This is a genomic window from Gilliamella sp. B2785, assembly GCF_026537005.1.
GTDB classification, from domain to species: Bacteria; Pseudomonadota; Gammaproteobacteria; order Enterobacterales; family Orbaceae; genus Gilliamella; species Gilliamella apicola_E.
In genome coordinates this window covers 1-57,671 of record NZ_JAFNNC010000004.1, presented here as the reverse complement: position 1 = coordinate 57,671, position 57,671 = coordinate 1, and the positions used below count along the sequence as shown (strand labels likewise).

48 protein-coding genes and 1 rRNA gene (1 of these 49 running past the window's edge) are annotated in these 57,671 nt (G+C 34.1%); 32 read left to right on the top strand and 17 right to left on the bottom strand.

Annotation, left to right across the window (positions count from 1 at the left end; genetic code table 11):
• The 10 genes from J3U24_RS05680 to J3U24_RS05635 form a co-directional block, all read left to right on the top strand.
• Window positions 1-487, top strand: partial view of a putative virulence factor gene (locus J3U24_RS05680; RefSeq protein ID WP_267337357.1) — the final stretch only. Its footprint begins 2,186 nt before the window's first position; only the last 487 of its 2,673 coding nucleotides appear in the window; its start codon lies beyond the left edge, outside the window; the stop codon is at window positions 485-487.
• A gap of 126 nt (window positions 488-613) precedes the next feature.
• The gene (locus tag J3U24_RS05675) at window positions 614-1,663 is read left to right on the top strand and encodes a hypothetical protein (protein ID WP_267337358.1); all 1,050 of its coding nucleotides are present in this window, start codon (window positions 614-616) and stop codon (window positions 1,661-1,663) included.
• Between the two features lie 12 nt (window positions 1,664-1,675).
• Window positions 1,676-3,640 (top strand): vWA domain-containing protein, encoded by a 1,965-nt coding sequence (locus J3U24_RS05670; RefSeq protein WP_065734941.1) that lies wholly within the window; start codon window positions 1,676-1,678, stop codon window positions 3,638-3,640.
• Between the two features lie 3 nt (window positions 3,641-3,643).
• Window positions 3,644-4,357: an ABC transporter ATP-binding protein gene (locus J3U24_RS05665; RefSeq protein WP_267337359.1), complete on the top strand. Its 714-nt coding sequence runs from the start codon at window positions 3,644-3,646 to the stop codon at window positions 4,355-4,357.
• A gap of 10 nt (window positions 4,358-4,367) precedes the next feature.
• A complete protein-coding gene (locus J3U24_RS05660) occupies window positions 4,368-5,591 on the top strand; it encodes an ABC transporter permease (protein WP_267337360.1) in 1,224 nt (407 codons plus the stop codon).
• Window positions 5,548-7,155, top strand: a complete 1,608-nt coding sequence (locus J3U24_RS05655; RefSeq protein WP_267337361.1) for an SUMF1/EgtB/PvdO family nonheme iron enzyme — start codon at window positions 5,548-5,550, stop codon at window positions 7,153-7,155. The genes J3U24_RS05660 and J3U24_RS05655 overlap by 44 nt, the downstream gene beginning before the upstream one ends.
• Window positions 7,155-7,844, top strand: a complete 690-nt coding sequence (locus J3U24_RS05650; RefSeq protein WP_065562892.1) for a hypothetical protein — start codon at window positions 7,155-7,157, stop codon at window positions 7,842-7,844. The genes J3U24_RS05655 and J3U24_RS05650 overlap by 1 nt, the downstream gene beginning before the upstream one ends.
• Before the next feature lies 1 nt (window position 7,845).
• On the top strand, window positions 7,846-8,331 hold the full coding sequence (locus tag J3U24_RS05645; protein WP_065562891.1) for a hypothetical protein: 486 nt from the start codon (window positions 7,846-7,848) through the stop codon (window positions 8,329-8,331).
• A gap of 52 nt (window positions 8,332-8,383) precedes the next feature.
• Window positions 8,384-9,814: a VWA domain-containing protein gene (locus tag J3U24_RS05640; RefSeq protein ID WP_267337362.1), complete on the top strand. Its 1,431-nt coding sequence runs from the start codon at window positions 8,384-8,386 to the stop codon at window positions 9,812-9,814.
• Window positions 9,815-9,867: 53 nt separating this feature from the next.
• On the top strand, window positions 9,868-11,433 hold the full coding sequence (locus J3U24_RS05635; protein WP_267337363.1) for a VWA domain-containing protein: 1,566 nt from the start codon (window positions 9,868-9,870) through the stop codon (window positions 11,431-11,433).
• Between the two features lie 105 nt (window positions 11,434-11,538).
• Here J3U24_RS05635 and gyrB read toward each other — a convergent pair whose 3' ends face one another.
• From gyrB to J3U24_RS05600, 7 genes are all read right to left on the bottom strand, one after another.
• Window positions 11,539-13,950, bottom strand: a complete 2,412-nt coding sequence (gene gyrB / locus J3U24_RS05630; protein ID WP_220225268.1) for a DNA topoisomerase (ATP-hydrolyzing) subunit B — start codon at window positions 13,948-13,950, stop codon at window positions 11,539-11,541.
• Window positions 13,951-13,992: 42 nt separating this feature from the next.
• Entirely contained in the window at window positions 13,993-15,063 is a 1,071-nt protein-coding gene (gene recF / locus J3U24_RS05625; protein ID WP_065562887.1) for a DNA replication/repair protein RecF, read from the bottom strand.
• Window positions 15,064-15,109: 46 nt separating this feature from the next.
• Complete coding sequence (dnaN, locus tag J3U24_RS05620) at window positions 15,110-16,213, bottom strand: DNA polymerase III subunit beta (protein ID WP_065562886.1); 1,104 nt, start codon at window positions 16,211-16,213, stop codon at window positions 15,110-15,112.
• A 15-nt stretch (window positions 16,214-16,228) separates the two neighbouring features.
• A complete protein-coding gene (gene dnaA, locus J3U24_RS05615) occupies window positions 16,229-17,581 on the bottom strand; it encodes a chromosomal replication initiator protein DnaA (RefSeq protein ID WP_065562885.1) in 1,353 nt (450 codons plus the stop codon).
• A gap of 157 nt (window positions 17,582-17,738) precedes the next feature.
• Window positions 17,739-18,839: a porin OmpA gene (ompA, locus tag J3U24_RS05610; protein ID WP_065562884.1), complete on the bottom strand. Its 1,101-nt coding sequence runs from the start codon at window positions 18,837-18,839 to the stop codon at window positions 17,739-17,741.
• A 180-nt stretch (window positions 18,840-19,019) separates the two neighbouring features.
• Window positions 19,020-19,928 (bottom strand): recombination-associated protein RdgC, encoded by a 909-nt coding sequence (locus J3U24_RS05605; RefSeq protein WP_267337364.1) that lies wholly within the window; start codon window positions 19,926-19,928, stop codon window positions 19,020-19,022.
• 115 nt (window positions 19,929-20,043) lie between these two features.
• Window positions 20,044-20,793: a MipA/OmpV family protein gene (locus J3U24_RS05600; protein WP_081299519.1), complete on the bottom strand. Its 750-nt coding sequence runs from the start codon at window positions 20,791-20,793 to the stop codon at window positions 20,044-20,046.
• A gap of 170 nt (window positions 20,794-20,963) precedes the next feature.
• Here J3U24_RS05600 and J3U24_RS05595 point away from each other — a divergent pair, with 170 nt between their 5' ends.
• From J3U24_RS05595 to J3U24_RS05585, 3 genes are all read left to right on the top strand, one after another.
• Window positions 20,964-22,373, top strand: a complete 1,410-nt coding sequence (locus tag J3U24_RS05595; protein ID WP_110422514.1) for an aspartate aminotransferase family protein — start codon at window positions 20,964-20,966, stop codon at window positions 22,371-22,373.
• A gap of 65 nt (window positions 22,374-22,438) precedes the next feature.
• On the top strand, window positions 22,439-23,488 hold the full coding sequence (locus tag J3U24_RS05590) for a GNAT family N-acetyltransferase (protein WP_267337365.1): 1,050 nt from the start codon (window positions 22,439-22,441) through the stop codon (window positions 23,486-23,488).
• Window positions 23,485-24,357 carry an arginase family protein gene (locus J3U24_RS05585; RefSeq protein ID WP_267337366.1) on the top strand — a complete coding sequence of 291 codons (873 nt, stop codon included), beginning with the start codon at window positions 23,485-23,487 and terminating at the stop codon, window positions 24,355-24,357. Before J3U24_RS05590 ends, J3U24_RS05585 begins: the two co-directional genes overlap by 4 nt.
• Before the next feature lie 49 nt (window positions 24,358-24,406).
• On the opposite strand, the gene J3U24_RS05580 is transcribed toward J3U24_RS05585, so the two are convergent.
• Genes J3U24_RS05580 through J3U24_RS05565 form a run of 4 tightly spaced genes read right to left on the bottom strand, consistent with a single transcriptional unit; the run spans window position 24,407 to window position 26,738 of the window.
• Window positions 24,407-24,808 (bottom strand): DMT family transporter, encoded by a 402-nt coding sequence (locus J3U24_RS05580; protein WP_220225264.1) that lies wholly within the window; start codon window positions 24,806-24,808, stop codon window positions 24,407-24,409.
• A 1-nt stretch (window position 24,809) separates the two neighbouring features.
• Complete coding sequence (locus tag J3U24_RS05575; protein ID WP_065562879.1) at window positions 24,810-25,166, bottom strand: EamA family transporter; 357 nt, start codon at window positions 25,164-25,166, stop codon at window positions 24,810-24,812.
• Window positions 25,167-25,171: 5 nt separating this feature from the next.
• Window positions 25,172-25,999: an alpha/beta hydrolase gene (locus J3U24_RS05570; RefSeq protein ID WP_065562878.1), complete on the bottom strand. Its 828-nt coding sequence runs from the start codon at window positions 25,997-25,999 to the stop codon at window positions 25,172-25,174.
• 10 nt (window positions 26,000-26,009) lie between these two features.
• Complete coding sequence (locus tag J3U24_RS05565; protein ID WP_065562877.1) at window positions 26,010-26,738, bottom strand: MtnX-like HAD-IB family phosphatase; 729 nt, start codon at window positions 26,736-26,738, stop codon at window positions 26,010-26,012.
• A 158-nt stretch (window positions 26,739-26,896) separates the two neighbouring features.
• On the opposite strand from J3U24_RS05565, the gene J3U24_RS05560 reads away from it, so the two are divergent.
• From J3U24_RS05560 to purL, 4 genes are all read left to right on the top strand, one after another.
• Window positions 26,897-27,625, top strand: coding sequence for a winged helix-turn-helix domain-containing protein (locus J3U24_RS05560; protein WP_065734928.1), 729 nt, complete (start codon window positions 26,897-26,899; stop codon window positions 27,623-27,625).
• Window positions 27,622-28,965: an ATP-binding protein gene (locus J3U24_RS05555; RefSeq protein ID WP_065562875.1), complete on the top strand. Its 1,344-nt coding sequence runs from the start codon at window positions 27,622-27,624 to the stop codon at window positions 28,963-28,965. Before J3U24_RS05560 ends, J3U24_RS05555 begins: the two co-directional genes overlap by 4 nt.
• A gap of 206 nt (window positions 28,966-29,171) precedes the next feature.
• Window positions 29,172-30,848, top strand: coding sequence for a glutamine--tRNA ligase (gene glnS / locus J3U24_RS05550; protein WP_267337367.1), 1,677 nt, complete (start codon window positions 29,172-29,174; stop codon window positions 30,846-30,848).
• A gap of 378 nt (window positions 30,849-31,226) precedes the next feature.
• The gene (gene purL, locus J3U24_RS05545; protein ID WP_267337369.1) at window positions 31,227-35,129 is read left to right on the top strand and encodes a phosphoribosylformylglycinamidine synthase; all 3,903 of its coding nucleotides are present in this window, start codon (window positions 31,227-31,229) and stop codon (window positions 35,127-35,129) included.
• 60 nt (window positions 35,130-35,189) lie between these two features.
• Here purL and J3U24_RS05540 read toward each other — a convergent pair whose 3' ends face one another.
• Both J3U24_RS05540 and aroB read right to left on the bottom strand, forming a co-directional pair.
• A complete protein-coding gene (locus J3U24_RS05540) occupies window positions 35,190-36,260 on the bottom strand; it encodes a 3-deoxy-7-phosphoheptulonate synthase (RefSeq protein WP_065562872.1) in 1,071 nt (356 codons plus the stop codon).
• Window positions 36,261-36,508: 248 nt separating this feature from the next.
• A complete protein-coding gene (gene aroB / locus J3U24_RS05535; RefSeq protein WP_065734925.1) occupies window positions 36,509-37,588 on the bottom strand; it encodes a 3-dehydroquinate synthase in 1,080 nt (359 codons plus the stop codon).
• A gap of 113 nt (window positions 37,589-37,701) precedes the next feature.
• Between aroB and J3U24_RS05530 the strand changes: the two genes are divergently transcribed.
• Window positions 37,702-39,309: an NAD+ synthase gene (locus tag J3U24_RS05530; RefSeq protein WP_416380496.1), complete on the top strand. Its 1,608-nt coding sequence runs from the start codon at window positions 37,702-37,704 to the stop codon at window positions 39,307-39,309.
• Window positions 39,310-39,332: 23 nt separating this feature from the next.
• Window positions 39,333-39,671 (top strand): nitrogen regulatory protein P-II, encoded by a 339-nt coding sequence (gene glnB, locus J3U24_RS05525; RefSeq protein WP_034883030.1) that lies wholly within the window; start codon window positions 39,333-39,335, stop codon window positions 39,669-39,671.
• Here glnB and J3U24_RS05520 read toward each other — a convergent pair.
• On the bottom strand, window positions 39,664-40,272 hold the full coding sequence (locus tag J3U24_RS05520; RefSeq protein ID WP_141677504.1) for a hypothetical protein: 609 nt from the start codon (window positions 40,270-40,272) through the stop codon (window positions 39,664-39,666). The two genes, glnB and J3U24_RS05520, sit on opposite strands and share 8 nt — an antisense overlap.
• Before the next feature lie 365 nt (window positions 40,273-40,637).
• Between J3U24_RS05520 and J3U24_RS05515 the strand changes: the two genes are divergently transcribed.
• The gene (locus J3U24_RS05515; protein ID WP_065734922.1) at window positions 40,638-41,255 is read left to right on the top strand and encodes a TfoX/Sxy family protein; all 618 of its coding nucleotides are present in this window, start codon (window positions 40,638-40,640) and stop codon (window positions 41,253-41,255) included.
• Between the two features lie 96 nt (window positions 41,256-41,351).
• Here J3U24_RS05515 and rhlB read toward each other — a convergent pair whose 3' ends face one another.
• On the bottom strand, window positions 41,352-42,578 hold the full coding sequence (rhlB, locus tag J3U24_RS05510) for an ATP-dependent RNA helicase RhlB (protein WP_065734921.1): 1,227 nt from the start codon (window positions 42,576-42,578) through the stop codon (window positions 41,352-41,354).
• A 153-nt stretch (window positions 42,579-42,731) separates the two neighbouring features.
• Between rhlB and trxA the strand changes: the two genes are divergently transcribed.
• The 5 genes from trxA to nrdG all read left to right on the top strand — a co-directional run bounded on the left by trxA (window position 42,732) and on the right by nrdG (window position 49,221).
• Window positions 42,732-43,058: a thioredoxin TrxA gene (gene trxA / locus J3U24_RS05505; RefSeq protein WP_065734920.1), complete on the top strand. Its 327-nt coding sequence runs from the start codon at window positions 42,732-42,734 to the stop codon at window positions 43,056-43,058.
• A gap of 324 nt (window positions 43,059-43,382) precedes the next feature.
• Complete coding sequence (gene rho, locus J3U24_RS05500; protein ID WP_065734919.1) at window positions 43,383-44,645, top strand: transcription termination factor Rho; 1,263 nt, start codon at window positions 43,383-43,385, stop codon at window positions 44,643-44,645.
• A 165-nt stretch (window positions 44,646-44,810) separates the two neighbouring features.
• Window positions 44,811-46,226 carry an NADP-dependent phosphogluconate dehydrogenase gene (gndA, locus tag J3U24_RS05495; protein ID WP_267337373.1) on the top strand — a complete coding sequence of 472 codons (1,416 nt, stop codon included), beginning with the start codon at window positions 44,811-44,813 and terminating at the stop codon, window positions 46,224-46,226.
• A gap of 376 nt (window positions 46,227-46,602) precedes the next feature.
• On the top strand, window positions 46,603-48,738 hold the full coding sequence (nrdD, locus tag J3U24_RS05490) for an anaerobic ribonucleoside-triphosphate reductase (protein WP_065734917.1): 2,136 nt from the start codon (window positions 46,603-46,605) through the stop codon (window positions 48,736-48,738).
• 18 nt (window positions 48,739-48,756) lie between these two features.
• The gene (nrdG, locus tag J3U24_RS05485; protein WP_065562863.1) at window positions 48,757-49,221 is read left to right on the top strand and encodes an anaerobic ribonucleoside-triphosphate reductase-activating protein; all 465 of its coding nucleotides are present in this window, start codon (window positions 48,757-48,759) and stop codon (window positions 49,219-49,221) included.
• 2 nt (window positions 49,222-49,223) lie between these two features.
• Here the strand turns inward: nrdG and can are convergent, their stop codons facing one another.
• Window positions 49,224-49,883, bottom strand: coding sequence for a carbonate dehydratase (gene can / locus J3U24_RS05480; protein ID WP_065562862.1), 660 nt, complete (start codon window positions 49,881-49,883; stop codon window positions 49,224-49,226).
• Between the two features lie 44 nt (window positions 49,884-49,927).
• Window positions 49,928-50,986, bottom strand: coding sequence for an FAD-binding protein (locus J3U24_RS05475; protein ID WP_267337374.1), 1,059 nt, complete (start codon window positions 50,984-50,986; stop codon window positions 49,928-49,930).
• Window positions 50,987-51,349: 363 nt separating this feature from the next.
• Between J3U24_RS05475 and murA the strand changes: the two genes are divergently transcribed.
• The 7 genes from murA to J3U24_RS05440 all read left to right on the top strand — a co-directional run.
• Window positions 51,350-52,603, top strand: a complete 1,254-nt coding sequence (gene murA / locus J3U24_RS05470) for a UDP-N-acetylglucosamine 1-carboxyvinyltransferase (protein WP_065734915.1) — start codon at window positions 51,350-51,352, stop codon at window positions 52,601-52,603.
• 52 nt (window positions 52,604-52,655) lie between these two features.
• Window positions 52,656-53,231 (top strand): DJ-1 family glyoxalase III, encoded by a 576-nt coding sequence (locus J3U24_RS05465; RefSeq protein WP_065562786.1) that lies wholly within the window; start codon window positions 52,656-52,658, stop codon window positions 53,229-53,231.
• Window positions 53,232-53,242: 11 nt separating this feature from the next.
• Window positions 53,243-54,157 (top strand): cation diffusion facilitator family transporter, encoded by a 915-nt coding sequence (locus J3U24_RS05460; RefSeq protein ID WP_065734914.1) that lies wholly within the window; start codon window positions 53,243-53,245, stop codon window positions 54,155-54,157.
• 76 nt (window positions 54,158-54,233) lie between these two features.
• Complete coding sequence (gene pfkA, locus J3U24_RS05455; protein WP_065562788.1) at window positions 54,234-55,196, top strand: 6-phosphofructokinase; 963 nt, start codon at window positions 54,234-54,236, stop codon at window positions 55,194-55,196.
• A gap of 175 nt (window positions 55,197-55,371) precedes the next feature.
• Window positions 55,372-55,623, top strand: coding sequence for a GNAT family N-acetyltransferase (locus tag J3U24_RS05450; protein WP_065734913.1), 252 nt, complete (start codon window positions 55,372-55,374; stop codon window positions 55,621-55,623).
• Window positions 55,624-55,770: 147 nt separating this feature from the next.
• Window positions 55,771-56,841: an acyltransferase family protein gene (locus J3U24_RS05445; RefSeq protein WP_220225243.1), complete on the top strand. Its 1,071-nt coding sequence runs from the start codon at window positions 55,771-55,773 to the stop codon at window positions 56,839-56,841.
• A gap of 540 nt (window positions 56,842-57,381) precedes the next feature.
• Window positions 57,382-57,671: ribosomal RNA gene (locus tag J3U24_RS05440) — 16S ribosomal RNA — on the top strand; the annotation flags it as partial.

The following is a 57,671-nucleotide window of genomic DNA, read 5'->3' as shown; positions in this document are numbered from 1 at the left end:
ATTTTTTGGACTTGAGCAAAAATCACTCTCTTTTATTGTTGAAGAATTAATAACTGCCGCTAACCGTTTAAAACTTGAAGCAAGTTTAACGCAGAAAATTTTAGATATCGAAAATATGGGAAGTAAACGTGATGATCTTGAGTCTCGACAAATTAGCTCTATTCATCTCTTTTTGACCGACTTTATTGCTTGGCTTGGGTTTATTCAAGGGCAAGCAAATGAAATACCGACAAGCCGTGTTAATCAAGGTAAACCTATATTTTCTTCACCGTTGAGCCAATTTTCAAGTCAATTATCTCATCCACTTCCAGTGCTTGATGATAAGACTAAAAATTATTCTCAGTTTGCTATATTTGATTGGTTTATTGCATTTGCGGTGCTGGCACAAGAAAATGTCGGGCATCACGCTGGGCGTGAAATTAGTCAAGAACAAAATTCTCAACTTGGTGAGGTTTTAACTATCTTTAAACAATCGCAAATAAAATAATATGTTGTGATTATATTAGATGGTTATCATTTAATAATTATAAAAAAGGTAGCTTAAACTACCTTCTATTATGAAAGATTTATCAATCCATATTGATAACATTATAATTGTGAAATAGAGGATATCATGGCATTAAAAATTGAATTAGAAGGCTACAAGCCAGGTATTGCTAAATTTTTGGCACAAAAATGGAATGGTAGTGCCGATATTGATATGCTTATTCAACGTAATCAGGATGGTTATTATTTATCAGGTCTTAATCAGTGGGGACCAGAAAAAAATTGGCATACATTAACTAATATGTCGGTAGATAATGAGCAATTAACTGGCCAAGTTGATGAGTGGTTAGTTGACTCATTATTGTCTCAAGAAAACCGTGTTAGATTTCTTATTCAGATCCGTGATAAGCAAAATGAAAGTTATATCGATAGTGGTGTTGTTAATATTGGTGAAACAGTATTTCCATCATCTGCTCTAAATACTCAACAATCTGATGCTATAGAAGAAGATAAAATTGAGCCTGATGAGATTGTTTCGAATTTTACTGAATCAGATTCTAAAGCACCTTCAGAATCTGATATTCCTCAAACTGAATTGCCTGTTGCTGAAGAAGAAAATCAGGTAATTGCCGAGCCTGAAGTTGAAATAGAAGCAGCTCCTGAGCCTGAACCTGCGATTACACCAGAAGAAGTTTCTACTCCACAACCAGTTAAATCAAAAAGTAAAAAGGGAATAATTATCCTAATTTTTATCACATTATTAGTTTTAGCTGGTCTAAGTGTAGCGGCATGGTATTTCTTCTTTTCAAAAGATAAGAGTCCTTTGACTGCAACAATGAATAGTCAGTGTGACGTTACAAATGCAAACAGTAATGATTTATCTTTTATTCAACAGTGTTTACAGTCAAAACCTGATACGGACACAATAATTGAGATAATAAATCAAGCAAAACAAGCAAATAAATGTAATATCGCTCAGCGTTTATATGCTAATCAGTCTTTGCTGAATGCTAAAATTGCTTTACTTTATGCTAAAGAATATGATGAAAAATTTTATCAAGATAATCAGTGCTTTAAAATTGATAAAGGTACCGCAATTTATTGGTATGAAACATCATTGAATAATGATCCTAATAACGTTTTAGCTAAAGAACGCCTAGCTGAATTGCAAAAATAATAAGGTGCAGGTATGAAAAAAACATTAATTTCAATATTGATTATCGGATTTAGTCTTACTTGCTTACCTTTAGTTACGTCAGCTTTAGAACCATTAAAGCAAGCAGGTAAAACAACACTTTATCAGCGAGTTCTTAGTACTCCGACGTGTGAATTGAAGAAGAATATTAATGATGCTAAAGGCCAATCAGTACCTGCGTTTTCTCGTTATTATGTCTATGAACGTAAAAATGAGAATAATCAAGAATGGTTGAATGTTGGTCCAGATTCTTACGGCAATACAGTTGGTTGGATTAATAATTCATGTGCGGTTGAGTGGAATATGCAATTGACTTTAGTGTTCACAAATCCAGTTGATCGTGACCCGCTGTTATTTTTTAAAGATAAAGCCTCATTATCCTCAATTGTTGATGCGGATAATCCTGAAACGTTATTAAAACCCATTCGAGACGCACTAAAAGAGAATAAAGCCGTACCACAGATTCTGGCTCAAGAACCTAAGGAATTTGTTGATTTCAAGAATAATTTTTATTTATTACCGATTTTACAAGGTGAGGAGGTAATGAATGGGCAAGGTTTTTATGAACGAATTTTAGAGGTGGCTTCAGTTAGTAAACAACAAGCGGTGGTTAAAAGTAATAATAAACCATCTACCTCATCTTCGGATGATAATACTAACCAAGTTGCTCCATTTAAAGCTGCAATTGTGTTTGTTATTGATTCAACGATTTCGATGGATCCTTATATATCGAGAACAAAAGAGGCTGTTGAACGAGTTTATCAGCGTATTGAAAAAGAGCAGTTACAAGATCAGGTTAAATTTGGATTGGTATCTTTTCGTTCAAGCTTAAAAGCTTCGGATAAATTGGAGTTTGTCAGTAAGATATTTGTAGATCCAAATCAAGTAAAAAATAAGGAAGAATTCAAAAAACTTAGTGCTTCTCTTAAACAAGCCACGGTCTCAACAACTTATTTTGCTGAGGACTCTTACGCGGGTGTTGCACAAGCGTTAAATGATATTAATTGGAATAATTTTGGCGCTCGATATATGATTCTAATTACTGATGCAAGCGCTATTCCTGGCGATGATAAGCTTTCAAGTACAGGTATGGATGCTGCTCAATTACGACTTGAAGCACAGCATAAAGGTGTTGCAATTTATGCTTTACATTTAAAAACGCCAAGTGGTGAAAAAGATCATCAAGTGGCCGAAAAGCAATATTCTGATTTGACCTATAACGATTTTATTCATAAGTCACTTTATTATCCTGTTAATGCTGGTGATGTAAATGAGTTTGGTAAAAAAGTAGATTCATTGGCTCAAGCATTATCAGAGCAAGTTAAATTAGCCTATAAAGGTGAGTCTTCAGTTGGTAATGCCCTTAATGCCAAAGATGATAATGACTCTAATATGTTAAAAGATGCTTTACTATTAGGTAAAGCAATGCAGCTTGCTTATTTAGGTGATACTAACGGAACTAAGGCTCCGTCAGTTTTTAAAGCCTGGATAGCTGATAAAGACTTTGTTAAACCGACAATCCCAACAGCAGAACCTAGAATTTTACTAACTAAATCACAATTAAGTGATTTAAGCGATATTGTAACTAAAATCGCTAATGCTGCTAATGATGGGTTAATTTCTGCCGATGATATGTTCTCACAATTACGTTCTGTTGCTGCTGCGATGGGGCAAGATCCAAGTAAATTAAAATCAGATTCAGTCACAAAAATTGCTGATTTAGGACTATTAGGTGAATATTTAGATAATATTCCGTATAAAAGTGATGTAACTAGTCTTGATCAAGAGACATGGAAAAGTATGAGTGGGATTGAACAAGAAAAATTCATACGTAATCTAAATAGTAAAGTACGTTATTACCAAAAATGTAATGCTGATGTTGATCGTTGGATATCACTATCTGAAGGTAGTGACCCTAGAGAAAACGTTTACCCGATTCCATTAGAAATGTTGCCATAAAATATGTTAACTATAAATAATTTGGTGATTTCTAGACCGATCGGTAAATCTTTTTTTAAGGTTTGTTTACCTGAGCTTTCGGTGAAAGCAGGGCAAGTGGTTGTCATTAAAGGTGATAGTGGTTGCGGTAAAAGTACTTTACTTGAGATGATAGGCTTGATTCTTAAGCCAGATGAAGTCGATTGTTATAATCTTATGGTTGATAATGAAACTTATGACATTGCTAATGTGATTCATCAGAATAATATTAATCAATTAGCCAATATTCGAGCGCAATATTTGGGTTTTATGTTACAAACAGGTGGATTATTACCATTTTTAAATATTAAAAATAATATTTTGTTATCAGCTAAAGTATTGCGAAAACCTGTTGATTCTAATCGATTTGACTATTTGGTTAATAAACTCAATATTGCTCATTTATTGAATAAATATCCAAAACAACTATCTATAGGTGAAAGGCAACGGGCATCTTTTATTCGATCTATTATTCATAAACCCGCGTTATTATTAGCTGATGAGCCAACCTCTGCTCTTGATCCTTATAATGCTAATTTGTTATTTGATTTAATAATAGAACAAGCTCAACAAGATAATATTGCTGCAATGATTGTTACACATGATTGGCAACGAATTGAAAATAAAGGGTTGTTCACTTTATCGGCAAAATTAACATCTATGCAATCGTCAGAATTTTTACCGTCCGTTATAAAGTAAGGTGTAAAATATGGATAAAGTAACATCAAAGTGGCGGTTTATTTCTCGATTATCATTGGCCGATTTATGGTATGACAAGAAAGTATCATTTTGTATTATTGCTTCAATAATATCAGTTATTACACCCTTGTTACTTTTGTTTAGTTTAAAATATGGTGTTGTTGCACAGCTACGCCATCAATTACTTAATGATCCACAAAATTTAGAAGTAAAAATTGTTGGTAATTTACAATTTGATCAGTCAATGTTTGATTGGATTAAAAACCAACCTGAAACTGCATTTGTTATTCCTCTTACACGTTCATTGAATACCCAAGCAGATATGTTTAAAGATTCTGGACATTTTGTTAATAATGTTGAAGTTCTTCCAACAGCAAAAGGTGATCCGATAACCCAAAATATGCCATTGATTAGTCAAGAAAAACAAGTTTTATTGAGCGCTCTAGCTGCTGAAAAAATGCAAGCAAAAATAGGAAGCCGAGTAAAAATGGTAATCACAAGGCAACTGGATGGCAAAATTGAAAAAGGTATGACGGAATTAGAGGTTATTGGCATTGTGCCTGAAACTTATTATGGACGTGCAGCCGGTTTTGTAAGTTTAGACCTTTTAATTGAAATGGAACATTTTTACGACGGTTTTCAAAGTGAAATTTTTTCAACCGGAACCGGTTTGGCTAATTCTACTTATCCTGATTCATTTGCCAGAGCGCGAATTTATGCCAATTCTCTTGATAATGTTGCGCCTTTATCATTGAAATTACGTGAAAAAAATATAGAAACTCGAACACAAGCAAATGCAATTGAAAATATGCAAGCAATTGATAAGGTACTTAGTTTTATTTTCAGCGTGATTGCTATTACCGCAATTTTTGGTTGTATATTATCCTTTAGTGGTTCATTTTTATCTAATATTGAGCGAAAGCGTAAAGATATTGCTTTTATGAGACTTATCGGATTTAAGTCTAAGGAAGTGATGTTTTATTTGCTTACTCAAGCGATGGCATTAAGTTGTTTAGCTTTTATTGTTTCATGTGTACTTTTTTTATTAGGGAATTGTACATTTAATCTGGTCTTAGGTAAAAATTTAGTTTCACAACCAATTGTAAGTCAATTACAATTTTATCATTTTATTATCGCATTTGTATTAACGTTATTTATATCATTTGTTGTTGTTGCGATAGGAGGACGAGGTGCTATTAGTATTCAACCAGCAGAAAGCCTACGCGAAGCGTAATTTTAGACCAGTTTTCTTGGCAATTGGATTAGGTTTAATTTCGAGTATAAGTTATGCTGAACCATGGGATAGTAAATTTTATAATCCCAAACCTTCAAATGATGACGTTATTTTACCTATGCCATGTGAAGGCAGTTTGGTGATGAAAAAAGTTTTTACACCAACACGTAAACTACTAGATGATGTCAAAATTGTTTTAGGTAGTAATAATAAAGAATTAGGTTTTGCTGAGTATGCGACTCCTAATTATATATCTGGTAGTTTTTCCGATGCTGGTAAGGAAAGGTATTTTCTTATTGGTAAATATGAAATTACTGCACTTCAATATCAAGCTGTTATGAATGATACTTGTCCAACCACTAAACCTAATCTTATTTTCCCAATTACTGAAGTTAGTTGGTTTGATGCCGTTGCTTTTACTGATAAATATAATCGATGGTTACTTAATCAATCTACAGTTAAATCAATTGATGTACCTAAAGGTTATGTTCGATTACCCAGTAATACTGAATGGGAATATGCAGCACGAGGTGGGTCTAAAGTTACGGAATCGGAATTTAGAGAATCAAGATTTCCTATGACTAATAACTTAGAAAATTATGCTTGGTTCTCAGGTGCTAAATCAGCAAATGGTAAATTGCAGCTTATTGGGCGATTAGAACCTAACCCTCTTGATATCTATGATATTTTGGGTAATGCAAGTGAAATGATGTTTGATTCATTCCGTATGAATAAGCTTGATCGTTACCATGGACAACAAGGCGGTATGATTGTTCGAGGAGGCAGTTATTTGACACCTGAATCCTCAATGACAACAGCTATTAGAACGGAAAAACCTTATTATGATGCTCAAAGTGCATATAAAAGCAAAGATGTTGGTTTTCGTTTAGTTTATACAAGTGAAGTTATTCAGTCGAATGATCTGGTAAAACAGCTCGATCAAGAATGGAACGAATTAGGTAATGGTGCTGGCATTTCGAAGAATGAGAATGTTGTCAATGAACTTGAAAAAATCACTAAACAAGTTGATGATGAAAAAACTAAAAAGGAATTAAATCAACTAAATGCCCTATTACGCAGCGCTAATCAAGCGCGAGATGAACAAAGAGATCGCTCGATTCAATCAGCACTACAATTAGGTGCTTTCCTCTGTGCTAATGTATCAGATTTGAATGATAAATTTGAATATAATAATAATCTGTATGAAACAATGACTGAAGAAATCTGTGATCCAAACGAAATAGATTCTTTAGATGATGAAAATATGTGCTCGAAAGTGAAATTAAATAATTTAAAAAATGTCTTAGATGAATCTAAAAAGGCGCGTGATTTTATACTAAAATATTATTCTGATACGATTGTAAATACTGCTACAAATTATGAAATAGACACGATTAATAATCAATCTAAACCCACACAATTTATTTTAGAAAATAGTGGTAAGGCTAATATGAGTGATTATTTAAAACTCTATTTCAAACATATTAATCAATATATTGAATCAGGGAAGATCGAGCGTTCCACTTGGCTTCAAACATGTAATGAAATAAAAGGGAAAAAATAATGAATAAACTAATAGTAACGATAACCTTATGTATCTCAATGGTTTTAACTGGTTGTCAGAATTCGGGTGGGGCAAGAACTAAAGGTGTAGATCCTACCTTAACTAAAAGTAATAGTGCTAAGTTCTTTAGTAAATCAGCATGGCAGTCTTGCGCTGTAGGTGCAGGTGTAGCTGGTGTTGGATGTTTTTTATTAGGTGGTAAAGCAGGTACTTGTATTGCGTCAGCTGCAGTGGGTTGTGGTGTAATGATGGGTGCAAATTACTATCTTGATACTAAACGTGCAGAATACGCTGATGCCGAAATGCGACTTGATGTTTATATTCAAGATGTTCAGCAAAATACTTATGAAGTTCAAGCTGTAACAGAAACAGCTAAAACTGTATTAGATAAAAATTTAGCAACACTTAAAACATTAAATAATCAAATTAAGTCACAAACAGTGAATAAAACCGAAGCTAAACGTGATTTAACTCAAATTGATGCTAACATTGCTTATTTAACAGATAAATTATCTCGTATGAAAAAAGTTGAAAGAGATTGGATATCAATTTCTGCTCAAGAACGACGATCAGGCGTAAACGTTTCAAAACTTGATAAACAAATTAACCAATTACATAAACAAATTGCTGTGCTTGAAAAGCAAGTCAACCTTGTTACTCAGCAACGCTCAGCAGTGAAGGTAAGCTAATATGAAAAAGATTTCACTTATTTTATTACTAAGCTCGCTCGTTTTTTTGAGTGGTTGTTCAACAACGCCAGAACAGTGCGATCCAACCAATACAAACATTGGTATTTTGGACAAAATTAGCTGTAATTATTCTGGTAATTATCAAGCTCGTATTGATAAGAAAGAACAAATATTAGAAAACGAGAAAAGAGCTAATGCGCAGTTTAGAGAAATTTACGCAACTATTGAGAGACAGAAAAACTCTACATCACTGAGTGTTAAACAAAAACAAGCTCAATTACAAAAATTAAAAACTGAGTTAACTCAGTTAACCAATGAGGTCAAAGCAAAAGCTAAAAATCGTAATGATCTTCAAGCTCAAGTTAAAGACATTGAACAGCAGATGAATAAAGTTAATAATTCAAATGCATCTGACATTGAAAAACAAGTTGAGTTAGATAAGTTAAATAAAAAGCTTCAAAGATTACAAAAAGCGTTAAATATTTGATTTGATATTGATTAACTAAAAAATTTGTTGAACATAGGGAAATAAAGAAACAATGCAGCGAATAACAAGAATTATATTTGATAATGGTGATCCTAATAAAGCGTCTTTGTTAGAACAATATAATTCTTTGTTAGCATTGTTAAAAAGAAATTTAACAGAGCGGACGTTTTCAATTTTAGGTATTCCTAAGTTAATTGATAATAATCAATATGTTGGTTGGTGTAGTAATCTTGAAGGTCAACCTGTCTTACTTAGTAATATTGAAAACGAGGAACATAAAAAGCAGATTGAAAAAACGCTATATACTCGGATTAATGACATTGAATTAGCGATTAAAACGATGTCATTAACAATCGAAGAACAAACTTTAATATCAACCTGGTTGCCGAGAATTAAAAGTTTGGGTAATACAATTTATGTTATCAACGATGATCCGGTTATAGTTAATACTTTTGAAGAGCCTATTTTACCTAAATCTCCTATAACACCACCGGTAGTTCCACCAAAATCATTTTGGCGGTGGTGGTATTTCTTGTTGCTTGCCTTATTTTTAATTGGATTGCTTGGTTTCCTTTGGTACTTCTTCTGTCCATATGGAAAAGAAAAAATACCTGAGCAAATAATTGCTCAAAATGTAGAAGAACATAAAACAGAACCAACTCCAATAGTTGAACCACCAAAAGAGCCTGAAATAAAATCGGTACCAGAAGATGTTAAAGTTAAACCAGAACCGGTTCCTGAACCTATTCCTGAACCTGCACCTGCACCAGTAGAAAAAGCAAAAGATTGTGTACCTAAAGAAGAAGTGCTCAATAATAAAGACGCACCTAAAATGGTTTTGATTTTCGATAATTCAGCTTCCATGACAATTACCTTAATGGAGTCACAAGCAAGTATTAATAAGTTTTTAAAAGCTAATTTTTATTCAATGACTCGGAAAGAAGCTGAAGCTTATGAAAAGCGGATGACCCGTTTACCTAATCGTTTATCAAAAAGCAAAGAAGTTGCAGTAACAAGTATTGATAAAATACAACAAAATATCGATATTTCACTTGTGACATTAACAAGCTGTCCGGCAGCACAAACAACACCATTTTATTCTTATCAAAATAGAGAAAAACTAAAAAATAAAATTAAACGATTGCGTCCTTTAGACTATAACAGTGCAACACCATTATACAGTGGTGTTAAACAGGCGAGTAAACTCCTTGATGGCGTTAATCGTGATGATTATATTTTAATTATCAGCGATGGTGAGGATAATTGTACTCGTGCTAATATTTGTACCCTTGCTACTAAAATTGCAGCAGAAAAACCACGTTTAAAAATAAATATTGTTGATATAGCTGGGCAACATAAAATAGATTGTGTTGCAAAAAGAACGGGGGGAAATGTTTATATAGCTAAAAGTCCAACAGAGCTTATTAATCAAATGAATAATGCAGTTTCAAATATGAATATTAGTAAGCCTATTTGCGAATAAAATACCGAGTAATTTTTAAAATTACCGGCTAATGATGAGGATTAAGTTAAGAAATGCAAAGAATAACTCGCATAGCTTTTGAACAAAGTAATTTAAACAAGATGCAGTTACTGGAACAGTATGGTTCTTTACTTTCAATACTTAAACCACATCTAACCGCTAGAACATATTCAATTTTTGCTACACCAAAATTAATTGAAGGCAATCAATATATAGGTTGGTATACAAATCTTGAAGGGCAACCTACCTTACTTAATGACATAATTGACGAATCTCATAAATCTGAAATTAAACAAACTCTAGCTACTAGAATCAATGATATTGAAACAGCAGCAAAATTAATTTCTTTAACTAATGAACAAAAAACTCTAGTTTCTTCATGGTTACTGAGAATTAAAAACCTAAAGAATAATATTTATGTAATCAATAATGAGCCGGTTATTGTCGATACGTTTGAACCTATCGAACTACCAATTGCTCCAGTAATAGTACCAAAACCTTTCTGGAAATGGTGGTATACTTTGATTTTAGCCTTACTTTTATTAGCAGCTTTAGGATTATTATGGTACTTTTTTAATCCTTTTAAAGAATCTAAAAACGTCGAGCCTATAACTGTCAAGGAAGAAAAAAAAGTAGAGCCAACTGTTGAACAACCAAAAGAACCAGTTATTAAGCCTCAACCAGAGCCTGAAGTAAAGCAAGAACCTAACGTTCCTGAACCCCAACCTGTTGTTAAACCAAAACCGGTTCCAGATCCGATTACTAATCCTGAGTCTAAGCCTGAAGTAAAACAAGAGCCTAAAGCTCCTGAACCTCAACCTGTTGTTAAACCAAAACCGGTTCCAGATCCGATTACTAACCCTGAGCCTAAACCTGAACCAAAACCAAAAGTAAAAAATCCACCAAATTGTATTACTAAAGAAGAATTAGCCAAAAATAGTAATCCATCTAAAATGGCATTAATATTCGATAATTCATTATCGATGACTGTAACTTTAGCTGAATCACCAATGGAAGTCGGGCAATATTTCAATTATTTAAGCTATGGTTATCCGAGAGGTATGTCTCAGCAAGATAAAATAGATTATGACAAACGAATGACGCGTTTACCCACTCGTTTATCAACCAGTAAAAAAGTTGCATTAACAAGTATTGATAAAATACAGCAAAATATTAATATTTCATTGGTGGCACTTAATGGTTGCCCAGTAGCCGATACTACGCCTTTTTATAATTATTCAAGTAGAGGTGCTTTGAAAAGTAAAATTAATAGATTAACACCAAGTGCTGCTGGTGGTGGAGGAACACCACTTTATAGCGGATTAGAAAAAGCCAGCCAAATGCTTGACGGTGTAAAACGTGATGATTATATTCTTATAATTAGTGATGGTGAGGATAATTGTACGCGTGCAAATATTTGTACTCTTGCTAATCATATAGCTACCCAAAAACCTCGTTTGAAGATAAATATAGTAGATATTGCAGGTGAACATAAAATAGACTGTATCGCAAATGCGACAGGTGGCAAAGTGTATATTGCACAAAGTCCTAAAGATATGATTAGGCAGATGAATAAAGCTGTTTCAGACTTAAAAATCAATAGGTCTGTTTGTCAGTAATTAAAGTTAATAGATGGTAATTTATCACATAAAATTACTTTTTAATTTTTAATAAATTTGCAAAAAAAACCAGACACAATGTCTGGTTTTTTATTAGATAATTAATTAGAAATCCAAATTAGCTGCTTTCAAGGCATTTTCTTCAATGAATAATCTACGAGGTTCAACCTCATCACCCATTAATGTAGTAAACAATTGATCTGCTTCAATGGCATCTTTAATGGTTACTTGTAACATTCTTCGGCTTGTTGGATCCATGGTTGTTTCCCATAATTGTTCTGGGTTCATTTCACCTAAACCTTTATAACGTTGGATAGTTAATCCACGACGAGATTCACGAATTAACCAATCAACTGCATCTTCAAATGAGCTAACTGGTTGTTTTCTCTCACCACGTTGTATAAATGCGCTTTCCTCAAGTAAATCTTTCAATTGTGATCCTAAATGGCAGATATTTCGATATTCATTACTATGAATAAACACTTGATCTAATGCATAATTAGTATCCACACCATGAGTTCTTACTTTAATAACAGGTATATACAATTCTGCTTTTTCGTTGTAATCCGCACTATAAAGGTAGGTACTACCGTGTTGTTCTTTATTAGATAGTTTTTCAACAATAGATTTTGCCCAATTTTCAGCTTTGTGTTGATCTTTCAAGATATTTTCATCTAATACTTCTTGATAAACTAATTCTGATAATAAGGCTTTAGGGTAGCGACGTTCCATTTTAGTAATTAATTTTTCGACTTTCTGATATTCGGCAATTAATTTTTCTAAAGCTTCGCCAGCTAAAGCTGGAGCATGGTCATTAACATGTAATGATGCATCTTCTAATGCCAAAGCGATTTGGAATTGAGTCATTGCATCGTCATCTTTAATATATTGCTCTTGTTTCCCTTTTTTGACCTTATATAGTGGTGGTTGAGCAATATAGACATAACCTCGTTCAATGATCTCAGGCATTTGACGGTAGAAGAATGTTAGCAATAATGTTCTAATATGCGATCCATCAACATCTGCATCGGTCATAATAATAATGCTATGGTAACGCATTTTATCTGGATTATATTCATCACGGCCAATGCCACAACCTAAAGCAGTAATTAACGTTGCTACTTCTTGTGAAGAAAGCATTTTGTCAAAACGAGCTTTTTCAACATTTAGAATTTTACCTTTTAACGGTAAAATTGCTTGGTTTCTACGATTTCGTCCTTGTTTTGCAGAGCCACCTGCAGAGTCCCCTTCCACTAGGTATAGTTCAGATAAAGCTGGATCTTTTTCTTGGCAATCAGCAAGTTTTCCAGGCAAACCTCCTAAATCTAAAGCGCCTTTACGACGTGTCATTTCGCGAGCTTTTCTTGCTGCCTCACGAGCTCTCGCTGCATCGATAATTTTACCTACTACAATTTTTGCATCTGAAGGATTTTCAAGTAAATATTCAGCTAGTTTTTCGCCCATTACAGACTCAACTGCTGATTTAACTTCAGATGACACCAATTTATCTTTAGTTTGTGATGAGAATTTAGGATCAGGCACTTTTACTGATACAACAGCAATTAACCCTTCTCGAGCATCATCACCTGTAGCACTAATTTTTGCTTTTTTGCTATAGCCTTCGGTTTCCATGTAGTTATTTAATGTACGTGTCATAGCGCCACGGAAACCAGCCAAGTGAGTACCACCATCACGTTGAGGAATGTTATTTGTAAAACAATAGATATTTTCTTGGTAACCGTCATTCCATTGTAGTGCAACTTCGACACCAATATTATCTTTCTCAGTACTAAAATAAAAAATCTTTGGATGAATTGGGTTTTTATTTTTATTTAGATATTCTACGAAAGCTTGAATACCACCTTCATAATGGTAATGTTCACTTTTACCTGTACGTTCATCGGTGAGTTTGATTGAAACACCTGAATTTAAGAATGATAGTTCGCGTAATCTTTTTGCCAGATGGTCATACACAAATTCAATGTTAGAAAAAGTTTCTGGACTTGGCCAAAAACGAACATATGTACCTGATTCAGTTGTTTCACCAATGATTTTTAGCGGTTCTTCAGGAACGCCTAAATGATAAATTTGTTTATGTATTTTACCTTCACGATAAATCACTAATTCTAACTTATCGGATAAAGCATTGACGACTGAAACACCAACACCATGTAAACCACCAGACACTTTGTATGAGTTATCATCAAATTTACCACCGGCATGCAAAACAGTCATAATAACTTCTGCTGCGGAAATACCTTCTTCTTCATGGATACCAGTAGGTATACCTCGACCATCATCTCGTACAGAAACGGAATTATCAGGATGGATTGTAACTTCAATATGGTGACAATAACCAGCTAATGCTTCATCAATGGCATTATCTACCACTTCAAAAACCATATGGTGAAGCCCTGTTCCATCATCAGTATCACCAATATACATACCTGGGCGTTTTCGGACAGCATCAAGTCCTTTAAGTACTTTAATGCTGGAAGAATCATAAGAGTTAGACATGGATTTCTCGACTTATTTGATTATTTATATCATTTTGTATATTTAAGAAATTATACCAGAATTTATGTGAAAAATCTTATCATTTTCATCGATCATATGGCTAATTTGCTCTTGATTAACCGCTGTAATGAAAACTTGAGATTGTGCTGATTTTAATCGTTTTGCTAATAAATTACGTTTATTTTTATCAAGCTCTGAAGCAAAGTCATCAATTAAGTAAATACAGGATTGGCCTGTTGTTTCTGAGAAATATTCACCTTGAGACAAACGTAATGCACACATGAGTAATTTTAATTGTCCCCGAGATAATAAATCTTCAACAGGAATATTATCTATTCGTAATTTTAAATCTGCTTTATGAGGACCTAGCGAAGTATAATTAATGAACTTATCTCTTTCAAATTGTCTATATAATATATCTGAATAACTGATTCCATGCTCCCAGCCCTGATAATATTGGCAATTAAGTTGATATTCTGGTAGAAAATCATGACAGGTTTGCATAATTTGAGGAAATATATTTTGACTATAACTAGCCCTAATCTGGCTGATTTTTTCTGCAATCGGTGCTAACTCTTTATCCCAAGGTAATAATTGATTATAGTTTGATGACTGTTTTAATAAAGCATTACGCTGTTTAAAGAGGCGTTTTAAGTTATTCCAAAGTGATACAAATTCAGGATAGTGATGAAAACACCCCCAATCTATAAAAGCACGGCGATATTTTGGTCCTCCGGTAAGTAGATCAAATCCTTCAGGCGTAATAAGTTGAATTGGTAATAATTTAGCTAAATCCGTCAACCGAAATCCTTCGTCACCATCAATTTTTATCGTATTATCGTTATGGCGTGTTTTTGATAAACCTATTGTTCGAGTTTTTTGTGCAGATTCAATTTGACTAAATAATACTAACTCTGGTTTTTCATGTTGTATTATTCGATTGGATTGAATATGTCTAAAAGCTCGACCATGTCCGAGCATATAAATCGCCTCTAGTAGGCTGGTTTTTCCGCTACCATTATCACCAACTATATAATTAAAATGTTTGGATAATGATAATTCAGCATAATCAATATTTCGAAAGTGATAAATTTTGATTTGAGAAAGTGTCATGTCGGTAAAGTTTCCGGCCGAGGCCGGAAGTTTAAATGATCGTTAATTATAAGCGCATTGGCATAACAACATAAGTTGCAGATTGGTTGTTGATATCTTCAATTTGCACACTTGATGTTGCATCGGTTAATAATAATTGGACGCTATCGCATTTTAATGTGTTTAATATGTCCAATAAATACGTTACATTAAAACCAATTTCAAGCTCTTGAGATTCGTATTTTACATCAATAACTTCTTCTGCTTCTTCTTGTTCAGGATTGTTTGCAGTAATTTTAATCTGATTGCTATGTACATATAATCTTATGCCGCGAAATTTTTCATTTGAAAGAATCGCAACACGAGATAAAGCATTTCTTAGTTCTTCACATGATACTTCAAGTGGTTTATCAGGATTACGAGGCATTACACGTTTATAATCAGGAAATTTTCCATCAATTAGTTTTGAAGTAAAAGTAAAATCGCCAAGACTAATACGTAAATTATTGTTACCAATTTGCATATTAACTAGCTCATCATTATCACCAACTAGTTTTGCCAGTTCAATTACGCCTTTTCTTGGTAAAATGACTGAACAGCATTCAGAGATCTCATGACCAACAGGTTGAGCACACACAGCTAATCGATGACCATCAGTTGCAACGGTTTTTAATAGACCATCTTCAATTTCAAATAGCATACCATTTAAATAATATCTTACATCTTGGTTAGCCATTGAGAATTGAACTGCGTCTATAAGTCGTTTGATAGTCTTTTGAGGTATAGAAAGTTCAACATCACTTTGCCAATTTTCTAGATTAGGAAAATCTGATGCAGGTAGTGTAGATAAAGAAAATTTACTTCGACCTGACTGAATAATCAATCGATTATCGTCAACGCTTATCGATATTTGAGCATCACTAGGAAGATTTCGACAGATATCAAGAAACTTTCTAGCTGGAACAGTTGTAGCACCCGCTTCACTAGGCTCTGTTAGGGGAATATGAGAAATCATTTCAATTTCTAAATCTGTTCCCGTCATGGATAGCGTGTTTTCACTCACCTGCAATAATAAATTACCTAAAATGGGGAGGGTAGGTCGGCTACCTAATGGTGCACTAACAAGTTGCAATGGTTTGATAAGTTTTTCACGATCTATAATAAATTTCATAGTGTTAATTCTTTTTTAAGTTGATAATGTTCGAATTAAATTGGAATAATCCTCTTTAATGTCATTGCTTTCTTCTTTTAACTCTGCGATCTTCCGACATGCATGTAATACTGTTGTATGATCTCTTCCACCAAAACCATCACCTATTTCTGGAAGGCTTTTGTTGGTTAGCTCTTTCGCTAACGCCATTGCTACTTGTCTTGGTCTTGCGACAGAACGAGAACGGCGTTTAGATAATAAGTCAGAAACTTTAATTTTATAATATTCAGCAACCGTTTTTTGAATATTTTCAATAGTAATCAATTTTTCTTGTAAGGCAAGTAAATCTTTTAAAGCATCTTTGACAAAATCAATGGTGATAGATTTGCCTGTAAAATTAGCATTGGCAATAACTCGATTAAGTGCACCTTCTAATTCTCTTACGTTTGATCGTAGTCGTTTAGCAATGAAAAAAGCGACCTCTTCAGGTAATTTTATTTTGTTTTCGTCTGCTTTTTTCATCAAAATAGCCACTCGAGTTTCAAGTTCTGGTGGTTCTATAGCGATGGTTAATCCCCAACCAAACCTTGACTTTAAACGATCTTCTACACCATCAATTTCTTTAGGGTAACGATCCGAGGTTAGGATAATTTGTTGGTTGCCTTCTAACAATGAATTAAATGTATGGAAAAACTCTTCTTGTGAACGCTCTTTATTTGCAAAAAATTGAATATCATCAATAAGGAGAGCGTCAACAGATCGATAATAGTTTTTAAACTCTTCAATAGCATTATTTTGTAAAGCTTTGACCATGTCTTGAACAAAGCGTTCTGAATGCATATAAACAACTTTAGCGTTAGCTTTACCTGCCATAATTTCATTACCAACAGCATGTAACAAGTGAGTTTTTCCTAAACCTGTTGAGCCATATAAAAAAAGAGGGTTGTAAGCTTTTCCTGGATTTTCAGCTACTTGTTTAGCTGCTGCAACAGCAAGTTGATTAGATTTACCTTCAACAAAGCTGTTGAAAGTATGCTTATGATTAATACCCGAATAATAAGTGTGATTATTATTATTCTCTTTTGTTGTTTTCCAAGAAGGTACAACATCAGATTTATTAATTTTAGATTTTTTTTCTACAGATAAAGTTGAACCAACTTCCAAATATAATTTTAGTGAATCATTACCCAGTAAATTATTCAATAATTGCGAGATAGTCGTTAAATATTTATTTTTAACCCAATCTAATACAAATCTGTTTGGAGCATAAATATAAAGTTTATTCTCAACCATTTCCACTTGTAACGGTCGAATCCATAAATTGAATTCTGTTGTAGGAAGCGCTTCTTGTAATTGAGAAAGACAATCTTGCCAAATCGAGGTAGACATGGCTACTCCTTTAATTGGGATACTAACAATACTGGAATAATTATAATCTTTTTTGTGGATAATTTGTAGGGTTCAAGCAAGATATAATTTAATTATTAACATATAAATGAAAAAACCCAGCCGAAGCTGGGTTCAAAGGTGTAATTAATAACAAAAACTATTTTGTTTGATCAATTACTTGGACCTCTTGCACGTTACGTGCTTTAACTTCAATTTCAACACGACGATCTGGTGCTAAACATGCTTTTAAGTCAGCGCCACGAAGTGCATTACATTTATTACCAGTAACTGGTTGTGCTTTACCCATACCGCGTGAAGTGATGATTTCAGCTGGAACACCTTTTTGAACTAAATAGTTCAATACAGTGTGTGCACGACGTTCTGATAGTTTTTGGTTATAGCTATCTGAACCGATACGGTCAGTGTGACCAATTACTACGATAGCACTTTGAGTTGGGTTAATTTTAACAAGAGTTGTTAATAAATTATCAAGTGCTTGACGACCTTCTGCTTTTAGATCAGATTTTGCATAAGCAAATAGCACATCTTCATTTAAAACATAACGATTTACTTCAGTTTTGATTTCAACTGGAGCTGCAACAGATGGAGAACCTAAACGGTAAGTAATACCTAAGCTTACAGTTCCTGCATCTGGAGATGCGTGAGTTTTAGTATGAATATGTTGAACATATTGGTATTCTAAACGAGTAGAGAAATCTTCGTTAAGACGATAATCAAGACCTAAAGCATAAACTGGTGATAAATCAGTTTTTGTTTTACCACGGCCGTAAGCTTCTTTGATATCACCACTATTTTTCCATTTAGCAATAGTTACCATTCCACCTGCACGACCATAAATATCTAAATCGTCAGAAATGAATGATAGTGGGTAACTTAATTTACCAGTTAAAGAAACGCCTTGTGCTGAAACTTTACTATTACCAGCGTTAGAATGATCACCAAGATAAGTTCTTTTATATTTTGCAGAACCTAACCAATCATAACCTAATTCAAAAGCTAAGTAAGGATTAGCTTGGAAACCAAGGAAAGCACCGCCAGCAACATTACTTCTATTAGAAGTTTTAATACCAGCTTCATCTTTATCATAACCACGAACTTTATTTGCGTCTAAATTATAAAGTTCTGACCAACCTAATTTAGCACCTACATAAAAAGTATTGTCTTCATATGCAGCGTTAGCGGCAGTAGCGGTTAAACTTGCAACAGCCATTGCTAGAGCTAGAGTTGTTTTTTTCATTTTTTTGCCTCAACTTATTTGTTGTAATAGACGTTGTTTAATTTGCTTTTATTGTTTAATTTTACTTAATTTTTACGGTGTTTTATACTTAATGACCAATTATGTTACACATAATCTATTACGTATTATAGCACAATTATTATTCGGATCTAGAATAATTGATAATATATTGTAAAAAAATTAAACAATCTTATTTATAATAATATATAAATCGTTAATTGAGTTTGATAATGTGTTAGCCATAATATAGAAATCAGCTTCTAAACGTTTATCAAATTCATCAGATCCAATATCTTCATTTTCATCTAAAATAACAGAATCAAATTTAATTCTTTTCAATGTTAAGTCAGGATTAATAATAAAATTGATTCCACGTTCATCAATGATTTTAAGTTTGGTGACCCATTTACCAGAATCTAAATGAACTAACATTTCATCACTTGTAATATCTTGATTTTTACAACTGATAATCCCATTACCCTCAAGTGGATCTTTTAATTCTGCTTCATCACCCAATATAAAAGGAGGAAAACTAAGTTTTTCTCTAACCCAAGTTGTCATAATCTTTTCAAGCGGTTTTTCGATGGAAAGAGGCGTTAATGCTAATGCTCCAAGTTCTTTCCGTAAAATCGCTAGAATATCTTCAGCAAGTTTAAAACTACTGCAATCGATAATAATCCTTTTATTTTCAATGTCGATCCATAACCAATAATAGTTATATTTGCTAAATGCTCTAGGCATTAAATCGATCATCACTTCATCTTTTAATGTCGCTTTTTCATTTTTACTAAGTTTACGGCTTAATGCCTTCTCTTGCTTGTCAATCTTCTCATTTAAGGCTTGTTTGATGACAGGTGCAGGTAAAATTTTAGTTTCTTTCTTTATTCTTAATAATAAATGCCCTTGCATATCAATAATAAAATCATCCAAATTGTTATCATCGTAAGGGGATACCCAACCCATTTTGGTGGTATCTAAATTACCACAAGGAGAAAATAAAGCAGATTTGAGTGCATTTTCAATAGTCTGTTTATCCAGTAAATTATCATTATTAAGTTGATAGATAATTGCGTTTTTAAACCAAAGCATAGTGTAATTTTTCCAAAAATTAATTCATGAAAATTATTTAATTAAAATAATTAAAATAATTAAAATAAGATTTTCACAGAAAATAAAGTATTATTAATAAGATTTAATAAAAGTATTAAAATTTATAAGATAAGCCCATATAAATGGATGTTATCGTACTATCATCAACCATAGGGCTGTCAGCTGCATCACCAGTTAGTTTATCAATATGAATTCCGCCAAAAGTAGCGATATTATCTGTTAAAGAATATTGCGCACCGATTTCAAAGTAAGGTGTAAAAGAACTATCTGCATTGAAATAGCGTAATCCTGAACGTGAAGATTCTTTATGAGATACACCATAATAATAGTCATTATGTTTACCATCAGCCCAGTTTATACCAATAGTAGGTGCAATAATTAAATTACCTTGTATATAAGGAACAGTATAGTCGGCATTAACTAAGATTCCATTACTATTATTGAGCATATCAGCGCCAATACTACTTGAAAAAATACCCCAATTAGTGGTGATATCATAATCAATTTCAGCTAACACAGTGGAATGACGACTATTAAGTTGTCTTAACTTATGATTGTCAGAATCATGAGGTTTAAATTCATTAGCAAGATAACGAACGCCAAATGATAAACTTTGATTATCGTTGTTAAAAGCGTAAATACCAGCTGATAGATCATCAATAAAAAAATAGCCATTATCATAATCAATATGAGGAACCGGATAGTAACTTGAACTATAATTTTTATATGGTGAGTTAGACCAACCCAAACCGACGCCTAATGAAGTAGGATCTGCTGACGCAATATGAGTATACCCTAAAGGAAACATTGATAATAGTGAGATTATGCAGCTTAATTTTTTCATTTTGATAACCACTCATACTGATATGATTTAAGACAATTATTGTAGTTATTTTGTCACTCAAGGCTTGTTGTCACAAAATCTATACATTAAATGTACATTGTTACAATCCATTTTCTCTGATAATAATGCCACATTTTGTCATATTTGAATATGGATTAGTGAGATAAATTATGAGTAAACCAACTTTAGAAATGATTAATAGTCGTCCCGACGATGCAACGTTATTAGCGGATGAAGCAAAATACTGTTCATTTGGTGATACCGTGCATTATGTTGAACCACCAAAGATTTTTGATGGTTGTGAAGGTAGTTACATGTATGATAAAGAAGGTAAAGCCTTCCTTGATTTACAAATGTGGTACTCTGCTTGTAACTTTGGTTATGCTAATGAGCGTTTAAATAACGTACTTAAAAAGCAAATCGATACTTTACCGCAATGTGCTAGCCAGTATTTACATCCAACTAAAATCGAATTAGCAAAAACAATTGCTCAAGGTATGGAACAGCGATTCGGTTACCAAGGACGAGTTCATTTTAATGTTGGTGGTTCACAATGTATTGAAGATTCATTAAAAGTCGTTCGTAATGCTACTGGTGGTAAATCCCTGATGTTTGCATTTCAAGGTGGTTACCATGGTCGTACTTTGGGTGCATCTTCAATTACTTCGAGCTACCGTTACCGTCGTCGTTATGGTCATTTTGGTGATCGTGCAATGTTTGTACCATTCCCATATCCGTTCCGTCGTCCAAAAGGAATGACAGCAGAAGAATATGGTGAACACTTAGTTGCTGAGTTTGCACGTTTATTTGAAACTGAGTATCACGGTGTATGGGATCCAAAAGTCGGACAAGCAGAATATGCTGCATTTTATGCCGAACCATTACAAGCAACGGGTGGTTATATTGTTCCTCCTCGTAATTACTTTAAAGGTCTGAAAAAAGTTTTAGATCAATATGGTATTTTATTAGTTGTTGATGAAATTCAAATGGGCTTTTATCGTACTGGTAAATTATGGTCAATTGAACATTTTGATGTTAAACCTGATGTGGTGGTATTTGCGAAAGCATTAACTAATGGTTTAAATCCATTAGGTGGTTTATGGGCTCGTGAAGAGTTAATCAATCCAGAAGTATTCCCAGTTGGCTCAACCCACTCTACGTTTGCTTCAAATCCTTTAGGTACCGCAGTTGGCCTAGAAGTATTAAAAATGACTTCTGAAACAGATTACGAAAAAATGGTAATGGATAGCGGTGCATATTTCCTTGAAGGATTAAAAACACTTGAGAAGAAACATAAAGAAATAGGCGAAGTTGATGGCCTAGGTCTTGCACTTCGTGCTGAAATTTGTACCGAAGATGGATTTACAGCTAACAAAGCATTAGTTGATAAAATGGTAGATATTGGTATGTCAGGTGATCTTGATTGGAAAGGTAACAAAATGGGCTTAGTGCTTGATATTGGTGGTTATTACAAAAATGTTATCACTTTTGCTCCTTCATTACATATTACTCGTCAAGAGATTGATCAAGGTATTGAACTACTCGATCAATTAATTACTCGAGCTAAAAAAGAACTTTAAGTCTTAAATCAAAATAATCCCGCTAATATCAATTAGCGGGAATTTCAGATCATTTATAGAAAGTTATGCGATATATCAATCAATTAGAACCTAATGAATTAATCAACAATTTTCTTTCTCATCCTCCGCGAGAGTTTACTAGCTGGATGAGTGAAGACGGTATACCTGCTTTTTCCGCTAAGTTTGATTTGCTCATAACTGCTGATGATGATTTTAAACATAAAGTTCATAAATTGCCTTTTTATAAAAAATGGCGGCATTGGTTACAACCAAAAACATGCTTTGTGGGTACAACCGTTTCAGAATATAGTTTATTGACTAATAAAATCGATGCGCATCAATTAGCTGACAATGTTAAGGCAGCTTATACAAAAAAATATCCATTTGTTATTGTCAAAGATTTGCCATCCGATTCACCTCTGCTTAGTAAGCAGGATAATCAATATTCTAAACAGATTATTGGTTCCTTAAAAGAACGGGGGTTTATTGAAGTTGAAGGACAAGCTTTAGCTTGGGTTCCAATTGATTTTGAGTCGATCGATGATTTTTTTGCAAAACTATCATACAGTCGTCGTAAAAATTTAAGAAGAAAGCTAAAGTCCCGTGAAAAATTGGAGATTAACATCTTACAAACTGGTGATGATTGTTTTTTTAATGAGGCGACTCTTGATCTATATTATCAACTTTATCTGAATGTATATGAGCAGAGTGAAGTACATTTTGATTTATTAACTAAGCCATTTTTCACCCAATTACTGCAAAGCAAATCCTCAAATGGACGTATTTTTACTTATCATCATAATGGACAATTAATTGGTTATAACATCTGTTTTGTAGTGAACAATGTTTTAATCGATAAATATATAGGAATGGTTTATCCTCAAGCAAGAGAATTAAACCTCTATTTTGTTAGCTGGTTTGTTAATCTTGAATATGCATTACAACAAAAACTTAGTAATTATGTTGCAGGTTGGACTGATCCAGAAGTTAAAGCTTCTTTAGGTGCTAGTTTTACCTTAACTAAACACTTAGTTTATATACGAAATCCTTTATTAAGGGCAGTTTTGCGTAGATTAATTAGCCATTTCGAAACTGATAAGGAGAAAGTAGCATGACATCGCTAGTTATCCTTAACTTTGATCACAGTGTAGGTGAAATTGATAATGCTAAAACGATTGATTTTACTCAGTGGCAAGATGTCATTCGCTTTGGTTGTAGTACAAAAAAATTCCAAAATTTTAAAAAGGTATTACAACAATCATTACCAGAAAGCTATGGTACGGTATTAATGGGTAGCGGTGATTACCACCATATTTCGTTATTACTTATTGAGCAGCTAGCTAAGCAATATACAGAAGAAAATCCCATTGAAGTAGTTATTTTCGACAACCATCCAGATAACATGCGTTATCTGTTTGGCATTCACTGTGGATCATGGGTTAGCTATGTGGCTAGTTTACCTTTTGTTAGCCATGTACATGTATTAGGAATTACATCACATGATATTGGCTTATGGCATTTTTGGGAAAATAGATGGTCACCATTGTTTCATAAAAAACTGACTTATTGGAGCATGGATGTTAATGTCTCTTGGGCTAAGAAAATTGGTTTAAGTCATGCTTTTCGCTATTTTGATTCGCCAGATGATCTTATTACTCAGTTTCTATCCGAACAATACCGTAATACTAAACCGATATATTTATCGATAGATAAAGATGCCTTAAGTGAAGAAGTTATTCATACCAATTGGGATCAAGGAAAATTACAAACCTATCATTTATTAGATACTATTACATCTATTAAGCCTCGGATTATCGGTAGTGATATCACGGGCGAATTATCGATATGGCAGCCTAAAAATTGGTTTAAGAGATTACTAAGTTCACTGGACAAACAGCCCGAAATATCATTAGAAAAGTTAAATGATTGGCAACAAGAACAACATCAACTTAATTTAACATTATTAAAAGCTTTAAAAACCTAGCATTCAAGAACTGATATAGTTTGCCAGGTTTTTAATCCTTATCTTGAAGTTATTTAGAACGATGATGAGTATCTTTCTTCGCAAGTTTACTTTCTGCTAGTGCTAAAAACAAAATCCCTGAAACAATCAATATAGTTCCAATTAACTTAAATAAAGTGATAGGTTCATTAAATAGCCAAACTGAAGCAATCATTACGGTAACAACTTCAAAATGTGAAGCTGCAAAAGCAGGTCCTACAGGCGCTTTTTTTAATAAAGTCATCCAAGTAAAGAAAGTAAAAATGTAGCCAGCTATTGATACATAGATCCAATGACCGGAAAATACCCTAACTATCCATTCAACGCTCATCGAAAGTGGCTGGGCATGTTCGGCAGCCAATTTAAAACTACATTGTGCAATCGTATCAAACATTAATAATACGGTAAAACCAATTAAATAGAACTTAGCCATATTAAGATAACCCCACAAAGATCACACCAGCAGTAATTAAAGACATGCCAATAACACGATATACCGTCAGTAATTCTTTAAATAGAATCCGACCTACTAACATGATAGTAATGATATTAAATGAGGCGAGCAATACACCTTGGGAAAGTGGAACTAAAGTTAAAAAAGCTAACCACAGTAAAAATTCGGCAATGTAAGATGATATTCCTATCCAAATCCAATGATTTTTGGCGAGATCTAACCAATAGTACCATCCATCTCTATTGGTAGGTGATATTGCAGCATATTTAAAAGCAACTTGTCCTAAGGTATCAAAACAAATATTACTAACCCAAAGAAAAATAACTAAGGATGACATTATGCTTAAGTTCCTTCTGCCAGATTATTAAAAAATGAAGCGCACTCTTTAATTACTTCACGGCGTTGGCTATCAATAGTAATTAAATGATAACTATCATTTAATACAACTAATCGTTTTGGACCAGAAACATGCTTCTCAACTAATTTTGCATTAGTTTCAATATTGGCAATATCGTCATTACCTGAATGCATAATTAAACAAGGTGACGTAACTTTTGGTAATTCTTGGCGAACATGTTTTGCCAATAATTGCATTTCTGCTAATGCAGGAAATGGATTTCCAGCAAGCCCAGCGGATGCAGCATCGCCACTTAACATGCTTTCTGATACCACCGCTCGGATACGCTCATCTTTAAGACCATAAGGCGGTTTTTCAATAAAAGAGACTTTTTGAAAAATGCCAAGTTTTTTAAAATAGACCAATAAAAAGAAAAACTTTTTAGCCCAAAATGGCATACTCCAACCATCATAATAAAATGTAGGTGCTAGAACACCAACACCTTTAACTTGATTTGGACGATCTGCAGCAAGTTTCAACGCCAAAAGGGCGCCCATTGATAAACCTGCGACAAAAAGGTTGTCTACATGTTTAGCTAAATAATCAGCGCCATCTTGAACGCTTTTATACCAATCTTGCCAAGTTGTTTTACATAGATCTGCTTCAGTACCACAGTGACCTGCCAATTGTATTGCATAAACAGTAAATCCTGCTTTATGTAAACCATTGGCTAAAATACGCATTTCATTTGGTGTGCCAGTTAAACCATGAATTAATAGCACGCCATTTTTATTTCCTGGTAAAAAATAAGATAAATCTTCAATTGTACTCATTATTGTTCCTTTATTTCACCATCATGACTGGAATTAGTGATTGCTCTGCTTGTTTTAAAGCCTCTGTTACATCAGCAAAATTAACAATAGCAGTGTGCTTAATGTTATTTTTTTCACAGTAATTGATCAGCTTATCTTTAGCAAAAACCAGATCGACATGATGTGAAACGCAAAAATCAGAAGTACCATCACCAACATACAATATTTGAGGAAAATGTTGCTGTTGTTTTACATGATTGCATTTGCAATTACCACTTTGTTTTATACAATCCTTATTAGCGTAAGGAAACTCAAGGCGCCAACTTCTGTGATTATCATGCAATAGTTTATTAGCATAAATAGGTAAATGTTCAATACCATGACGCTTTAATACAAATTGGATAGCATAATCTAAACCATCACTAACTACATGAACTGGTATATGTTTTTTTTCGGTATACTTAATGAATGATTTAAAGCTAGAATCAATTTCAATTTTTGCCAATGCTTGATTAAGCTCTTCTAAGCTTGCGTCCATTAAGGCAATCTGTTTACTCATACACTCTTGAGAACCAATTTTACCACTAACCCACAACTCTTCGAGCTCATCACAGCCATCTTGGCCGAACTGACTAAGTAAAGTATCAGTTACATCTTTAACACTAATTGTGCCATCAAAATCACACAAAATAATAGGGTTGTGATAGCGAGTGTAAGATGGTTGAAAAAGATGATTAGTAATTGATGAAAAAGTATTCATATTCCAAGTAAAAATTGCTAGTTATAGATATTGGCGACAATTTTCTCACAAAGTGGTAGCTAACTTTGTTGGCTCTTTGTATATATTTTGTAACGAGGCTCTATTTGCCTGTATAATGAAGCATCTCGAAGTCCACTTTACGGTAAAGAGAATCAGAAATGAGTGAACGCATATTAATTATCGAAGATGATGAAAGATTAGCCAATTTAATACAAGTCTACCTAATCCGTCAAGGATATAGGGTAGATTGGCATAATAGTGGTGAAGGAGCAGAAGAAAAAATACAACAAATCAACCCTGATTTGGTTATTTTAGATGTAATGTTACCTGAAAAAACTGGATTTGATATCTGTCGAGATATACGTTCATGGTTCAGTAACTATATTCTTATAATGACGGCTAGCGAAGATAATATTGATGAAATCGTGGGATTAGAGTTAGGCGCTGATGATTATTTAGCTAAACCGGTTGAACCACGATTATTACTAGCTCGGATTCGAGCATTGCTACGCCGAAAACAAAATGAAACAGAAAAAGAAGGCCTAAAAGAGCAAATTGCTTTATTTAACAATAATACTTTAGCCTTTGAAAATTTAGTGATTGATGGTGAAAATCGTAAAGTGTTATTAGACGGGCATGAAATAGATTTAACGACTGCCGAATTTGACTTACTCTGGTTGTTAGCTAATAACGCAGGTAAGATTCTATCTCGAGACGATATATTTTCCCAAGTTAGAGGGATTGATTTTGACGGTAGCGATCGTTCAATTGATGCCCGAATTTCTCGGTTAAGACGTAAACTTCTTGATGATCCTGATAATCCTTCAAGAATTAAAACGGTTCGAGGAAAGGGGTATTTATTCATGCGCGAAGGGGAAAACCATTGAGACAGTTATTAGCTAAACCGCTATTTTTTAACCGCCGCATCGTCTTTTATCTAGTTATTTTACTTTCATTGCAATGTATTATCGCCTATGGCGCATTATTAGTGTTTGATTCACTACCTTCATCATTAACTGATATGCCAGATGATCATATCGTTTTTCGTGAATCACAACGAGGAACAGTCAACTTAATTCGCAAACATATTGATGAAAACAAACAGCGTCCACTGCAAGCAGTAGTTGACGAGTTACAACCATATTTTGGTTATCCAATCAAAGTATTACCTGCAAATACAGAATTATCTCATTCTGTAAAAAAAGAACTTGAAAAACTTGATTTTGCTTATGATGGTGATGACGAAGTTGTCTATATCAATCTCAATGATGGTCATTTATTACAATTGGGGCCGATTCTAATGCGAGATATATTAGAATCAAATACCATGTCGTTGAGCGTTTTCCTTATTATTTGGGCATTATTTAGTGCCATAATCTTTTTTATATTAATCTATTTCGCGTTTAGTGCTGTATGGAAAGATCTGGTCAACATACGTCAAACCGCAGAACAACTTGGACAGGGCAATTTGAAGGCTCGAACGGAAAATGTGAAAGGTTGGCTATTCAAACCATTAGCCAATGTTTTAAATAATATGGGGACTCACATTGAGCATCTTGTCAGCACTAACCAAACAATTTCACATGCGATGGCACATGAACTACGAACCCCTCTTGCACGAATGCGATTTGAGTTAAGTATGCTTGAAGAATCTACAGACGAAGTAGAAAGATCTGATTTACAAAAAGGAATGAGTGATGATATAGATGAACTTGAAACCCTCATTAATGCTAGTTTGAATTATTTTAAAATGCAGCAAAGTAATATTGAATTAAACTTTACTACTGTATCGTTAAAACAATGGGGTGAAAAAGTTTGTCAGTCATTAGCACTATTTAAACCTAAGGGCTTTGAGCTCATTTGCCATAGCCAAGATGCTAAAGCTAAAATTGATATCAATTTGGCAGAAACTATTGTCAAAAATCTGCTACTTAATGCGTTTAAATATGCAGCCCATAAAGCAGTATTAAATATAACCAAACAAGATAACCGAGTTATTTTGGAAATTGATGATGATGGTGCAGGCATTCCTTTCGATTCTCGAGAAAAAATTTTTATGCCTTTTGCTCGCCTTGACACCAGTCGTACACGATCAACTGGTGGATATGGGTTAGGCTTAGCTTATGTAAAATTAATGGCAGAATTTCATGACGGTAAAGCATTCGTGGTTACTAGCCCACTAGGTGGTGCACGATTTGTTGTTTCGATAAAATCAGGTGAGGAATAACTGAAGTTAAAATTAAAATAATTGTTAAAATTATTTAGGAGTGTTATCCGTTTGAGGGTAATTATTTTTTTCAGGTAACTGAAATCTCTTGTTTTAACGTTTCGAAAAGACAAAAAATTTGCTATATTCGTCGGTCGAAGTGATAAAAGTGATAAATCTCATTTCTAAATTGGTTATGAGTAAACATATATAATCAGAGGTTTTTTATGAGCGGTGATTTACCGACAGAGAACGAAACTCGTCCAAATAACTTTATTCGTCAAATTATTGATGCGGATCTTGCTGCGGGAAAATATAAAACAACGCATACTCGTTTTCCGCCAGAACCTAATGGCTATTTACATATTGGTCATGCAAAATCTATCTGTTTAAACTTCGGTATTGCCCAAGATTATCACGGTAAATGTAATTTACGGTTTGATGATACCAATCCAGCCAAAGAAGATATTGAATATGTTGAATCAATTAAAGAAGATGTCCGCTGGTTAGGATTCGAATGGGATGGTGAGATTTGCTATTCATCTGACTATTTTGACCGTTTATATGAATATGCCATAGAGCTTATCAATAAAGGATTAGCTTATGTAGATGAACTATCTCCTGAAGAAATTCGAGAGTATCGAGGCACTTTAACACAACCAGGTAAAAATAGCCCTTATCGTGATCGAAGCATAGAGGAAAATTTAGCATTATTTATCCAAATGAAAGAGGGTAAATTTGCTGAAGGTAAAGCTTGCTTAAGAGCGAAAATCGACATGGCTTCACCTTTTATTGTTATGCGTGATCCAGTTTTATACCGTATTAAATTTGCCGAGCATCACCAAACTGGTAATAAATGGTGTATCTATCCGATGTATGATTTTACTCACTGTATTTCGGATGCTATTGAAAATATAACCCATTCACTTTGTACGCTTGAGTTCCAAGATAACCGTCGTTTATATGACTGGGTTTTAGATAATATTACTATTGAAGCTCGTCCTCATCAGTATGAGTTTTCTAGATTAAATCTAGAATATGCTATTACCTCAAAACGTAAATTAACACAATTGGTTGCCGAAGAAATTGTTGATGGTTGGAATGATCCTCGTATGCCAACTGTTTCAGGTTTACGCCGTCGAGGTTATACCCCAGCTTCAATTCGTGAATTTTGTCGTCGAATCGGGGTAACTAAACAAGAAAATACCGTTGAAATGAGTACACTTGAATTCTGTATTCGAGAAGATCTCAACGAAAATGCACCTCGAGCAATGGCGGTACTTGATCCAGTTAAAGTGGTGATTGAAAACTTTTCAGAAACACTTGATGAAGTCTTAAGTATGCCAAATCATCCTAACAGGCCAGAACTCGGTCATCGCGAAGTAACATTTACACGCGAGATTTATATTGATCGAGCTGATTTCAGAGAAGAAGCTAATAAAAATTATAAGCGTTTAGTATTAGGCAAAGAAGTCCGTCTACGTAATGCTTATGTGATACGCGCTGATCGTGTTGAAAAGGACGCAGAAGGTAATATTCAAACTATTTATTGTAGTTACGATCCGGCAACATTAAATAAAAATCCTGAAGATGGACGTAAAGTTAAAGGCGTTATTCATTGGGTATCAGCCAAGTATGGTAAACCTGCTGAAATTCGTCTTTATGATCGTTTATTTAGTACCCCAAATCCTGGTAGCGCTGAGGATTTTTTATCAACTATCAATCCAAATTCTTTAATTATTAAACAAGGATTTGTTGAGCCTAGTTTGAAAAAAGCCAAAGCCGAACAAGCTTATCAATTTGAACGTGAAGGTTATTTCTGTCTTGATAGTAAGTATGCGACAGAAGATAAATTAGTCTTTAATCGAACCGTAGGCTTAAGAGATAGTTGGAACGAAGTTTAATCATAGAGAAGCTTAATCATAGAATAAAAACGCCAACTTTAGTTGGCGTTTTTTATTGTCATCGTTGTTGAGATATTATTCTACCTTTTTACTTCTTTTAGCAATCTTATAGCTATAAGCATTAAAAATAATTCTTCTAGTATTAATTCTCCAAAATTAACCCTATAGATGAAAGAGATGATTTGTAAGGAATCGGTTTTTTATATGTTAATCAAAGTGCTACATTAGTATAAAAATGAGTAAATAAGCTTTCAAAAACCCCGCTCCTCAACTTTTTTATTAAATCATATAATGATTTTTAAGATAGCCTCTTTAGCTACTTTCTTTTATAATGTTGTTCTATTTTTTTCCTTTTTTTGCTTAAAAAGAGTACTTAGCATGAAAATTTTAGCTGGTTCTTCTGCTCTATCGACATTTCGTATTAATAAAATTCTATCCTCATGTCGTGAACAATCTATCCCCATTGTCAATATCGAAGCTCAATATATTCACTTTATCGATCTGACTGATGAGCTGAATTCCGAACAGAGTTTAACCTTGGATAAGCTGTTACAATATGGTCCTAAAAGTGCGCAGATAAAGATAGAAAATCCAGCAAATAAAATACTCTTTTTAGTTACCCCACGCGAAGGCACTATCTCACCATGGTCATCTAAAGCCACCGATATAGCACATAATTGTGGACTATCACAAATCCATCGAATAGAGCGTGGAATTGCTTATTATGTACAAGTTAGTTCATCCTTAACGGCAATACAACAAAATACTTTTCTTTCATTAATTCATGACCGAATGATGGAAACGGTATTAAGTAGCTTTGAGCAAGCTCAGCAATTATTTAAGACTGAACAGCCCAAACCAGTAACCATTGTTGATTTATTAGGAAAAGGGCGCAATGCTTTAGAAGAGGCTAATGTAAAATTAGGTTTAGCTTTAGCGCCGGATGAAATTGACTATTTAGTTGAAAGTTTCCAAAAATTAAACCGTAATCCTACAGATATTGAACTCTATATGTTCGGTCAAGCGAATTCTGAACATTGTCGCCATAAGATATTTAATGCTGACTGGGTGATTGATGGTATAAAACAACCAAAATCATTGTTTAAAATGATAAAAAACACCTTTGAAAATACGCCAGATTATGTGTCATCCGCTTATAAAGATAATGCTGCGGTAATGGATGGCTCAAAAGTGGGGCGTTTTTTTGCTGATTATGAAAATCGAACTTACGATTTTCATCAGGAATATGCAGATATTCTCATGAAGGTTGAAACGCATAATCACCCAACTGCAATATCTCCTTGGCCAGGAGCAGCAACTGGTAGTGGTGGTGAGATTCGGGATGAAGGTGCGACTGGAAAAGGCGCCAAACCCAAAGCAGGTTTAGTTGGTTTTTCCGTTTCAAATTTACGAATTCCTAATTTTGAGCAACCTTGGGAACAAGATTTTGGTAAACCGGATCGAATAGTGAGCGCCTTCGATATTATGATGGATGGACCTTTAGGTGGCGCTGCATTTAATAATGAATTTGGTCGTCCAGCATTGTTAGGTTATTTTCGTACTTATGAAGAAAAAGTAAACAGCTTTAATGGCGAAGAGGTCAGAGGTTATCATAAACCAATTATGTTAGCTGGTGGTATGGGAAATATCCGTCGAGAACATATCCAGAAAGGTGAATTTCCTATTGGTTCCAAACTAATTGTTTTAGGCGGACCAGCTATGAATATTGGTTTAGGTGGTGGTGCTGCGTCCTCAATGACTTCTGGGCAATCGGATGCGGATCTCGATTTTGCCTCCGTTCAACGTGATAATCCTGAAATGGAACGTCGTTGCCAAGAGGTCATCGACCGTTGCTGGCAACTTGGCGATAAAAATCCTATTTTATTTATCCATGATGTAGGCGCGGGAGGCTTGTCTAATGCTATGCCTGAACTTGTTAGTGATGGTGGCTGTGGTGGTCAGTTTGAATTGCGCAAAATATTAAGTGATGAGCCGGGGATGTCGCCGTTAGAAATTTGGTGTAATGAATCACAAGAGCGTTATGTACTGGCTATTCATCCGGAAAGCCTTGAGCTATTTGATGAACTTTGTAAACGTGAACGCGCACCCTATGCGGTTATCGGGGAAGCTACAATAAATAAAGCAGTAGTTTTACATGATGAGCATTTTAATAATAATCCGATAGATTTACCTTTAGATGTTTTACTTGGTAAAACCCCTAAAATGTTACGTGATGTAAAGTCAAGCCAAGCCGAAGGTGACCATTTTTCTACATCTGATATCAATTTATATGATGCAGTGAAACGAGTTCTGCATTTGCCGGTTGTAGCCGAAAAAACCTTTTTAATTACTATTGGTGACCGTTCGGTAACTGGCATGGTTGCTCGTGATCAGATGGTTGGACCTTGGCAAGTACCTGTTGCCGATTGTGCAGTGACAACAGCAAGTTTAGATAGTTATTATGGTGAAGCTATGTCAATGGGTGAACGTGCCCCTGTTGCTTTGCTTAACTATGCTGCATCAGCACGATTAGCTGTTGGTGAAGCAATTACCAATATTGCGGCGACAAACATTGGCGACATTAAGCGAATTAAGCTTTCGGCTAACTGGATGGCAGCCGCAGGTCATCCGGGTGAGGATGCTGGTCTTTATCAAGCAGTTAAAGCTATTGGTGAAGAACTATGCCCAACGTTGGGTCTGGCTATTCCGGTTGGTAAAGATTCCATGTCAATGAAAACAACATGGCAACAAAATGGTGAACAAAAAACGGTAACTTCACCTTTATCATTAGTGATTTCGGCATTTGCTCGAGTTGAAGATGTACGTAAAACGGTTACGCCACAACTTTGCACCGATCAGGATAATCTATTGTTGTTTGTTGATCTCTCTAAAGGTCACCATGCATTAGGTGCAACGGCATTAGCGCAGGTTTATCGCCATCTTGGACAAAGAACTGCTGATGTTCATGACGCTAAAGAATTAGCTGATTTTTATCAAGCGATACAAACGCTAGTCGCTCAAAATAATCTACTGGCTTATCATGATCGCTCAGATGGTGGGTTATTGGTTACTTTGGCTGAAATGGCATTTGCAGGGCATTGCGGTATTGATGTTGATATTCATTCTCTCGGTAGTGATGTGATTGCCTCGTTATTTAATGAGGAGCTAGGGGCAGTTATTCAAATTCGTGGTAGTGATTTAGACGAAGTCATGACATGCTTTAAGCATTTTGGACTGTCCCATGCGATTTATAAATTAGGTTCAGCTAAAGCCGGACAGCAATTTATTGTGCGTAATAACAGTGCTGTGGTATATAGCGAATCTCGATTAACCATGAGAACTTGGTGGGCAGAAACCACTTGGCAAATGCAGCGTTTGCGAGATAATCCAGCATGTGCTGATCAGGAGCATCAAGCCAAACAAAATGATGACGATCCGGGATTAAATGTTCACCTTACTTTTGATTCAGAACAAGATATTGCTGCACCTTATATAGCCAAAGGTGTGAAGCCTAAAGTTGCAATTTTACGTGAACAGGGTGTCAACTCGCATGTTGAAATGGCTGCTGCATTTGCTCGAGCTGGATTTGAATCAATTGATGTCCATATGACGGATTTATTATCTGGGCAAGTGACATTGAATCAATTTAATACCATCGTTGCTTGTGGTGGTTTCTCTTACGGAGATGTATTAGGTGCAGGCGAAGGATGGGCTAAGTCTATTTTATTTAATGAACAAGTTCGCCATGAGTTTGAGCAATTCTTCCATCGTAATGATACTTTGTCATTAGGTGTATGTAATGGCTGCCAAATGATGTCAAATCTCAAAGATCTAATACCAGGTGCTGAGTTATGGCCTCGTTTTGTGCGAAACGTATCGGAACGCTTTGAGGCACGCTTTAGTTTGGTCAAAATCCAATCAAGTCCTTCATTACTCTTTACTGATATGGCTGGTTCGCATATGCCTATTGCGGTTTCTCATGGTGAAGGTCAAGTTGAAACTAGAGATTTAGATCATTTAACTCGTTTAGAGGCTTCAGGTTTAGTGGCAGTCAGGTATATTGACCATTTTGGAAAAGCGACAGAGCAGTACCCTGCAAATCCGAATGGATCACCAAATGGTATTACAGCTGTAACGTCAAGTGATGGTCGATCAACTATAATGATGCCACATCCAGAGCGAGTTTTTAGGACTGTAACCAATTCATGGCATCCTGATAATTGGGGCGAAGATAGTCCTTGGATGCGAATTTTCCGCAATGCACGCAAGCAACTTGGATAAAAAAATCGCCGACTTCTGTCGGCGATTTAGTTTCATAAAAATAATATAAACTTTAATCGGTTACTTTTGCCTATTATTTAGGGGCTCTGCTAAGTCATTGTTCATTTTTCGCAATAATTGCTCAGTTGTTTCAAAATTGATGCAAGCATCAGTAACTGATACACCATACTTAAAGTTTTCTTTTGGTTGTTCAGATGATTGATTTCCTTCAAATAAATTACTTTCGATCATGACACCAATAATTGAATTGTTGCCTTGCTTAATTTGCTCAATAATTGAGTCAACAACAATTGGTTGATTACGGTAATCTTTATTTGAGTTGGCGTGACTACAATCTATCATTAAATTAGGCACTAATTTAGCCTTGTTCATTTGAACTTCACATAATGCAACATTTTCGGCATCAAAGTTAGGTGTTTTTCCTCCTCTTAGGATCACGTGACCATGTGGATTACCTAAAGTTTGTAATACCGTAACTTGCCCTTGTTGATTAATACCTACAAATCGATGTGCCATTGAAGCTGATTTCATTGCATTAATCGCCACATCTAAACTACCATCTGTACCATTTTTAAAGCCAACTGGCATGGATAATCCTGACGCCATTTCTCGGTGAGTTTGTGATTCAGTGGTTCTTGCACCAATAGCTGACCAGCTAATTAAATCACCGATGTATTGAGGTGTATTTGGATCTAATGCTTCAGTTGCAATTGGTAACCCGATTTTAGTGATATCAAGAAGTAATTTACGTGCTTTTTTTAAACCATGTTCAATATCGAAGGAACTATCCATATGTGGGTCATTGATCATGCCTTTCCAACCAACAGTGGTTCTTGGTTTTTCAAAATAAACACGCATAACGATAAATAAGTTATCTTTAACTTCATCAGATAGTTTTTTTAGTTTATGTGCATATTCAATTGCGGCTTCAGTATCGTGAATAGAACAAGGACCACAAACAATAAGTAATCGATGGTCACGACGTTCTAAAATATTAACGATAGTTTGACGAGATGAAGCAATTTGATTTTCTAATTCTGATGATAATGGATAAAGATTCTTAATTTCTTCTGGTGTAATTAACATGTGCTCATCTCTAATTCGAACGTTATTTAGTGTGTCTTTTAACATTTTATTTTCCTTGTTAAAATCATGCATATTTTTTATATGTAAAATATTGATTACATAAACCCTTAATATGTAAACACAAAATTACGAAATAGTAAATTAAAATTTTACTTATTGTTAGATAAAATACAATATTAACCTGTAAACATTTGTTTACATTTTAAGGGTTTAATTCAAATGAGTGGAAACAAATGTGTACGAATACTTGGATTAATTACAAGTACTCGTATATCAATGAGGATAAATAAGATTTAGATAGAAGATATTGCTTTTAATATTAATTGTTTATCAATAACATCAATGACTTCAACAGAACCTATTTTAGTCGGTAAAACTAATCTAATTTGCCCAGATTGAACTTTCTTATCGCGTAACATGTGAGGAATATAAGATTCATTTGGCATCTGTGTAGGTCTTTTTACTGGCAATTTAGCCTTAATTAATAACTTTTTAATCCGATCAAAATCTTCATCAGTAAATTTGCCAAGTAACTTAGCTGTTTGAGCTGCCATTAGCATTCCAACACTAACTGCTTCACCATGTAACCAATTCCCATAGCCAAGTTCAGCTTCAATTGCATGACCGTAGGTGTGGCCAAGATTTAATATAGCGCGCATATCTTGTTCTGTTTCATCAGCAGCGACAACCTGAGCTTTCAATTCACAACAACGATAAATACAGTAACTTAATGCATCGACATCTAAATTAAGTAAATCATCTATATGTAGTTCTAGCCAATTAAAAAACTCACAATCCATTATAATGCCATATTTAATCACTTCAGCTAGACCTGCTGAAAGTTCTCTTTGTGGTAAAGTTTTTAAACAATTAATATCAATTACGACTGATTGCGGCTGATAAAATGCACCAATCATATTTTTACCTAGAGGGTGATTAATTGCAGTTTTACCACCAACGGAAGAATCGACTTGAGATAATAAAGTAGTAGGAACCTGTATAAATTTTATGCCACGTTGATATGCGGAAGCTGCAAAACCTGCCACATCTCCAATAACGCCACCACCAAGTGCAATAAGTATGCTACTGCGAGTATGATTGTTGGCAAGTAAAGCGGTCAAGATTTTATTCCAAGTTTCCATAGTTTTGTATTGCTCGCCATCAGGAACAATAATGAAATCAGTTTTGACCCCATGATCTTCAAGCATTTTAATTAATTGCTGTAAATAAATTGGAGCAATAGTGTCATTTGTAGCAATGAGGACTCTCTGGCCACTATGTAGTTTGAAATATTCAAATTGACTAAGTAAGTTTTCACCAATAGTGATAGGATAACTGCGATTATCTAACGCAACATTTAGGATCTTTTGCATAATTATTTCCAGATAAGTTCATGCCAATTTAATCTTTAATGTTAACTATAAAAAAGTGGCAGCGCAACTTAGAATCATTTAAACTTATTGGCAATTTTTTTCTGTAATGTTGAATTTATATGACTTTATCTTTCGTGTTAGCACAAAAAAATTGGCGTGTAGGTGATATTGAAGGTAATACTCAGCAAATCATTGAATTGATAAAAAACTATTCCTCTAATGATCTAATTATTTTATCTGAGCTTGCAATTTGTGGTTATCCTCCAGAAGATTTAATTTATCGCGATGATTTTAAAATTCGTTGTCAACAAGCTTTATTGACTATCAAGCAAGCTAGTCAACAATGTAGTGTTATTGTTGGTCATCCTCATTGGCAAGATGGAGTGGTTTATAATGCGTTATCATTGTTTTCTGAAGGACAACAAATAGCCTGTTACCATAAACAGCAGTTACCTAATTACGATGTATTTGATGAAAAACGTTATTTTAGTGCTGGTGAGCAGACTTGTGTTATCGATTTTAAAGGTAAAAAAATTGGTTTATTGATCTGTGAAGATCTTTGGCAATGTGAGCCGATTGATCGAATTGGCGCTCAGGGTGCGGATCTGGTTATTTCTATTAATGCTTCACCTTATGCTTATGAAAAACAGAAAAATCGCGAAGAACTTATAAAACACCATGCTTTAAGAACCGGCTTACCGATTATTTATGTGAATCAAATTGGTGGTCAAGATGAGCTTATTTTTGATGGTGGCTCATTTGTATGTGATGATAAAGGCCATATCGTTCATCAGCTCAACTTTTTTGAAGAACAAATTTCTATTTTTCATCTTGGACATAATTATAAACCAGTTGTTGATTCTAAAAGTGATCCATTAGCAAATGTTTACGATGCATTAGTTTTAGCGACTCGCGATTATATTACTAAAAATGGTTTTCAAGGTGCAGTATTAGGATTATCTGGTGGAATTGATTCCGCTTTAACATTGGCAATTGCAGTTGATGCTTTGGGTAAAGATAAAGTACAAGCGGTTATGATGCCGTTCAGATATACGGCAGATATTAGTATTGCTGATGCAAAAGAAGAGGCTGAAATATTGGGTGTTGAATTTGATATTATTTCAATTGAACCGATGTTTGATGCTTTTATGTCTTCTTTAAAACCGATGTTTATGGGTACACAAAAAGATACAACTGAAGAAAATCTACAAGCACGTTGCCGCGGTGTGATTTTAATGGCGCTTTCAAACAAACGTCGTAGATTAGTTTTAACGACAGGCAATAAAAGTGAAATGTCGGTTGGTTATGCAACACTTTACGGTGATATGGCTGGTGGTTTTGATGTACTTAAAGATGTACCTAAAACCATGGTATTTGCGTTATCTAAATATCGAAATAGTAGATCGCCTGTTATTCCTGAACGAGTAATTACACGCCCACCTTCAGCTGAACTTGCACCAGATCAAAAAGATGAAGATAGTTTGCCTCCATATGATATTTTAGATGGGATATTAAAAGGCTATGTTGAACACGATTTTTCCGTTGAACAACTGGTTGCGCAAGGTTATGATGAAACAACTGTAAGGCGAGTGATTAAATTAGTTGATATTAACGAATATAAAAGACGTCAATCAGCAGTAGGTCCTAAAATTACAACTCGTAATTTTGGTAAAGGTAGACGATATCCAATTACTTCTGCTTTTGGATTTAAGAATTGGTAATCTCGAATTAAGGGCAAAGAGATATGAAAAAAATTGAAGCAATTATTAAACCTTTTAAACTAGATGATATTCGAGAAGCTCTTGCTGATCAAGGAATTACGGGGATGACCGTTACTGAAGTGAAAGGTTTTGGTCGCCAAAAAGGGCATACTGAGCTTTATCGTGGTGCTGAATATATGGTTGATTTTTTACCAAAAGTAAAAATAGAACTTGTTGTCGCTGACGATATTTTAGAAACATGTATTGAGACTATCATGAAAACCGCTCAAACAGGTAAAATTGGTGATGGAAAAATATTTGTTTATAACGTTGAGCAAGTAATACGTATACGTACTGGTGAAATGGATGAGTCAGCTATTTAACTTTATCGATTTGAATATCGGGACGTTCTTGCCGAAGTAGATTATTGGTGACAACGCCCTGAATCGAACAAATAAGGAGTTGCATATTATCACCTTTTTCAAGCAGTAATAATTTTTCGGTAGTATTTGGAGCAGGTATTGTTTTTACACCAACTACTGTTCCTGTATTTTTATGCCAAACCTGGATATCGTCAGTAATATTTCGAATTCTTGGATTGGCAATATACAGAAGATCATCTTCCATATTTTTCCACTCTAAAAAGTCCAAACTTTCACGTATCTCATTCATATTATTATCAATGATGAATCCCCAGAAATAATATTTTCCCATTTTTTTCAAATCCATCGCACTATCATAATAACCGATGAGTTTTAAGTTTTTATATTGAATAGGCGTTTTGAAATAAATGAAGTTTTTATTCGTGTCTGTGCGGTTTTCGACTGGAATATAAGCCTGATTATGATTAAAAATTTCAACATTAGTATGATTTTTTAACTCTTCTCTATGCTCATAGACATGATTAAAAAAGTCAGGATTACAGGATGTCAATTCTTCAATCAGCGGTAATTTATCTGCTGATACGGCAAATGAACAAAACATAAAAAGCGGGATTATAACGTTTTTGAGCATGTTGATTGAAGTTGACAATAATAGATACCATTTAGTTAATTGTTGATGATTGTATAATTATTACAGCAGAATAACAATGTTAATGCATTTTTTCTTTTTTAAGAAATATTAAGATTTGACAAATATTTAACCGCTAAAAAAAACCTTAAATTTTTTTAGAGCAAAAAAAATTTAATTAATCAAGTACAAATCAAACAAATATTCATTTATGGAAGACAGATCCCATATTTATTAATTAATGTTAATTAGTTGTTTTAATATTAATAAAATTAATATAGTTTAGCATAAACATATTAGTTAAAGTTATTTATAAAGGTAAGTGAAAGGGAATTTATATGCTTAAAACATTAGCAGTGAATATTAAACAGGAGTTTTCTTGCATTGAAGACATTTCATTAAGGTCATTTTTTGGAGGATTTAGTCTTAATAGTGAATCAGTTATGTTTGCTTGGGTCGATCAAAATGATGTTTATCTGAGAGCCCATGATAAATATCGTTCAATGTTTGTTGAACTCGGTATGCAACCACTTGATCTGGTATTTGATGGATCACATAAATTGCTTGATTACTATAAAGCAAGTGATGCGTTACGCCAAGATCGAAAAAAATTGCATGATATAGTGAAAATGGTCATTGAACATGCAAAACAAGATCTAGACGAAAAAGTAGCTAGATACCAAAGTCGTTTAAAATCTTTACCCAACATGACGGTTTCTTTGGAAAAATTGATGGTAAGTTCTGATATTACCGATATAGAAACATTTAAAGAAGTCGGTTATTTGGAAACTTTTTATCGAATAAAAAGTAAAAATCCAAAACTGTCAATTAATGTTCTGTTTGGTTTATATGGAGCCTTACATGATCGACATGTAGGAACATTATCATCCGAAACTAAAGAAGAAATTGAATTAGCTTATCAAAATTTCTTGAATACAAAACAAGATTTGATTTAATCAATTACTTTTAATAAGGAAAATACCATCATTAAACTTAGTTTTTAATGATGGTATTAAATTCGATGCTAATTAGGGATTAACCAACAATCTTTATTATGATGGTTTTCTACGAGTTGGTCTTTTAAATGGTTTAGGTGTTGGTAAATTAGTTAATAACGCCTGAGGATCATATTGACTAACAGGAATAGTGTGATCAATGGCTTTTTCAATAGCAGGTAAGTTTTGTGAATAACGTTCACAAGCTAATGAAATCGAATAACCTTCGGCACCGGCGCGTCCTGTACGACCTATTCGATGTCTATAATCATCACAATCATCAGGAAGATCATAGTTAAAAACATGGGTTACATTTGGGATATGTAAGCCACGGGCAGCAACATCTGTTGCTACTAAAATATCAAGATCACCTTGGGTAAATTTATCAAGAATGGATAAACGTTTTTTTTGTGCGATATCACCAGTAAGTAGTCCTACTCGATGGCCATCTGCAACTAAATGACGCCAGATTTTTTCGCAGGCAACTTTGGTATTAGCAAATACAATGCTACGGTCAGGCCACTCTTCTTCAATAAGCGTTTGTAATAGAGCTAACTTATCTTCGTTTGACGGAAAAAACAGCTCTTCTTTTATTCTGTGACCAATTTTTTGTTCAGGCTCAACTTCAACATATTGTGGTTCGTTCATGTATTCAAAAGCTAATTCACGAACATTATGAGTTAACGTCGCTGAAAATAACATGGTAAGACGATTTTGTGGCGATGTCATATGTCTAAATATCCATCGGATATCACGGATGAAACCTAAATCAAACATACGATCCGCTTCATCTAGAACTGCAACTTGGATTGCACCTAAATTAATATAATCTTGTTTTGCATAATCGATGAGTCTTCCTGTTGTTGCAATTAATACATCAACTCCAGCAGAAAGCATCTTTAGTTGCTTATCATAACCATCACCGCCATAAGCTAGTCCTAATTTAATACCTGTTTCTTCTGAGAGAGTTTGAGCATCATTGTATATTTGTACAACCAACTCACGTGTTGGAGCAATAATGACAGCTCTTGGTTGATTAGATTTATGATCGGGTAATGGAGCATTATTCAATAAATGATTAAATGTTGATGCCAAAAACGCAATCGTTTTACCCGTTCCAGTTTGTCCTTGCCCGGCAATGTCAATTCCTTTTGTTGTAAATGGCAATGTTTGTTCTTGAATTGGGGTACAGTAAACGAAACCTTTTTTCTCCAACGCTTTTATGACTAATGGGTGTAAGGGAAATTGATTGAAAGTTGTTTTTGTAAGATATGATTGAATCATTATTGTTTAGAATATAATTATCAGAATTCGGTAATTGTAGCATACTAAATACAACAACTTCACTAATAATTATGTCCTATTAGAATAATTACTAGCGGTAGGTATGAAAATATCCTAATATATTTTTAGACAAATTTTCTAGGAGATAATTAAATGAGTGATAATATTGTTGCACTTTCTGAAGCTACATTTGATAAAGTAATAAGCGAATCAACTAAACCAGTATTGGTTGACTTTTGGGCTGAGTGGTGTGGACCTTGTAAAATGGTTGCCCCGATTTTGGAAGAAATAGCTCCAGAATATGCTGATAAAATTATTATCGCCAAATTAAATGTTGAACAAAATCCGAATATTGCCCCAAAATTTGGGATTAGAGGTATTCCAACCCTATTAATTTTTAAAAATGGTCAAGTTGTTGCCACTCAAGTAGGTGCGTTATCAAAAGCACAACTTAAAGCATTTATTGATCCACAGCTTTAATCAATTGAAAAAATATAAATAATAAGCGTTTTATTACGCTTATTATTTTTTATTCCCAAAAATCGCAATTAAGTATAGACATACCTATAATTTTAGTGTAAATTGCTAATTTCTTACATAAACCCCTTTCAGCAATCCATTGTTTTTCTTGATAAAGTGGTTAAAATTCAATGCCCAAATACATAATTATCATCGAAAAAGCTGATTAATAAATTAATTTTATATATTGCTAGAAAGAAAATTTTTTATAAGTAAATGAAAGAAATATACAAAAATAGCAGTAATTGTAAACATATCAATTTTATCCTCAAGAATTTATAAACTATGAATTTAACTGAATTAAAAAACACTTCTGTTTCCGAGCTTGTAGCGCTTGGTGAGAAAAATATGGGGCTTGAGAATCTTGCCCGCCTTAGAAAACAAGATATTATTTTTGCAATATTAAAACAACACGCTAAAAGTGGTGAAGATATTTTTGGCGATGGTGTACTTGAAATTTTGCAAGACGGCTTTGGATTTTTGCGTTCTGCAGATAGTTCTTATTTGGCTGGACCTGACGATATATATGTCTCACCTAGTCAAATTAGACGATTCAATTTAAGAACTGGTGATACCATTGCCGGCAAAATTAGACCGCCGAAAGAAGGTGAGAGATATTTTGCTTTATTAAAAGTAAATGAAGTTAATCACGATAAACCTGAAGACGCTCGCAATAAAATCCTTTTTGAAAATTTAACTCCTTTACATCCTAATTCTCGCTTACGTATGGAGCGAGGTAATGGTTCTACAGAAGATATTACCGCAAGAGTACTTGATTTAGCTTCACCAATTGGTAAAGGTCAACGTGGTTTAATTGTTGCTCCGCCAAAAGCGGGTAAAACAATGTTATTACAAAACATTGCACAAAGCTTAGCGGTAAATCATCCAGAATGTGAATTAGTCGTATTGATGATTGATGAACGACCAGAAGAAGTTACTGAAATGCAACGTTTAGTTAAAGGTGAAGTTGTAGCTTCTACGTTTGACGAACCAGCAGCAAGACATGTTCAAGTCGCTGAAATGGTAATTGAGCGCGCAAAACGTTTAGTTGAACATAAAAAAGATGTCATTATTTTATTAGACTCAATCACTCGTTTAGCTCGTGCGTACAATACCGTTATTCCATCATCAGGTAAAGTATTGACTGGTGGTGTTGATGCTAACGCGTTACATCGTCCTAAACGTTTTTTTGGTGCTGCACGTAATGTAGAAGAGGGCGGCAGTTTAACAATTATTGCTACTGCTTTAATTGATACTGGTTCTAAAATGGATGAAGTCATTTACGAAGAGTTCAAAGGTACGGGTAATATGGAAGTACACTTATCACGTAAAATTGCTGAGCGACGTGTATTCCCTGCTATTGACTTTAATCGTTCAGGTACGCGTAAAGAAGATCTAATGACTTCACCTGATGAACTACAAAAAATGTGGATTTTGCGTAAAATCCTCAACCCAATGGGTGAAATTGATGCAATGGAATTCTTAATTGATAAACTTGCCATGACAAAAACTAATGATGAGTTTTTTGAAATGATGAAGCGTTCATAATTCGCTTAATTCCAAAGCATTTTAATTAAAATAATGAAAAAAAGCCGTATTATGTATTGATACGGTTTTTTTTATGGCAATATATAACTTATATTGTTAATAAGCGTTAAGGTAACAGTACCAAACCTTGTTAAGGTTATAGAGATTAAATAAAGGAGCCAAATTATGTCTAAACAGCAAATCGGTGTTATTGGAATGGCCGTTATGGGGCGAAACCTTGCACTTAATATCGAAAGTCGAGGATTTTCAGTATCAATTTATAATCGTTCTAAAGATAAAACAGAACAAGTAATGGCTGAACATTCTGATAAACGATTGGTTCCTTATTATAGTATTGAAGATTTTGTTAACTCATTAGAAAAACCACGGCGTATATTAATTATGGTGCAAGCAGGTAAAGGAACAGATGCCGTAATTGATGAGCTGAGACCGTTATTAGATAAAGGGGATATCATTATTGATGGTGGTAATGCTTTCTTTGAAGATACTATTCGTCGTAATAAAATGTTATCCGATGAAGGCTTTAATTTTATAGGAGCCGGTGTTTCTGGAGGTGAAGAAGGTGCATTAAAAGGACCTTCAATTATGCCTGGTGGTCAAAAAGAGGCGTATGAGTTAGTTGCTCCGATTTTAGAAAAAATAGCGGCTAAAGCGAATGGTGAACCATGTGTGGCTTATATCGGTCCTGATGGAGCAGGACATTACGTTAAAATGGCGCACAATGGAATTGAATATGGTGACATGCAATTAATTGCAGAGAGCTATAGTGTACTAAAACATGTTGTTGGTTTAACAAATGATGAGCTTGCCGATGTGTTTGCTGATTGGAATAAAGGCGAATTAGACAGCTATTTAACTGAGATAACAGCGGACATTTTTAAATATAAAGATGAAAATGGCGATTATTTGGTCGATATGATCCTTGATGCCGCTGGTAATAAGGGTACCGGAAAATGGACAAGCCAAAGTGCATTAGATTTAGGTGAGCCTTTATCTTTGATAACTGAATCTGTATTCGCTCGCTATATTTCAGCGATTAAAGATCAGCGAGTAGCTGCATCAAAAGTGCTTAAAGGGCCGGAAAAAGAAGATTTTACAGGGGATAAACAAACTTTAATTGAAAAAGTACGTAAAGCACTTTATATGGGTAAAATTATCTCTTATGCGCAAGGATTTGCACAGTTAAAAGCTGCATCAGAACATTATAATTGGCAATTAAATTATGGTGAAATTGCAAAGATTTTTAGAGCAGGATGTATTATTAGAGCGCAATTTTTACAAAAAATTACTGATGCTTATACTGAAAATAACAATATTGATAACTTACTGTTAGCACCATATTTTCGTAAAACGGTTGAGGCTTATCAACAATCATTACGTGATGTTATTTGTCTAGCGGTTTCGCAAGGTATTCCTGTTCCTACTTTGTCGGCAGCAATAGCATATTATGATAGCTATCGTTCAGCTGTGCTACCTGCTAATTTAATTCAGGCTCAGAGAGACTATTTTGGTGCTCATACCTATAAACGTATCGATAAAGAAGGTGTGTTCCATACTGATTGGTTAAATATTGAATCTTAATTCTGATTAAGATCTGTTGTTGTATTCGATGTATGAGTGCAAAATCAGTTGCACTCATACAAAATTTATCCATCTTTTATATCCAATCTACCCAAATTTTTCTCAAATTAATCATCGAAAGACTTGCAATTATTAGCGTTGGCCTTGTCAAGCAAATTTATTTTTTAAATAAACTAGAAAAACACAATATATGGTGTATAATTTACTAATATTTACTACATATAGTGTTTTCTAAAGCGATGTGAAAATCCGAGTTTATATCAAAAGGCCCATATTTTAATAAAAAATCAATAGTTTTGAATAGCCACAACAACTATTAAGGTTGATATAAAACTCATGCCAAGCGCTAACTATTAATGAATATTGAGGAGTATATATGCCCGTAGTAATCAAACGTGATGGCTGTCAAACTGCATTTAATGAGGTTCGTATTAAAGACGCTATTATAAGAGCAGCTGTTGCGGCCAATGTTAATGACCCAGACTATTGTGCCTCCGTTGCTCGCGTTGTGACCAATCAAATGATGGATCGTGAAAGTGTTGATATCAATGAAATTCAAAATGTCGTTGAAAATCAACTTATGTCAGGGCCTTATAAAAAATTGGCAAGAACTTATATTGAATACCGACATGATCGTGATCGCGCGCGTGAAGAACGTAGCCGTTTGAATCAAGATATTCGTGGCTTAATAGAACAAAGTAACGTTGCTATTTTGAACGAAAATGCGAATAAAGATAGTAAAGTTATTCCAACTCAACGAGATCTATTAGCGGGTATTGTTGCAAGACATTATGCTAAACAATATTTGTTACCTAAAGATATTTCTCGTGCACATGATTGTGGTGAAATTCATTATCATGATCTCGATTACGCGCCATTTTTCCCAATGTTCAACTGTATGTTAATTGATTTAGACGGGATGTTAACAAATGGTTTTAAGATGGGTAATGCTGAAATTGAGCCACCAAAATCTATTGCAACAGCAACTGCGGTAACCGCTCAAATCATCGCACAAGTCGCTAGTCATATTTATGGTGGTACAACCATTAATCGAATTGATGAAATTCTAGCAAAATTTGTGACTATCAGTTATCAAAAGCATAAAAAAGTTGCAGAAGAGTGGGATATTCCAAATCCTGAAGCGTATGCAGAAAGCCGTACGCAAAAAGAGTGTTATGATGCATTTCAATCTTTAGAGTATGAAGTTAATACACTTCATACTGCAAATGGACAAACGCCTTTTGTTACTTTTGGTTTTGGTTTAGGAACCAGTTGGGAATCACGACTTATCCAAGAATCAATTTTAAAAGTGCGTATAAAAGGGTTAGGAAAAAATCATAAAACAGCAGTATTTCCAAAACTTGTTTTTGCTATTAAAGATGGTATTAACCATAAACAAGGTGATGCTAATTATGATATTAAACAATTGGCATTAGAGTGTGCTAGCAAACGTATGTATCCAGATATTTTAAATTACGATAAAGTTGTTGAAGTAACTGGATCATTCAAAACACCAATGGGATGCCGAAGCTTTTTAGGTGTTTATGAAGAAGACGGACAACAAATTCATGACGGGCGTAACAATTTAGGTGTAATTAGCCTTAATTTACCTCGTATTGCAATTGAAGCAAAAGGTGATGAAGCTCGTTTTTGGGAAATTTTAGATAAACGTTTAAACCTTTGTAAAAAAGCATTGATGACGCGTATTGCTCGCCTTGATGGAGTAAAAGCACGTGTTGCTCCGATTTTATATATGGAAGGGGCGTGTGGCGTTCGATTGAAAGAAGATGATAGTGTTTCTGAAATCTTTAAAAATGGTCGTGCATCAATTTCATTAGGTTATATTGGTCTACATGAAACACTAAATGCACTATACGGAAACCAAACCCATCCATTTGACAGTGAAACTTTACGCGAAAAAGGTATAGCAATAGTTGAACACTTAGCTAAAGCTGTTGACCAATGGAAGAAAGAAACAGGCTATGGATTTAGCTTATATAGTACACCAAGTGAAAATTTATGTGACCGATTCTGCCGTTTAGATACAGCTGAATTTGGTATTATTCCTGGAGTAACAGATAAAGGTTATTATACGAATAGTTTCCACCTCGATGTTGAGAAAAAGGTTAACCCATATGAAAAAATCGAGTTTGAAAAACCTTATCCAGCAGTAGCAAGTGGCGGATTTATTTGTTATGGCGAGTATCCTAACATGATTAATAATGTTAAAGCATTAGAGGATGTCTGGGATTACAGCTACACTCGTGTGCCTTATTATGGCACTAATACCCCGATTGACGAATGTTATGAATGCGGTTATACCGGTGAGTTTTCATGTACTAGCAAAGGATTTGTTTGCCCTAGTTGTGGTAACCATGATTCGTCAAAAGTTTCTGTGACTCGCCGTGTTTGTGGTTATTTAGGAAGTCCTGATGCTCGTCCATTTAATGCCGGTAAGCAAGAAGAAGTAAAACGTCGAGTTAAACATTTGGATAATGGCCAAATAGGCTAAAAAATTAATTTTGTTATTATGAATTATCATCGTTATTATCCTGTTGATGTTGTTAATGGCGAAGGGACTCGTTGTACACTTTTTGTAGCAGGTTGTGTACATCAATGTCCTGGCTGCTATAACAAAAGCACATGGGGAATAAACTCTGGTAAGCCATTTACACAATCACTTGAAGATCAAATCATTAAAGATTTACAAGATACCGAAATAAAACGCCAAGGATTATCACTTTCTGGTGGTGATCCTTTACACCCTAAAAATGTGCCAACCATTTTGAAATTAGTTAAACGAGTAAAAGCCGAATGTGATAATAAAGATATTTGGTTATGGACAGGTTATAAACTTAATGAATTAACCGATGAACAGCAATCTGTAGTGCCTTATATTGATGTCTTGATTGATGGAAAATTTGTACAAGATCTCGCTGATCCTAAACTATTATGGCGAGGTAGCAGTAATCAAATTATCCATCGATTCAAATAAATTTATTGTAATTTATGCAGATTTAACAGATAAGAAATCGCTTCACGATAGTTGATTTCGAGATTTTCACTACTTGATGATGTAATATGCAAATCTGTAATTTTTCCATTATCGATCCCATAAACCCAACCATGTAAATTAACCTTTTGACCACGTTGCCATGCTGCTTGAATAATGGTCGAATGCCCTAAATTATAGATTTGTTCAATTACATTGAGTTCACATAAAATATCCATTCTAATATCAGCAGGAAACTTACCAAGTAAAGAACTGTTGCGAAACCATAAATCACGGATATGAAGTAGCCAATTATTAACTAGGCCCAAATCGGGATTTTCAACTGCGGCACGGATACCACCACAATCTAAATGACCACAAACAATAATATCTTCGATTTTAAGTACATCAACTGCGTATTGGACAACTGAAAGGCAATTTAGATCCGTATGAATCACTTGGTTGCCAACGTTTCGATGAACAAACATTTCACCCGGTTTTAGTTTGATAAGCTTTTCTGCTGGAACGCGACTATCGGAACAACCGATCCACAAAAATTTAGGATTTTGTGCAACCGCGAGCTGTTTAAAGAATTCAGGATCTTCCTGTGCTATCTTTTCTGACCATTCATGATTAAAGCGAATTAGATCGTTGACATCAAACATAATGTCTTTTCCTTGTTATATTTCATTATTTCATTTTTTATAAATTAAATTGTTTTGATATGTTGAATTTTACTTTTCATAATTAATTTACGCCACAATGGTGTAGTCAGTATTTTAGCCTTGATAATTTTGCTATAAAGCTTTAAGCGTAATGGAATTGTTTTTTGATAATAACGCTTATTTGGTTTTGCTATACCACTATTTAATATCTTGCTTAAAATCTCTGCGCTATCAAGCGCATAACTAATACCTTCTAATGAGCTTGCGCTGATGAAACCTGCTGCTTCACCGATTAAAAAGATATTTTCATTGCCTGTATAAAAATCTTGGAAGCGATTTGGATAAACCACAAGACATTTTTCAGTTTTTAACGGTTCTCCAAAAATAAACCCTTGCTTTGTTAGCTTTTCTTTCAACGATTCAAAGTGTTGATTCGCTGTTTTTTTCGGGAAAGCGCCACCAAAAATGAAATATCCATCTTTAGAAATACTCCACGCATAACAATTTGTTGATTGATTATCAAAAATACATGTATTAAAAGGACGTTGATGTTTTTCAGTAAACCATTGTTGAATAGCAACATATTGTCTGATGGAATGATGAGGATAACGCATTCGTCTAACAATCGAGTTAGCGCCATCGGCACCAACTACATATTTAGCCGTAATTTTGTGTTCGATTTTATTTTCATCGATGTAAGTAACTTGATATCCATCGATTACTCTTCTGACTTCTTTACATAGTGTGTTATGTAAAACATTAACAGTGTTGGGAATTAATGATTTTAACCATAGGTCAAATTTATGTCGGTCAAAACTAACATAACTACGTTGATAATTACGAATAAGTTTGGATTGAAGATCGATCGTTTTAACGCTAAAAATTTGTGGATCAGTCAATATATCAGTAGGTAAATTTAACTTTTGTCGCACAAATGCTTTTTGAGCGTCATCTGCTAATAATCCACCACAAGGTTTATGAAAACCCTCATTACCAGCTTGATGCTTTTTATCTAATGCAATAATTTTAAAAGATGGGTTAAGTAGACGTGCGAAGGTACTACCTGCAGGTCCAAGTCCAATGATAGCAATATCGTAATCCATATTATTGTATTGTTTGATTTATAAGATTGAATATTATCTATTTTACCATACTTCGATAAAATTGTAGTGAATAGGAAAATAAGGAAATTAATCAATTTTAGTAAAAAAAGTTGAGGAACGGGGTTTTTGAAATCTATTTATACTTCTTACTAGTTGATTTAAAAACAAAATTAAGAATTTTTTATTTAATATTTATCTGATTTTGTATGGGATAACAAATTATTTATTGATAATAAATAATTGAAATTATTTTGTTATGGATTGGTGATGACAAATATAGTCACCATATTTTGATAAAATTCATTTATCTATTAGTGAATAACTTTTATAATAATCGCCATTTAAAATGAATAAGAGTTAACAATGGAAAAGTTTCACGTTACAGGCCCAACTTCTTTAAATGGAGAAGTTGTCATTTCTGGCGCTAAAAATGCGGCGCTACCTATTTTATTTGCTGCAATTTTGGCTGAAAAACCAGTTGAATTACAAAATGTTCCCAAGTTAAAAGATATTGATACTACACTGGAACTTCTTGAGCAATTAGGCGTGAAATATCAACGGAATGGTTCTATTCATCTTGATGCAGGTCAGATTGATAACTATTGTGCGCCTTATGAACTTGTAAAAACGATGCGAGCTTCAATTTGGGCTCTAGGTCCTCTTGTTGCTCGATTTGGTCAAGGGCAAGTTTCATTACCTGGTGGATGTGCAATAGGTGCAAGGCCTGTAGACCTACATATTACTGGACTACAACAATTAGGTGCGACAATTACTTTAGATGAGGGGTATGTTAAAGCTACAGTTGATGGTCGTTTAAAAGGTGCTCATATTGTAATGGATAAGGTTAGCGTTGGTGCGACAGTTACTATTATGTGTGCAGCAACTCTAGCTGAAGGTAAAACGATAATTGAAAATGCAGCGTGTGAGCCAGAAATAGTTGATACCGCAAAATTTTTAAATATGTTAGGCGCTAAAATCACTGGTGCCGGTACTATGCGCATTGAAATTGAAGGTGTTGCTAGTCTTGGTGGTGGTGTACACTCAGTCGTTTCTGATCGTATTGAAACTGGAACATTTTTAGTTGCTGCAGCTATTTCACGCGGCAAAATAACTTGTCGTAAAACTGATCCAAGCTTACTTGATGCTGTATTATCAAAATTGAAGGAAGCGGGAGCCAATATTGAAACTGGCGAAGATTGGATTTGTTTAGATATGCAAGGTAAACGAGCAAAAGCCGTTAATATTCATACAGCACCTCACCCAGGTTTTCCAACTGATATGCAAGCCCAATTTTCATTATTAAACATGGTGGCAGAAGGCACCGGAATTATCAAAGAAACAATTTTTGAAAATCGTTTTATGCATGTACCAGAACTTATTCGTATGGGAGCTCATGGCGAAATCGAAGGTAATACTCTGATTACTCATGGCGTTGAGAAACTTAGTGGAACTCAAGTAATGGCAACTGATTTACGTGCTTCTGCGAGTCTAGTTTTGGCTGGATGTATAGCTGAAGGTTCAACAATTGTTGATCGTATTTACCATATCGATCGTGGTTATGATAATATTGAAAATAAGCTAAGAAAATTAGGCGCTAACATTGAACGAGTTAAATAGTTCTATTTTTAACATTTTGTAAAGACAGTTAGTTGATAGGAAGGGGTGTAATATGACAAAGCAAGCATTAGTTTTTTTATCAAATGGCTGTGAGGAAACTGAAGCCGTGACAACAATTGATCTGTTGACACGTGCTGGAATTAAAGTTACCTATGCAAGTATTACTGAAGATAAAATAGTTCAATGTTCTCGCGGTGTCACTATCCTAACTCAAAAAACGTTTTCTGAAGTTAGCGATATTCATTTTGATGCGATTATTTTACCTGGTGGATTAGTTGGAGCTGAAAACTTTCGAGACTCTCAACAATTAATTGAAAAATTAAAGCAAGCTCATCAAGCCGGGGTTGTTATTGCAGCTATTTGTGCAACCCCAGCGATGGTTCTTCAACATCATAATTTATTCCCGAATGCATATATGACGGGTTATCCATCAACCAAAGATGCTATTAAAAACTGGAAATCGGATCGAGTTTATTTTGATGTTCAAAATAGAGTTATTACTAGTCAAGGCCCTGCAACTTCAATTGATTTTGCTTTAAAAATTATTGAAGTTTTATTAGACAAAAAGATTGCAGCCGAAGTAGCTGCGCAATTGGTGCTTCCACAAGGGATAGAATCCTACCAATAAATAGGTAACAAATGTCAAAATCACATTTGTATGAAAAATTAATTAAAAAGGCGACATTGAGTGCTGTTTTAATTTCTATTTTCCTTATCATTATTAAATTAATTACGTGCTGGTTCACTGGCTCAATGAGTTTATTTGCATCACTGTTGGATTCAAGTATTGATTTGCTTGCATCTGGGCTTAATTTTTTCTTAGTCCGTTATGCATTAAAACCTGCTGATGATGATCATACTTTCGGTCATGGAAAAGCTGAATCATTAGCCGCATTAGCACAAAGTGCTTTTATTATTGGTTCGGCGACCATTTTATTATTATCAAGTATTAAATCTATTATTCATCCAACTGCAATAGAGTTCCCTTTATTCGGTATTATCGTATCTATGATTTCGGTTGTTGTGACTGCCACATTAGTTTTATATCAAAAGCATGTGATAAAACAGACAAATAGTAAAGCGATTCAAGCAGATATGTTGCATTACTCATCAGATTTGTTTATGAATATCGCAGTTATTATTGCACTATTTTTAAGCTGGTATGGTATTACGTATGCTGATGCCTGTTTTGCATTCTTTATTGCGTTATATATTTTTTATAATGCTTGTAAAATAGCCTATAGTGCAATTCAAGACTTATTAGATAAGGCTTTACCTGAAAGTGATAACCAAAGAATTAGTGAAATTGTCTCTTCTTATTCAAATGTGCGTGGTTTTCATGATTTGAAAACTAGGCAAGCAGGCCCGGTGAAGTTTATACAACTACATCTTGAATTAGATGATGATATGCCATTAATAAAAGCTCATGCAGTTGCTGATACAATCGAAAAACATATCTCTAGAGAATTTGCTCCAGCAACAGTGATTATCCATCAAGATCCGATTTCTGTTGTTCCTCTTGAAACAAATCAGCTGAAAAACTATTCAAAATAGCTTCTAAACTTTATATTGTTAGTTATTTATTATGACTTTATAATAGCCAAAGGTTTATAAATTGGAGTTATTTTTTATGATAAAAAAAATAGGTATTTTAACCAGTGGTGGTGATGCGCCAGGGATGAATGCAGCTATTCGTGGAGTTGTGAGAACTGCGTTAACTGAAGGCTTAGAGGTTTTCGGTATCTATGATGGTTACTTGGGTCTTTGTGAAGATCGCATTGTCAAGTTAGATCGTTCTAGTGTTTCAGATATCATTACCCGAGGTGGAACATTTTTAGGATCAGCTCGATTTCCTGAATTTAAAGATCAAGAAATTAGAAAAAAAGGGATTGCTAATTTAAAGAAACATCAAATTGATGCTTTAGTGGTTATCGGTGGTGATGGTTCATATATGGGTGCGATGCGATTAACTGAAGAAGGTTTTCCATGTATTGGTTTACCTGGCACCATTGATAATGATATCCGAGGAACTGATTACACGATTGGTTATTTTACTGCATTAAGTACAGTTGTTGAATCTATAGATAGATTGAGAGACACTTGTTCTTCACATCACCGAATTTCTGTAATTGAGGTTATGGGACGAGATTGTGGTGATTTGACATTAAGTGCTTCAGTAGCTGGCGGTTGTGAATTTATGATCATTCCTGAAGTTTCTTATACTAAAGAAGACTTAATTGAAGAGATAAAATTAGGTTTTGCTAAAGGTAAAAAACATGCAATTGTCACTGTTACTGAACATATGTGTGATGTAAACCAATTAGCAAAAGATATTGAAGCAGCAGTACATCATGAAACGCGAGCAACTATCCTAGGCCATGTACAACGCGGTGGTTCACCTGTACCTTATGATCGAATTTTAGGTTCACGTATGGGGGCTTATGCGGTTGAATTACTCATTGATGGTCATGCTGGACGTTGTGTCGGAATTCAAAATGGTAAATTGGTTCATCATGATATCATTGATGCTATCAATAATATGAAAAGACCATTTGATATGGATCTTTACAATACAGCGAAACGTTTATTCTAAATATTGCTCCATTGATAATCTAATAAGATGTGGATAATTGATATACTATGGTTTGATTTTGGTTTATCAATTATTCACTTTATAAGTTTAAAACTATTTTTTTAATAAATTCCAACAAATTTTTCTTTTCTTATTTAATTAATTTCGATGAAAATCATACTAATTGAGGAATTTTATGACATTACAATATAAGCAAGATAACGATCGTTTCTATGTGTGTAATGACAATAATCAAGAAATAGCAGAAATGACGTTTACTCGAATTGGGCAAGATAAAGCAACCATCAATCATACCTATACAGATCCTAATTATCGTGGACAAGGAATAGCAGATAAGTTACTTGAACTTGTGATAAAAACATTAAAGCAAGAAAAACGTGAAATCATTCCTTTATGTTCTTTTGCTGCGAGTAAGCTAGACAACTAATTGTGTTTATATTTGATAAATATTTGTAATTTTTTCAGAAATTTGTCAAGAAATATTTTGTGCATTTTCTAAAATAATACTAGTTTTTATCTTGAAATTTTGTGCTAATGTATAGCAAATTTTCTTTGTTATGTTTTGATAACTGAAATGACAATAGTCAAACCCCAAAAAATTCATTCTATTCATGTATTGCGTGGCGTAGCCATCATTATGATTGTTTTTAGCCATTGTTTAGGTGTATTTAAAAATAGCCATTTAATTGCTAATAGTTATTTATTTTCTTTTTTAAATTTATTTGCTTTTAATTTCACAACATTTTTTGTATTAATTGCGGGGTTTTTATTTCAGCATTTAACTTATAAATATAATGTAAAAGCGTATTATTTATCTAAGTTTAAAACAGTAGTTTGCCCATATATTTCTGTATCGATATTTTGTTTCCTATATTTTCATTACCAATATCTATCCAGTTTACCTATATTTTCGCTAACGGAACCAAGTTCGAGTACTTCAATCATTAAAATGATGTTGACCGGAACCCAGCTTTTGCCATTATGGTTTATGCCGATGATTATCATTATTTTCGCAATTAGCCCTTTATTATATAAATGGTCAAAAAAAAGTTTGATTATCGTAGGGTTAGTTTCGATGTTCTGGGTAGTTATGTTCACGAAGCCTGATTATACTCAGCCATTGCTAAATTTATTGCATTATGGACCTGTTTATTTGACGGGAATGATGATAAAGCAAAATTATGAAAAAATTATGAAACTAGTTAAAGATAATTTAGTTTTGGTGATTTTCTTTTTTTGTTTATGCTTTTTTATTCCATTTGCTTATCGCTATGTTGATCATCTTTGTGTTGAAAAACTTTATTACGATACATTACAAAAGATTATTTTATTTATTTTAGCACTTTATTTTTTGGATAGCTTGAACCATAAAAATAATGAAAGTAAAACATTTAAGTTTTTTTCTTTTATGGCAAATGTTAGTTTTCCCATCTATTTTGTTCATGAAATTATCGTAATCCTTTTAGAAGCACAGTTACTGAACTCACCTTTTGGATACATTATCAAAACAGATAATGGTGAATTAGCATCACTTGGTGCTATTAGCTTTTTAATATGTACATTAACTATAAGTGTTCTTGTTGCGTATACCATTAAATTAGTATTCAAAGATAAAGCAAAATATTTGATTGGTGGTAATCGTTAATATTTATGATAGTTAAACGAATACTTGATAGAAATTATGTGTTTTTATGGTTCAAAACATATAACAATATGTATCTTGAAGCAACGTTTTGATTTTTCGAATTTTTATAGTAACAATTTTTGCTTTATCTAGAGTATATCAATATTGCCGCTGAACAAATAAAAAACAAACGGAATTCTAAGTGTGATTTTTCACTTGCCAAAAAAAAAGAAGTGCCTATAATGCGCATCCACTGACACGGCGTCAGCGAAAGCAGGCGATAATGAAGTTGGTGAACAAGATCAAATTTTTTAAAAAAAGATCTTGACGAATAAAAAGGTGTAGCGTAGTATACGCAGCCCTTGAGACAGCAAACTGAAGCAAGAAATCGCGAAGTTAACTTAAAGCTGTCAGCTCTTTAAAAAGAAGAAACAGACAATCTGTGTGGGCACTTGCGAGACGAAAAATTAAAAGTCTACGGACTCAAAAATTAAGTCTTGATAAGTGACACTGAAGATTCATTTGAATTATGTCAGAGACAGTTATTGAGCATCAAACTTTAAATTGAAGAGTTTGATCATGGCTCAGATTGAACGCTGGCGGCAGGCTTAACACATGCAAGTCGAACGGTAACATGAGTGCTTGCACTTGATGACGAGTGGCGGACGGGTGAGTAAAGTATGGGGATCTGCCGAATGGAGGGGGACAACAGTTGGAAACGACTGCTAATACCGCATAACGTTGAGAGACCAAAGCATGGGACCTACGGGCCATGCGCCATTTGATGAACCCATATGGGATTAGCTAGTTGGTGAGGTAAAGGCTTACCAAGGCGACGATCTCTAGCTGGT

Excerpts from the sequence above, each read along its gene's own strand:
- J3U24_RS05515 (WP_065734922.1), top strand. The coding sequence starts at position 40,638 with ATGCTTAAAACATTAGCAGTGAATATTAAACAGGAGTTTTCTTGCATT.
- J3U24_RS05665 (WP_267337359.1), top strand. The coding sequence starts at position 3,644 with ATGTTAACTATAAATAATTTGGTGATTTCTAGACCGATCGGTAAATCT.
- J3U24_RS05445 (WP_220225243.1), top strand. The coding sequence starts at position 55,771 with ATGACAATAGTCAAACCCCAAAAAATTCATTCTATTCATGTATTGCGT.
- rho (WP_065734919.1), top strand. The coding sequence starts at position 43,383 with ATGAATTTAACTGAATTAAAAAACACTTCTGTTTCCGAGCTTGTAGCG.
- murA (WP_065734915.1), top strand. The coding sequence starts at position 51,350 with ATGGAAAAGTTTCACGTTACAGGCCCAACTTCTTTAAATGGAGAAGTT.
- J3U24_RS05670 (WP_065734941.1), top strand. The coding sequence starts at position 1,676 with ATGAAAAAAACATTAATTTCAATATTGATTATCGGATTTAGTCTTACT.
- J3U24_RS05465 (WP_065562786.1), top strand. The coding sequence starts at position 52,656 with ATGACAAAGCAAGCATTAGTTTTTTTATCAAATGGCTGTGAGGAAACT.
- J3U24_RS05450 (WP_065734913.1), top strand. The coding sequence starts at position 55,372 with ATGACATTACAATATAAGCAAGATAACGATCGTTTCTATGTGTGTAAT.
- J3U24_RS05560 (WP_065734928.1), top strand. The coding sequence starts at position 26,897 with ATGAGTGAACGCATATTAATTATCGAAGATGATGAAAGATTAGCCAAT.
- ompA (WP_065562884.1), bottom strand. The coding sequence starts at position 18,839 with ATGAAAAAAACAACTCTAGCTCTAGCAATGGCTGTTGCAAGTTTAACC.
- recF (WP_065562887.1), bottom strand. The coding sequence starts at position 15,063 with ATGACACTTTCTCAAATCAAAATTTATCACTTTCGAAATATTGATTAT.
- J3U24_RS05475 (WP_267337374.1), bottom strand. The coding sequence starts at position 50,986 with ATGGATTACGATATTGCTATCATTGGACTTGGACCTGCAGGTAGTACC.
- glnS (WP_267337367.1), top strand. The coding sequence starts at position 29,172 with ATGAGCGGTGATTTACCGACAGAGAACGAAACTCGTCCAAATAACTTT.
- J3U24_RS05565 (WP_065562877.1), bottom strand. The coding sequence starts at position 26,738 with ATGAATACTTTTTCATCAATTACTAATCATCTTTTTCAACCATCTTAC.
- J3U24_RS05590 (WP_267337365.1), top strand. The coding sequence starts at position 22,439 with ATGCGATATATCAATCAATTAGAACCTAATGAATTAATCAACAATTTT.
- nrdD (WP_065734917.1), top strand. The coding sequence starts at position 46,603 with ATGCCCGTAGTAATCAAACGTGATGGCTGTCAAACTGCATTTAATGAG.
- J3U24_RS05580 (WP_220225264.1), bottom strand. The coding sequence starts at position 24,808 with ATGGCTAAGTTCTATTTAATTGGTTTTACCGTATTATTAATGTTTGAT.
- J3U24_RS05660 (WP_267337360.1), top strand. The coding sequence starts at position 4,368 with ATGGATAAAGTAACATCAAAGTGGCGGTTTATTTCTCGATTATCATTG.
- gyrB (WP_220225268.1), bottom strand. The coding sequence starts at position 13,950 with ATGTCTAACTCTTATGATTCTTCCAGCATTAAAGTACTTAAAGGACTT.
- J3U24_RS05605 (WP_267337364.1), bottom strand. The coding sequence starts at position 19,928 with ATGCTTTGGTTTAAAAACGCAATTATCTATCAACTTAATAATGATAAT.
- J3U24_RS05600 (WP_081299519.1), bottom strand. The coding sequence starts at position 20,793 with ATGAAAAAATTAAGCTGCATAATCTCACTATTATCAATGTTTCCTTTA.
- J3U24_RS05460 (WP_065734914.1), top strand. The coding sequence starts at position 53,243 with ATGTCAAAATCACATTTGTATGAAAAATTAATTAAAAAGGCGACATTG.
- dnaA (WP_065562885.1), bottom strand. The coding sequence starts at position 17,581 with ATGTCTACCTCGATTTGGCAAGATTGTCTTTCTCAATTACAAGAAGCG.
- J3U24_RS05520 (WP_141677504.1), bottom strand. The coding sequence starts at position 40,272 with ATGTTTTGTTCATTTGCCGTATCAGCAGATAAATTACCGCTGATTGAA.
- nrdG (WP_065562863.1), top strand. The coding sequence starts at position 48,757 with ATGAATTATCATCGTTATTATCCTGTTGATGTTGTTAATGGCGAAGGG.
- trxA (WP_065734920.1), top strand. The coding sequence starts at position 42,732 with ATGAGTGATAATATTGTTGCACTTTCTGAAGCTACATTTGATAAAGTA.
- J3U24_RS05575 (WP_065562879.1), bottom strand. The coding sequence starts at position 25,166 with ATGTCATCCTTAGTTATTTTTCTTTGGGTTAGTAATATTTGTTTTGAT.
- glnB (WP_034883030.1), top strand. The coding sequence starts at position 39,333 with ATGAAAAAAATTGAAGCAATTATTAAACCTTTTAAACTAGATGATATT.
- J3U24_RS05585 (WP_267337366.1), top strand. The coding sequence starts at position 23,485 with ATGACATCGCTAGTTATCCTTAACTTTGATCACAGTGTAGGTGAAATT.
- J3U24_RS05640 (WP_267337362.1), top strand. The coding sequence starts at position 8,384 with ATGCAGCGAATAACAAGAATTATATTTGATAATGGTGATCCTAATAAA.
- purL (WP_267337369.1), top strand. The coding sequence starts at position 31,227 with ATGAAAATTTTAGCTGGTTCTTCTGCTCTATCGACATTTCGTATTAAT.
- dnaN (WP_065562886.1), bottom strand. The coding sequence starts at position 16,213 with ATGAAATTTATTATAGATCGTGAAAAACTTATCAAACCATTGCAACTT.
- aroB (WP_065734925.1), bottom strand. The coding sequence starts at position 37,588 with ATGCAAAAGATCCTAAATGTTGCGTTAGATAATCGCAGTTATCCTATC.
- J3U24_RS05645 (WP_065562891.1), top strand. The coding sequence starts at position 7,846 with ATGAAAAAGATTTCACTTATTTTATTACTAAGCTCGCTCGTTTTTTTG.
- J3U24_RS05675 (WP_267337358.1), top strand. The coding sequence starts at position 614 with ATGGCATTAAAAATTGAATTAGAAGGCTACAAGCCAGGTATTGCTAAA.
- J3U24_RS05650 (WP_065562892.1), top strand. The coding sequence starts at position 7,155 with ATGAATAAACTAATAGTAACGATAACCTTATGTATCTCAATGGTTTTA.
- pfkA (WP_065562788.1), top strand. The coding sequence starts at position 54,234 with ATGATAAAAAAAATAGGTATTTTAACCAGTGGTGGTGATGCGCCAGGG.
- J3U24_RS05540 (WP_065562872.1), bottom strand. The coding sequence starts at position 36,260 with ATGTTAAAAGACACACTAAATAACGTTCGAATTAGAGATGAGCACATG.
- J3U24_RS05595 (WP_110422514.1), top strand. The coding sequence starts at position 20,964 with ATGAGTAAACCAACTTTAGAAATGATTAATAGTCGTCCCGACGATGCA.
- gndA (WP_267337373.1), top strand. The coding sequence starts at position 44,811 with ATGTCTAAACAGCAAATCGGTGTTATTGGAATGGCCGTTATGGGGCGA.
- J3U24_RS05570 (WP_065562878.1), bottom strand. The coding sequence starts at position 25,999 with ATGAGTACAATTGAAGATTTATCTTATTTTTTACCAGGAAATAAAAAT.
- rhlB (WP_065734921.1), bottom strand. The coding sequence starts at position 42,578 with ATGATTCAATCATATCTTACAAAAACAACTTTCAATCAATTTCCCTTA.
- can (WP_065562862.1), bottom strand. The coding sequence starts at position 49,883 with ATGTTTGATGTCAACGATCTAATTCGCTTTAATCATGAATGGTCAGAA.
- J3U24_RS05635 (WP_267337363.1), top strand. The coding sequence starts at position 9,868 with ATGCAAAGAATAACTCGCATAGCTTTTGAACAAAGTAATTTAAACAAG.